Source organism: Bradyrhizobium sp. WSM4872 (genome assembly GCF_055811715.1).
The window spans coordinates 57672-115342 of record NZ_JBVVPT010000025.1 but is presented as its reverse complement, the minus strand read 5'-3'; the positions used below and the strand labels follow the sequence as shown (position 1 = coordinate 115342).

Here is a 57671-nt window from a genome sequence, read left to right as displayed (position 1 = left end):
GTCGCCCAGCGCCTCAAATAGATCGATCCTCGTCGTCGGGTTGGCCGAGCCGTAGTTGTCCGCTGCGACCAACAGCTCCCGCATTCGTCGTGCTACGGCCTCGAAGCGCCGCCCCACTGCCGGCGGAAGACCGTACTGATAGAGGCGAAGGCGCTCGTCTGTGTCCGGGTAGATGTGTTCGATGATGCCCGCGCCTCGGCGCACAAAGGCTTGTTCAAGCCAAAGTTCCTGCGCGGTCGCGACGGCGGTGAAGGTGGTTCGCCAAAGCGCCGCGAGCTGTGCTTCGGCACGAGCGCGTGTCATGGCTGCCTCATCGACGCGGGCAATCTCTTCGAGTGATGTGAGAAGGATTGCATCCAGTTCGTCCATGGCGTCGGCCAACCTCGCCGCCCCGTCGCTTGCACCCGTGCCAGCGTCCGCGCTGACGACAGTCGGCGCCGTCCTCTCGAGCCAATCAAGGAAAGCGTCTGGAGCCACGCCGAGGAGTCGGTTAGCACGTTCCCATATGTGGTTGAGGAGCAGCGCGAGCGGGCTGGGCACGTCGTCGGCATCCCGTTCCTCGATCACCAGTGACGCACGCAGCCGGTCATAGTCCGCCGCCAATTCCGCGCGCTGTCGGCGCTGGGTCGCCCTCCCCGCTGCCGCTGTGGTGGAAATCTGGGTCGGGAGCGCGGCAAGCGTCATGCCTTCGATGCCGCGGGCCGCGCCCGGCCGCCCAGCCCGCCCGGCGAGGTTCCGAAACTCGGCCGTGGTAAGCGGCGCAATCACTTGCTGCTCCTCAACCGGGTCCCATGAACGGCGCTTGAGTGACGTCAGGAAGATGAGATCGAACGGTAGATTGACGCCTTCGGTGAGCGTCGCCGTCGCGACCGTGATCGGGCAGATCTTGCGATCGATGAGATCGACCATGAGACGGCGCAGGCGCTGCGGCATCTGCCCATGGCTTGTGGCAATCCCGCGATCGAGCAGGAAGAGCTCGAAGGAGTCGGCGCCGCAATAGTCTAGACAGGCCGCTCGAGCCTCGTCGAACCGCGCCCTGAGCGGACCTTCGGGCGGCTGAAAGCCCACCGCGCCTTGCCAGTCTGTCCGTTCAAGCGCCTCCTTGAACCAGCGCATCGTTTGCTCAGGCTCTTGCGCCACCGAGATGAGGACGCGTTGATCCTCGCCGGCGAGGTGCAAGGCGGTCCAGAGGACGTTAAGGCAGTTGAATCGATTGAGGCTGTTCCGCCATTGCGCAGGCAGCTGAGGCATCACCTCTATCTGCAGCCGGAGATAGACAGGGTCCTCCTCGCCGCGCAGGTAGAGGGGCAATCCATTCATCAGATCGAGCAGGATCACCCCTTGGGTGTCGGGCGCCGTCTCGAGCACTCCGATGACCTGGCGGGTGCTGCGATAGCGTACGCCGACCGGATTGGCATCGGGTCGGCCCTCGACCCAACGCGCGACAGGGCCAGCGGCACCGCCGGCTACGGCGGTGAGCGCAATCCGGACAACGTCCGGACGCTGAGACAAAATTCGGGACACGAGCCCTTCGAGGCGAATGGATCGATTGCTGTGGTCGGAGAAGCTCAGTCGCGTAGACTCGTTGGCCTCAGGGACGACCTGGTGGGCTTCGTCGATGATGAGAAGGCGCAGGCGCGCCATCAACATTTTGCCGAGGTAGCGCATCAGCGCATCCGCTTTCTCGACGGTGACAATCAGCACGACGGGCCGTTCGCTGGTCAGCCAGAAGTCGGTAATGCCCCAGTCTGCCCCGCCGTAAAGACCAGTGACGGTGATGTCGTGGCCGAGTTCTGAGGTCAGCTTTGCCTCGACTTCGCCGGCGAGGGCTCGGGACGGCACGATGTAGAGCGCCAACGGCGCCTGCAAGCCCTCATCCTCCCGCAGCAGCAGTTCCTTAATGAGGGCGAGATTCGCAACCAACGTCTTCCCCGAACCCGTGGGGGTGCAGAGCGCGAAGGAGCTTTCTTCGAGCAGGCGTTGCAGGCCGTGCTGTTGTGAGGTCCAGAGGATCCCGCGGCCGCGGCTGAATTGGTCGCGGGCATAAGCCAGCAGCCGCGAGCTCCGCTCAGGCCGCAGGGCGCCGAGCGCCCGTAGCGGCCGGTAGATAGTAGCTGCGACGAAGCTGTCGGCGACGGCCCGCATGATGGTAATAACTAGCGAGGCGTCGTCGCTGAAAGTGCGGGTTGCCATGGCGTCGAGCGCACGGAGCTTGCCCATCGCGACCGCGAGCCGTTCGTCATCATCGCGGCGCAGACAGTCGGCGAGCAGCCCGAGACTTCTGACCAGCTCCACGCTGAACGCCCATCCAACCGTCGGGCCAGCTTCGCCGTCGGGCGTCTCACTGCGCATGGCAATCAGCAGCAACGCGCTGGCGTCGGCTGTCGTGAGGTCAGGGTAGCGGTGCCAGAACAAGGCGGCGCGACGCAACACACCGTCGAAGTCCGCTCTCAGAAAGGCGCTGTAGAGCCGAACGCCTTCGTGATCCGAGCGCACTTGCGACAATAGTCCGAACGCCATCGCGGGCAGCCCTCCGAGCTGATAGGCCCCTGCGGCCAGTAGCTCGATAGGAACCACACTCCGGATGGTGTCGGCGGCGCGTGAGAGCCACTCAAGGATTTCGCCGGTCCGGCGATAGCAGTCGATAGCGCGCTGCGACGCCTCGCCTTCTATTGAGCGAAAGATGTGCGCCGCATGCAGAAGCCGGCGTGCGTCGGCGAGCTGACGCGCGGAATCGCGCTCGGTCCACAGGATCGTCGGCACCTGCCAGGTCGCCTGCAGGCAACGGACATAGGTCCTGGCCTGAGCCCGGCTCAACTGGTTTTCGATGGCGAGTTCGCGCCGTACGCGCTCGGCGGCCTCGAGCCGGTCTTGGTCGCGTTGCGGCATCAGGCGTCCTCCCACAAGGTAGCGTAGAGTTGGTCGATAAGCCCGTCGCCGCACTCGAGGATAATCTCTACAACTTGGAGGTCGTGGGGCGCCGTGTACTCCGCCGGAGCTTCTTCCCAGGGGATCAGGCAGCTCAAAGCCTCGCGTCGTCTCGCCCCGTTCCCAACAAGAAGCACCAAGTTGCTTCGACCGGGCAGCGGGCCCTGACCGAACACCGCACGGTCGATCGACAGGATTGCATTGGCATGACCTGCATGTTGGGGGCCATGGTCGTGCAATATTCGAACAGCAGCCTGTACAAGCGGGCAACCGCCACTTGATCCTCGTCTTCAGCGCCGGAAATCTCACCGAGGTCCTTGTCCTTTGGATAGTGAGCTTGGGAGGGCTGGTCGAGCATTAGAAACGCCGGCACTGGCCGATCGAGTGTGCGAAAGAGCTTGTGGAGAGCCAAGTGCGCGGCCACGTGATATCCAACCCAGTTCTCCCCGCTGCCGATTTGGGGCAGAGACAGCGGTCCGTGCACGGTGTCAGCGACGACGGTGAGGTTCTTTCGGTCCAAGCGGAGGCTGTTCTCGCCGTGCTCCAGCTGAAGCCGGCTAGCGTATTCGGTGATGTCGCGTCCGACCAAGCTGAGGGCCGTCGTTAAGCGCTCCTCCATCGCCTCCTGGTCCAGGGCGGTTTCCAACTCGACCACTTCGGCTCTCACCCTAGCGATCTGCAGGCGAAGCCCCTCCCCGTCCGACAGCGTGCGTGCATTCTCGAGGTAGTAGCCGATGCGGCCCGCCACACGGGCCTGCTCGGTGAACAGGTCTTGCTCGATGCGAAGCCGCTCGTTGTCGGCGATCCGGGTCGTGATGTCTCGCTGGACGATCGTCAACTCCTCTTCCAGAGTCGTTCGTTTCGTTTCGAGCTCAGCGATCTGGCCCTGCAGACGCGGATTGTCCCGTCGCACGGCACTAAGCTGACGGTCCAGCCGATCGAGCGAACGCCGAATCTCGTCCACCGAGGGCACGGCCACAGCCAACTGGCTGTCGCAGAGCGGACAAGTCTCATGCCCCTCCGCGCCATGTCCAACCAGGCCGATCGATGCCAGCCGCGCCTGCTGCTCGCCAGCCTCGGCTTCGAAGTCCGATGCCTCTCGCGTCAATCGTTGCAGATCCTTGATCTCGTCCCGCAACTCCTGAAGCTCAGAGCGAATGCGGCGGCGCCGATCCTCCAGATCCGTCAAGTCAGCCGCCGGATCGTCCGTCTTCGCATACTCTAGAGACCGCGGCGCGGCCGCTTGACCTAGGAGGCTCCGAACCCCCTCGAGCGAGTCAGCCAAGACGTCGAGCGGCAGCAAGCCGATGCGCTTGGCCTCCTGTAGGAGGTTGCGAGCCGTCCCGGATGCTTCGTCGGCCAGCGCCCGAGCGTCAGCGTAGTCACGCTCCAAGCTCCTCAATCGGCGGCGAGCGTCTTCGTACCGTTTTTGCTTCAGATAGTGATCTTCGCCCATGGCACCGACGAAGTACGGAAGCGTGTCCTTGATGGCCTGCGGAATCCGTTCTTCACCTTGTCGGTGGAAGAGTAGACGGCGGTTGGCAATTTCGTCCTGGTTTTGAAGGCAGAAAAAAATTGCCTGACCGGCCGATGCCTCAACCGGACGACGCGTCGCGCCAGGCTCCGGCACGTACAGGTTTTCCGCCACACCAAGGATAGCCGAAAGCCTTTGCCGCAACCCGTCGGCGGTGGAATTCTTCACGAGCGATGCGGCTGTCTCCGGAAAGTTATCGGCATTGCGCGCGAAGTAAATTTCGTCGCTGGCCTTGCCGGCTGGGCCGGGATTTCGCCTTGCAATCAAGATGCCTTCGCCGTCGCGGTGGAAGAGCACTGCAAACCAGGAGACGCCTCGCCGGATTTCACCCTCAGCGATCGTGCACTCTGAACGGCCCCAGCAATAATCGACAATATCCAAAAGGGCCGACTTCCCCGTCTGGACGCGCCGGTGACGATGTTCAGCGCGCCAAGATTGAAGCGAACGTCCCGGCGCTCACCTTCGTGCGAATAGATCGCGATGGCTCTGATCTGAACGGTCAAACTCGCACTCCCAAGGTTTGCAGGACGGCGGCGGAATCCGACTGGTTGCCAAACCAGCGGCCCAGCAAACCGGCGGCCCGCCGCATCGCATCAACCTCGTCCGTTGTCACCGAAGGCCTGGTACCCAATTTGATGGGTCGCTTCCCAACCATCACGCCGTCCGGACTGACCTTGATCGCGTCGAGCTGCGCGAGAAACATGAGCGCCTCCCGCGTCACGGGCCTGAGCCGCAGAGTCCGGTCGGGAAGCGTGCTGAGCGTGGTCGTGTTTTCGCCGGCCCAGGAAGCGAACGCGGTGTTGGCCCTGCCGGGGAGCGCCTTCCGGGCTCCGGGATGGAGGACCAATGGCAAGGCAACGAATGCGTAGGCGAGTGGCATCGCGCCGCCTGCCCGCTTGTGAAACTCGTTGATCATCCTGGCCAGCAATTCACCGCAGAACGCCGGGTTGAAGTGAGCCGCTTCTTCTTGCGGTCTATCCCGCCACGCCAGCTCGAAGCGCGTGAGCCCGGCCATCTCACTTCTCCTCCGCGCAAATTGAGACGTAGTCCCGGTGCCAACCAACCCGAAGGTCATTGGCTAGGATGTGGTAGGACCCCACGTTCAAGAACCAGGCAGTTAAGGAGCGGAACGGGAACCGAGCGTCGTTTTCGACCCATTGGTAGAGTGCCTGCCCATCCTGCTTGAGCGCTGGTTCCCCCGGGGGTGTACCGCCGTGAACGTCGCACATAGCCTCAAATCGCGGCTGCCATTCCTCAATCAACCGTTGCTCGAACTGCTCAACCTCGTCGTCGAGCACGACATGCTCTCGTGTCCATTTGGAGCGCTGCGCAAAGGCCCGATAGAAATCGCGCTTCGCAAAGCGCAGACGGTCCCCCCCGAGTCCGATGACGTGCAACTGATGTACGAAGCGAAAGCCATCATACTCGGCGTACTCCGCTTCACCAGGCTCGGCATGTTCGAAATCCGCGACTAGGGCATCTCGCTTCAACGTGTCCCGTATGTCGTCGAGCTTCGCCTCCACTAGGCCAATCGGAATGGGCTCAGAAGGGCTCTTCACCAGTGCGGCGCAGACCCTAGGCCACCACCACCCCTCGAGTGCTTCACGCGCGGCGGCCGCTTTGCCGGCGGGGGCGACCAACCTAAGAGCATGCTCCAGTTCGTCATCCAAGTCGGTAATCAAGGGCTGGTTGTCGAGGACCTCCACCGCACTGAGGAGCGCAGACCGCATTGGCTCGGTCAGCGCGAGGAAAGCCGCGAACGCTGGCGCTAGCGCCTCGTTTGCTGACGTCTGCGCGACTTCCGTCAGGATTTCGTTTGCAGATTTCGAATTTCGCTTTGCCCCAGTTGGATAGGCGCCCGGCGGCCGAAGCAAAGCGGCCGCCGATTCGGCGCTGGCGGCTGCAGTGGTAACAAGGGCCAATTTCGCGCGCGACGGCAACGAGGGATCATCCTTGGCCGCCTCGGCCCAGATCCGAAGGGTTTTCCAGAGATCAGGGCTCGCATTGCTGAGGCTCGCGACGCGATCAATGTGATGTTTGGTTTGAAGAAGCTCGAAGGCGGTGCCGTCCTTCTCGAAGGAAATGTCGTCAAGGCGCTCGATCGAAACCTCAACTTCCGCACCACTGTTCATATGAGGAATACACAACAGCAGCGCCAGTCGAGCTTGATAGAGATACCCGACAGCTGATGCCGCAGCCGTGAAGTGATTTCCCCCGTCGCTCAATTCGCCCCCCATATGGGGTTAGCTTTACCGGCATCACAATCAAAAACAAGGAGCGACACGACCTTGACGAGCAATTGTTTCGGGTTCGTCCGGTGTGACCGCGACACAGCTGCGCTTGTAGGAGTGCTGCACCAAGCGGACGGTCGAGACGCGTCTGGCTGCAGACAGTCCCCGAACCATCGCATAAGCCGCTGCTTTTGCAACGTTATTTCTCATAGACGCTCAGCACGCTTTCCTCGCTAGTGTCACCGCTCCCGTCGAAGGCATGAGCATGGTGCGGCGCGCTTAGCGCAGCTTGCCAGCTCAAGCAGGTCGAGTGGTCATGAACGATGATTTGGATGTGTCGTCCTTGTACAGAGGCGATGGTTAATTTGGGGTGACCTTCTCTTCAGCAATCACAGTACGTAGCGACGAACAATCTTGCTTCTTCCATGACTGTGTCGTCTCGAGCTCAGATTGACGCGTTTTCGTACAAAAAGCTGCCATCTCTCCTTGAACTTGCGGCTCTGTTGCAAGGGGTCCCAACGAGGATCGACGCTATAAGATCCGCCGCCCTAACATTGGCACCGATTATGGCCACTGATCGCATGTGATTAGTGCAATGAGCGGCATGTTCTCGCTTAAAACCTGCGTTTAGTCGCGTTCTTCGACGAACTTCACCGCCAGAGTGGTCGACTGTGATCCGTCTAAGGCCGCAGCACCCATGCTCCGCATGGATTGATGAGTAGTGGCGGCGACAGAAAGGCAGCAGCGCAACGATATCAAGCGACAGGAGACGGCGCTCGTGTTCTGGCGTAGGAATAGAAAGGATGGTCGGTCGATCAATGAGAGCCGGGATCGCCTGTGACTGGCGTCGTACTCCCAGGATCGCTTGATTCCATGCTCACTTCCTTAAGTACCGTCGATCCACTAGAAAGTCGTCGCCCCAGAGCTTCGACAAAGCGGTCGTAGCGCTCACCGCCCTTGGCACGCGCGGCTGGGCTCGACTGCTCGGGCAAGGCGGGGGTAGACGTCAGCCAGAAGCGGACGAACAATGCGATCGTCTCCAGCGTGACACCCTCATTCCGTTCGAGTCGTTCCAGCATGCGTACGATGCGGTCGAGCCGCTTGGCTATGGCAGCCTCCCGCCGGTCGGAGTCGTCCGGCGAGAGGAATGAAGAGATCGCGGCCTCGGCGACCAGAGACTTGGGCTTGCCGTGACGTTTTGCGAGAGCCTCGAGGCTGCCGAAGATGCCGGGATCGAGGTAGATGCTCAGCTGGACCTTTTTCATGACGACCGCTCAAAGCCCCATCTTGTCGTCAGGGTCGAGGCTGACAGAACGTGCAAGACCGTGCATCGAGCGCCTCATGGCTAGCGCCTGGACGACGTCGGCGTCGCCATCGTCGGGGGCGGTGTCGAACTCGTCTTCGGCAAGGGGGGAGCTGATCACCACTTCCTCATGTTGCGGCAGTTCGGGTTCGCGGCGAATACCGCCATTCGTATCCCGGGCTCTGTGCTTTAAGGTCGCGAGAAGCTCGACGGAGGGCGGAATCGGCGTTTGGCCCGACCACTCATCCGGCAGAGCGATCGGTGCGGCTGGACCTGTGCCCGACGGTTGCAATACCCGGCTTTGGAATTGCGGATCCTCGTAGTACCGAACCTTGCGGGCGCGCACTGGGTGCACGCCCGAGACCATCACGACCGCTTCATCGGGCGAGAGCTGCATGACTTCGCCGGGCGTGAGCAGCGGCCGGGAGGTCTCCTGGCGGCTTACCATCAGGTGGCCGAGCCAGGGCGAGAGGCGATGCCCGGCGTAGTTCTTCATCGCCCGCATCTCGGTCGCGGTTCCGAGCGCGTCCGATACCCGTTTGGCAGTTCTCTCATCGTTGGTCGAGAACGCGATCCGGATATGGCAATTGTCGAGAATAGCGTGGTTCGGGCCATAGGCGCGTTCGAGCTGGTTCAGGCTCTGGGTGATCAGAAAGCTGCGGATGCCGTAGCCGGCCATGAAGGCGAGCTGGCTCTCAAAGAAGTCGAGCCGGCCGAGTGCTGCGAACTCATCGAGCATGAGGAGCAGCTGCTGCCGCCGCCGGCTTGTATCCAGGCTTTCGGTCAAGCGTCGTCCGATCTGGTTGAGCACGAGTCGCATCAAGGGTTTTGTGCGGGCGATATCGGATGGCGGCACCACCAGGTAAAGGGAGATCGGCCGATCCCCGTCCACGAGCTCGCGGATACGCCAGTCACATCTGCCGGTCACCTTGGCGACGACGGGATCGCGATAAAGCCCCAGAAAGCTCATCGTCGTTGACAAGACGCCCGAGCGTTCATTTTCGCTCTTGTTCAGGAGCTCGCGCGCCGCCGAAGCGACCACGGGATGAACCCGCTCTCCCAGATGCGGCGTTGCGAGCATCGCATTCAGCGTCGCTTCGATTGGCCGCGACGGGTCGGACAGGAAGTTGGCAACGCCGGCGAGCGTCTTATCGGCTTCCGCGTAGAGGACATGCAGGATCGCGCCGACGAGCAGGGAGTGGCTGGTCTTCTCCCAATGATTGCGGCGCTCGAGGGCTCCTTCCGGGTCCACGAGGATGTCGGCGATGTTCTGTGCGTCCCGCACCTCGCAGTCGCCCTTGCGGATCTCGAGCAGCGGATTGTAGGCGGCACTTGCCGGATTGGTCGGATCGAACAGGAGCACGGGGCCAAAGCGGGCGCGCCAGCCCGATGTCAGCTGGAAGTTCTCGCCCTTGATGTCGTGGACGATGGTGGAGCTCGGCCAGGTCAGAAGTGTCGGAATGACAAGGCCGACGCCCTTGCCCGAGCGCGTCGGAGCAAAGCACAGCACGTGTTCCGGACCGTTGTGCCGCAAATAGTTGCGGCCAAAGCGGCCGAGCACGACGCCGTCGGGGCCAAGAAGCCCAGCACGCCGAATCTCCCGCGCATCCGCCCATTGCGCCGAGCCATAGGTCGTGACGTTCTGCGCTTCTTTGGCCCGCCAGACCGAGAGGAAGATGGCGACGCCAACGGCTGCTATTCCGCCTCCGGCCGCGATGCAAGCGCCCTGCATGAAGATGACGGGTGCATAGGCATCGAATTCGAACCACCAGATGAAAAACGCGGCTGGCTGATAGATCGGCCAGTGCCCGATCATGAACCAGGCGGGACCGAGCTGCGGCTGGAAGGCCAGACGCCAGGCCGTCCACTCGGTCGCTGCCCAGAGGAAGGCGAGCACGACCAGCGAGACGACGATCAGTTGGCTCCAGACAATCTTTGTCGCGGACATGGACCGAGGCAATGCGGCAACGCTAGCTGACAGCGCAACGGCGATCCGCTCGGTGTCGTAGTCGCGCGCAGATTGGCGCGGAAATCGGTGGGTCAAAGCGAGAGGTCGCGCTTGCGGCCGAAACTCCAATCCACCCGGCCAGGACCGGCAATGCCGCTCACCTGCCTGCCCAGTTCACGCTCCAGCGACGGTAACCAGGGCACGAGCTGGAAACCGAGGCCGTTGTCGATCATGGCGAAGCGGCCGGAGGCGAGCGATAGCCTCCGGCTGTAAACCCCCGAAACGGACTCTCCTGCCTCCGCGGGCAAATGCGCCAGCCCGGTTTCGGAGGCCAAGCGCCGCCCCACGGCCTCGAGCTCGCGGTTGCGCAGGGAGCCAATCAGGTTGCGACCGAGTGTGACCTTGTCGCCATCCCGGCTGGCGAGGCCCTTCTCTACGAGGGCGTCGATCCTGTGGTCGAGCGCGGCGCGGACTTCGGCGCCGAAACCGGCACGAGAGAAATCGGCGCCTTCGCGAGCGACCAGGCGCCGGTCGAGCCAGGTCGCCCCATCCGCCGTCACCTGCTGGTCAAGATTGAGGTCTGAGCGGACAGCCAGCGCGATCCGCTGGCGGCCCCTCGTATCCTCGAACCGCCGCAGCTCTACAATGCCGCCAACCGGCCCGTCACCAGCCGCCTCGATCTCGGGGAGTTTCAGGTGATGAACGCGCCCATCGACGCCGTCGACGACGGCGAAGGCCGAGCCCCTCAGCTCATCGTCAAGCCCACGTGCGATAAGGCGGCCGATCACGGGTTCGCCATGGCGTTCGCCTTCGAGTGCCCAGGATGACGGTGCGCGCGTGACGCTATCCTTGGTGAGGCTCTTGTGCAGCCGCTTGATGATATCGCCACGCTCGCCAAGCGCTCGCAGGCGCTGCTCTGCATCCGCCGCCAGCACCCAGCGCGCCGGCCCGGCCGACTCAGCCAGGCCCAGCCGCTCGAGGTTGCGCATCCTTCCGATCCGAATCTCCCGCAACGGGTCGCGCGCGGGTTCCCGACTCGGCCGGAGATCAATGACCCCGTCCGCCGCCCCTGCTTCCCGGGCCAGCACCCGATCGAGCCTGGTCCAACGTTCAGCCGTCACTTCCCTGTCCAGGTTTTGGCGGATCTCCAGCTCTGATCGCGGGCCGAGTTCACGCGTGACGAGATCCCCGGCACGTGCGCGCAAGCCTCTCGATATATAGTCCCGGCTGATGACAAGGTCCTTGCCGTCATCGCCACGGCCCCTCACGAGAACGTGGATATGCGGGTGCTCTGTGTTCCAATGATCGACCGCCACCCAATCGAGTTTGGTGCCAAGGTCGCGCGCAGCCTGTTCCATCAATTCGCGGGTGAAGGTTCGTAAGCTTTCCAGCTCAGTGGCATCATCGGGCGAGACGATGAACCGGAAATGATGCCGATCGTCCTCGCAGCGCTCGGCGAAGGCGCGGCCGTCGGCCTCATCGCCGCTAGCGTCAAAGAGCTTGCCGGGCGCTCCGTCGCGCGTGACGCCATCGCGCTGGAGATAACCGATATGGGCACGCAGCGCGCCTGGCGAACGCATCCGGCGCACGACGCGCGCCTTGATGATGGCGCTGCGGGCGCGGTTGTTGAGGAGCCGCGACGCGACAAGGCTCGCCGCGCGGCCGCGCCCAAACGTGCTGCCATGGCTGCGGCCACCACGTGAGAGGCCGCCGGCCTTCTGCGCAGCTTTGAGGGCCTGCGCCAGGAACGGTTTTGTCCGAGCCGGGCGCGTCGAGCGGATGCGGCCGGGACGGATGCGGAAATCATCGTTACCGGCCATCGTCCGCTCCGCAGGTTGTCGAAAGCCGAACCAAAATAGCGCGTTGCCGAAAGTCGCAAGGTTTGCTGGACATTGGCAATGTTTGCAGCGTGATTTGAATTTGCTGGTGATTCCCGTCCCGACCGACCGGCCGCACCTTGCGGCTTTTACCCTGCCCTCCCCGGTCGCTCACTCCCGGCTCTCTGCCGACCACTCTCAACGTTGCGACTGGCTTCGACATCATGCGACGAAATGCGATTGCGATCATCGGGACTGCACCTCGTCTGATCGCCGCACAAACAGGCCCGTCGCGCGAGGGACGAGTGCAGTTGCACCCGCCCTTGGCGTTGCTTTCGACGGATTCATCGTGCGGAGACCGGATGCCGAGTTGGTGTCAGCCGATAAGCTCTTGGACCGCTCAACAACGAGTGGCGCTTGCTGCCACGCGGCGAAGCGTCTGGAAGCCGAACCACTGCTGTTGCGCTGCTCAATACCGATCAATGGTGCGAGTGTAGCGATGTAGATCTGTGTTTCATCCGGAAGCGCTCGACCGGTGGCCAGGTGCTCCTCGTACCGTCTTGGTCCAGCATTGTAGGCTGCAAGAAACCCTACTGATCCGAAACGATCGAGCATCTCGCGAAGGTACGCTGTCCCAGCCATAATGTTGTCGTGAGGATCAAACGGATCCATACCGAGATCGTAACGAACGCTCAGCTCGACCCAGGTCGCGGGCATGATTTGCATCAACCCGAGCGCTCCGCGAGGTGATATGGAGTGCGCATTACCGCCGCTTTCGGCCTGCATGACGGCCCGGATCCAACGCTCCGGGATCACTAACCGATGCGAGGCTTCGGTCACAAACGCGGCGTATGCAAGGCCCGGAAGCAGGTTTGAGGAGCGCGAAGCTCGTGCGCGCGATCCAAGCTCCGCTCTACCGGCCGATGGCGCTCCGAACGTCAGCAGAATTCCCAAAAAGCAAGCAGCGGCTCGAGATAGCAATGTGCGGGCAGCCGCCAAGGACAAAGCTCTTCCCGGCCGGCACTGAGCCGGCGCGAGACGGCCGCGCCGCGTGCCGATTGCCGGCAATTTGGCCGGGATGGAGCAATGATGTTGCGATCGGCCGAACACAGAAACCGCAAGCCAGTGGAGCAAATCCGGCATTCGTCAGTCCTCCTTGGTCCACACCGGTACCGCTTGCCCGATGACGGCTGAGCTCGGGAGTGGTCCAAAATATCTGCCGTCAAAGGACTCCGGCGACTGCCAGTTCATGAGAAAGACCTCGTCCTCGGCGAGGACCCGGCAGCCCTGCCAGGCGGGCAACGGCCTGCCGCGGCGGTCGCGCTCGCGTGCCTGGCCCATTTCGATGCCGTCGACGACGATAGTGAGTCCCGTTCTGCAGACGGTTTGTCCGGGCAACGCCAGCACGCGCTTGAGCATCGGAAGACCGCTCGGCAAATAGCCGTTGAAGTCGAGGAAGCTCGCAAGCGGTTCTGGTGGCCGAACGGCCACGAGCTCAGTGATGTGTAATCGTGCGGTCCCTTGCAAACGGTAGAGGCCGATCGGCACACTTTCGGAAGCGTTCCAGATGTACGATAGTGAGGTGTCGGTCGCCGGCCAAAGCGCGAGCGTTGTGGCCCCACATATCGCAAGGATGATCCTTAACCGTCCCATCAGAACACCATCCTGCGCCGGTGGAGCCACGCCTGGTGGCGCGCACGCGTATAAGGTCGTGGCGTTTCGTTGACGGAAAGACGGTTGTGGATGTGATGCCAGTATTCGGGGGCTGCATCGGCAGGATCGATGCCGAGTGACTCCACGGCATCGATCAACTGGAGAACGCGCTCGACCTTTCGCCAGCCCGCCAGTCGCAGCAGGCTTTCGCCGCCAGGGCTGACCCAAGGCACGGTCGAATACCGCTGCCCCGGTGTAATCGCGCGCAGAATGTCGATTCGAGACAGGATGGTCCCGAAGTCATTGGAGGTCCAGCGCACGAACGCAAAGATGCTGCCGGGAACGAACGAGAGAATGCGCCGGTGCTGGTCAATGATCTTCTCCGATACAGGCTTGCCGAACCTGATTCGGTTCTCGATCCGCTTTTCGAGCCACAAGAGCTCAACAGTCATGAGGTCGCTCACCCGGCTACTCCATAGTTCTGAGTGAAATTTTGGACATGCCAACGGGTGCGCTGTCGCCAGCGCATCGACGTCAGAGCCTTGGTTTCGGCAGAACGGTTGTGATGATGCGCCGATGATCGGCGTTGTCGAAGCGCTGCAGCGTTCCTGCTGCTGCCGAGAATCACAGCCGAGTGGCTCCAATTCGTTAGAAGGAATCCGAAGGAGAGTACGTTAGCCGGGGTAGTGACCGGTGCCCCTTCGCCGGCCGTGGTGCTGCGAAAATGCTGCAGAGCGATTCGCGAACGGAACGCGCGGTGCGTGCCGGCGATCGACGGTGGAGGCGCATGATGGACGTCTATGCAGGGCTTGATTTGTCGCTGGAGGTGACCAACATTTGCGTGGTGGACGGCGACGGCAAGGTGGTCCGGGAGGCGAAACTCGCGACCGATCCGGACGCGATCGAGCTGTGTCTTGCGGAATGCGGAATCCAGCTCAAGCGCGTCGGGCTGGAAGCGTTCTCCTACTCGGCCTGGCTGTTCACGGCGCTGTCCGACAAGGGCCTGCCCGTGACCTGCATCGAGACCCGGCACGCCAAGGCGGCGCTGAACGCGATGCTGAACAAGACCGACCGCAACGACGCCAGGGGCATTGCCCAGATGATGCGGACCGGCTGGTTCCGCGCGGTTCACGTCAAGTCGGAGAGCGCACAGATGTTGCGGGCGCTGCTGGTCGGGCGCAAGGCATTGCTCGGCAAGGTGCTGGACATGGAGAACATGATCCGCGGCCTGTTGCGCCCGTTCGGCCTTAAGGTCGGCGAGATCTCGGTCGGCCGTTTTGAGGCGCGGGTGCGCGATCTCCTGGCCGGGAAGAAGGAACTGGAAGCGATCGTCGGGCCGCTGCTGGACGCCCGCAATGCGATGCGGCTGCAGCTGGCAAAACTGCACCGCCTGGCGCTGGCGGCAGCGCGCGGCGACAGCGCGGTGCGACGGATGATGACCGTGCCTGGCGTCGGCGCGCTGGTGGCATTGACGTTCCGCGCCACCGTCGATGATCCGGCGCGATTCCGGAAGTCGACCAATGTCGGCGCCCATTTCGGCTTGACGCCGCGGCGCTATCAGTCCGGCCAGACCGACCGGATCGGCAGCATCTCCAAATGCGGCGATGAGCTGACACGGGCGATGCTGTACGAGGCGGCGATCGCGATCATGACGCGCATTCCAAAGAATTTTAAGCTGCGGCTGTGGGGCCTGCGGCTGGCCAGGAAGAAGGGTCTGAAGCGTGCGACGACCGCGGTGGCGCGCGCGCTCGCCGTGCTGCTGCACAAGATCTGGATCGATGGCACCACGTTCCGGTTTGGCGCCGGCGGCAAGCGCGGCCGGGTCGCTGCGGCGGTGTAAGGGCCTCCGCGACCCGGCCGCTTCCACGCGCGCCTTTTCCTTCCGCCACGGCGGAGCGGCGTCTCCCGAGGAGACGGGGATCTGGGTGAGATCGCAACTTTTCTTGCCGGCGGCTTCATGACGAGGTTTGAAGCCATCAAGCACGGCGCAGGTTAGCCTGACCGCCCTTTCCTCAGATTCCGGCTTGTGGTGGCCATCGTGCCAACCACGGATGTTAGCGAGTTCTCCTCGACGAGCGAGTGGCTGCAAAGGAAACTGACGAACGTGATGCGGTGATGCCGATGCTGGTGATCGCGTAATTTTGCGCGCGATCGCACTTGCGCGCGCAGATAGGAGAACAGATTCGCATTGCAGAAGAGTTTTGCGCGTGAGAGAGTAAGTGCATGAGGCATGCTCGCTGCATGCACGGCCGACTTGTTCACAATGTACTGATTCACAACAGGAAGTTAGTATCAGTATGTTAGGAAAGTTACGGGAGCAGGAAGTCTTGGAGCCGCAGAACCTTAGCTTTGTTTCCGGTCCCCGATAGCACGAGCATCGCGTCCCCGATGGCACGAGGGTTCTGGTCCCTGATAGCACGAGTGAATTCACAGCTTGTCCCCAGCAGGAAGGACGACGCCGCGCTTGCGCAGTCGCTTGCTCGACGGGCCGATGGGGACTGGTGCGAAATTCAGTCGCTCGGCGCCGTTTGGGTCCTGCGTGATGATAAGTTTGTAACCCGGCAGCGTCTGCCGACGGACGATCTGGCGCAGGTCGTAAGCAAAGTGCTTGATTGGCGATAAGCTGCCGGATTTGGCGTGGAGATGTACGACGCCGAAGCTCCAACCACCATTCTGACGGCCGCCGTGCTTGCGGACGAGGCGATAGAGCCAGCGCTCCAATCCACCGGTCAGATCGAAATAGGCGCGGTCAATCGTCAGCACGAGCGCTTCATCGAGAACGCCCGTGTAGAACCAATCGGGCAGGATCAGCTCGATTCCACGGGCATGCCCGTGCGGATCGGCAGTTTCTTTCCATTCGTTGATCCAGGAGAAGCGATGCCGCCGCCGTTCGCTCGGCTGCCGGATCGATGTCATCACAGTGGTCGATTGCAGCCGGTCGAGCGCAGCCTTCAGGCGGTCGTAGTCGCGCACGCTGGTGCCGCGGCCGACGAAGGTCAGGATCTCGTAAGGGGTCGCTGCCATCAGGCGGGACGTTTTCAGGCCGGCATCACGGGCTTCGACAATCTGCGAGGCAGCCCAGATCAGAACGTCCGCGTCCCAGATCGTCGCGATGCCATGTTCCGGCACGGCTTCGACACGAATGGTGATGGTCCCAGCGCGGAAATCGATGGGAACAATACGCCTCGACTTTGCCAGCGAAAAGAACGGATACGCCATCAAGTCTTGTGCGTCCCGTGGCGCCAGATCGCCCGGGAGGGCGCGAAACAGATCGAGTTGGTCGCGCTCTGATCGCCGCCTGCTGCTTGCAGTGGAGTTGCTGTCCGGCATGGGTCAGCGCCGCTCCTTGCCGGCATACGGAATCGGTGTGTGCCGTTTCGCGGGCAGGACCGTGCCTGTGCCGGGATCGCTGGTGGACGTTTTGGCGCCACGGTCAACCCACGCCTTCAGGTCCTCGATCGCATACACAACGCGACCGCCGAGCTTGCGGTAGGTCGGGCCTGTCCCATAGGTGCGGTGCTTTTCCAGGGTTCGGCCGGAGAGTCCGAGAAAGCGCGCCGCCTCGGGCGTGCGCAGGTATCGCGGCGGCAGGCCGGCGTTCGGATCGGGCATTTGCGAGGCTCCGTGGTCGTCTGGAGCGCGGCCGGCTCGGCCCGCGCGTCGACGGTCACGATGGCGCAGTCAGCGTGCCAAGGGGGATGCCGAAGATCGAACGATGATTTTCGGCACCCCTGCTCTACTCCTTGCGAGGTGAAGGACGTAGCAATGCGCGATAGCCGCCGCGCATCAGAGCCAAACCAGCCTGCACCAGGCGGATGGTCCGGCTGCGCATTTCGTGGGTTTTCCAGGCGCGCTCGGGGATGCGTTTTCGGCCGAACAGCACCTCGGCGATGACGCGATAGGAAGCACCCTCCATGTGTCCATCGAGCGCACGCAGCACCAAGACGAGTCGTTCGCGCCGCTGCGCCGAAATCTGATGAAAGGGAGGTCCCGGCGGGCGGCCGTTGATTGTGCGCCACAGCCGATGTGAGGCGTGGGCGCGGATCTCAAAGTCCGCATCGAGCGGCAGTTCGGCCGCATAAGAGACACCAAACTGCGGCGCCTCTTTCAGCCAGAGATGATGTTGTGCCCCTTGAATGCGCAATACGGCATGCCAGCCGTCAGATGCCTGTCTGATGGCGCCCGATGAAAGGTCGGCAAGCTGTAGCCCCGCGCCGACCGTTTTTGAGCCGGACGCGCTGCGAACGACCGGCACCACCGTCGGCAACGCCTCAGGTGCCCAGAAGATAGTCTGTTGGTGAAAGGACCCCTGCGGGTCATGGGCGAAAGCAGACGCCCCATCTCCTTCGGAACTCGGAGGTCATTTGGGATCGATTTTCACGATAGGAAGCTCGATAGTTCGGGCTGCGCCGCAGTGACTCCCAGGCGAAATCCGCCATCTCGCCCGACTTGATAGCGTGCTGATACGCCTCCGGTGAGCGCCAGTCGAACTCAGACATTGCTGTTATCTCCTGCCGTAACTCGATTGCGGCGCAATGTCTATGAAGCTTGGGATTGTCGGGGAAGTCACCAATTATGCATTGCGTGATGCCTGCAGGCGATCACGCGTCAGCGGGGAAATCTGTTCTCAAGTGCGAATTCTTCATGACAGATTTTGCTATTTAGGAGCGCCGCCGCGAAGCAAGTCACGGTAGCCGTGGTCTGCCATCCATTTTGCGCGGGCCAGATGACTATCAAACGCATTGCGAGCGCGATCCGGTTCACGATCGGGATCGATGTGCAACACGATCCGGGTCACTTCTTTCCAATCCGCGCCATCGGCTTCGGCATCAAGAAGTCGCCAGTACGTCACGAGATGCTGCTCGTCATAGGTCGTCAGCACCGGCTCATGCGGCGCAACATCCGCGACATCGGGATCTAACGGTGGCTTCGTCATGTAGGCTTATGCGCGCACTTCGCTAATCTGCATTGTAAGCGAAACTTACCAAAATAGTTCGGTTATAGCCAGTGGTTTGATGGTCTGCCTAATGGCTGTTTGAGCGCATGAAAGCTCGTGCGCTCGTTGCCTGGAATGTGCGCCGGATCCGCGTGGATCGCGGTATTCCGCAAGAGCAACTGGCCTACGATGCCGGGATCGACCGCTCATATATGAGCGGCCTTGAGCGGCAATCCGAGAATCCGACAATTGATCTTCTCGACCGGCTCGCCGAGACGCTAGGCGTTCATTTATCTGAATTCTTTGTTCAGCCACCCAGGGGAGCGGCCACACCCAAGACATTGCCTAAGGGTCGCAAGTCAGCGCGTCTGCGTTCCAAGAAGCAATAGCATTTGGGCGAGTTCAAGCCATGCGGACAAGCGCCACGTAAGTGCGTGTCTTAAACTTGAAAATCGACGCGACCAAGCCGGTCCAGCTGCAGCTTTGCTCGGTCGGCTTTTCTCCAAGAGGGAGCCCCGCCCGAGGTCGTCGGGAGGGGCTTGGCGGTAATGAGCCTCACTCTCCGTTCTTGCGCGGCCGCGACCAGAGCAAGGTGTAGCCTTCGCCGCCTTCCTCATCGAACAGGTTTGCATAGATCGGCGCGTTGAACGAGGGGTCGTCGAGCTTGAGCGAGAGGTAGTCGCGTCCCTCTTCGGAGCGCTTCGACCAGGCTGCCCCGATCTCCGCCCGGCCTACATAGATGCGGTGGCTGGGAGCGTTGTCGTTGGAGCGGTTGGTCTCGGCGACGATGCGGACGCCCTTGGCCTGCAAGCTCAGGGTGATGATCTCGCCCTGGAAATCGTTGCCGACCTTCTTGAAAGAACCGATGTTGGCCATGTCTCTTCTCCTGTTGTGTTTCGAGCCCGCGACCACCGCGGCCTCGATGGCGATCTAGAGGCCGAAGACGATCGGCGACGCACCCGCTCGCGGGCCGCAGCGCAGCGGAGGACGTCGTTGTGGCGACTTTCTTGTCTCGCGCGGAATGGGCGAAGCCCAGGGGAAGAAAGTCGCGTCAACGGCGTTGCGGCTCAGACGATCGAGGCGCAGCCGGTCTTCGGCCAGATCAAGCCATCAAAGAGGCCACGTGGTCCGCGTGCTGAACCGCAATCTTAGGAAGAAGACTGGCGAATCTCGGTTGCGCTGAACAAGGGGTTGGTACGGTTCGGCGCAGAAAGAGAAACAATCTGCCGCAAAGGGCGGTATCGTCCCGGAAGGAATGATCGAACGGAGCGCGTCGCTTCACCGCAGCTATGTGGGCCAGACAGAGACCGGTACGGCTTGCTTAAGCGCCCCGAGGAGGGAACGCGGTTACCTCTCGCTCAAGCTCGATGATCCCTCGTTCGCCGTGACGCCCTGTGCCGTCTTGCTCGGCCGATGATGGCGACGAAGCCTCACCGCTCGTGCGCGGCGGCTGTGAGAACTGGTTCAGGCGCATTCTCCACCACCCCGGCCGACTCCGACGGGAGGGTCCCCGCAAAAACGACCAAGCGTGTCCATGCCGTGCCGCCGATGCAAACCGCTCCTAGGCATGCGAACGCCTCGCGCCAAGCCAATGAAGGCACCCCGATCTGCGACAGGGCAAAAATCACCTGATAGCCGGCGATCGCTGCAGGGACCGTGAATACGGTTGCGATGGCGACGCGCAAGGTCAAGGACCGGCTAACGGCGACGGCGACCTGACCAGCGGCAAGCGTCAGCGTGCCAGAAGCAATTCCTATAAGCAGTGCGCCGAAGACGCCCGCGCCATGACGAAATGCCAACATCCCGACACTGAGTGCGACGAAAAATGGCAGGGCATACACAGCGAGCGCAAAGATGGCCCAGCAGAACAAGCCAATGCCGAGTGTGTTGAGAACAAGTCCAAGCGCGAGCATGGTGGTGGCTCCATGTGCATGGATTTATCGATCGCGCCTTCCACCACCACCAAGGCGCAGTTTTGGATGTAAAAACGAAACGAGGCGGAGTTGCGGCGTGCAACTCCACCTTGGCGTCTTGGAGGCGACGGCGCTCACGCGCCGCCGAACCTCCAGACGGGAATGCCGAGCCGCTTCGCCTTGTCGGCGAGATTGTCCTGGATTCCCGTGCCCGGGAAATGCATGACGCCGATCGGCAGGAGTTCGAGCATGGCATCGTTGCGCTTGAACGGCGCCGCCTTGGCGTGTTTCGTCCAATCGGGTTTGAAGGCGATCTGTGGCACCTTGCGATTGGTCGCCCATTTCGAGGCGATCAGTTCGGCGCCTTTCGGGGAGCCGCCATGCAGGAGGACCATGTCGGGATGCTTGGCATGTACCTTGTCGAGCCGATCCCAGACGAGGTGGTGGTCGTTGAAGTCGAGCCCACCGGTGAGTGCGATTTTCGGCCCTGGTGGCAACATGACCTCAGTCTCGGAACGACGCTTGGCGGCGATGAAGTCGCGGGAGTCGATCATTGCCGCGGTGAGCGTTCGGTGATTGACCAATGATCCCGACCGAGGACGCCAAGCTGAGCCGGTGTTGACCTCAAATCGCGCGATGGCCTGATCCCGGAACAGTTCCAGGCAATTGCGGCGCTCGATCAGCGTGATGCCTTCGGTCGTCAGGCGCTCGAGTTCGACCGAACGTACTTCGGAGCCGTTCTGTTCGCGCTGGCTTTGGTGCTGCGCCTGCTCGTTGTCGTCGAGGTGGCGTTCGATGCGATCGACGGCACGGTGGAACAGGTTCACGGTCGACCAGAGCAGATCGTCGAGGTCCGGCTCGAGCCGCGTGTCGTTCAAGGTCGCAACCAGGGCATCGAAGATATCGGCCACGGCGCCGGCGATCATTTTGTCCTCCGGAAGGGGCCTTGGATCGGGCTGGTCGTCGAAGGGGCGGTAGCCGAAGAGCTGCAATTCGGTGAGGACGTGGTCGGTCGGGGAAGAGGCATGCGGCGGTTCGATGTCGTCATGGTCGGTCATGGAAGGGTCCTTTGCCGGATCGGCCGCGACCATCGCGGCCTTCGTGGCGATCCTCTGACGGCAGGCGGAACGGGCCAGAACCCGACAGGGCCGAAGCGGTAGCGGAGGATGGCGGAGGCCGGCTATTTTGCTTCGCGATGCAAAGCGCGCTGGCCACATGCACAATGTGTCTTTCCGTCGCTGGCGCGCGGCGGAAAATAGCCGGACGCAGCCATTGCCGGCCCGGGCCGCTTGCCGTCCGATCGCCCTCTAGAAGGCCGAGGTCGCGTTCTCTTCCGGTATTGGCCTCGCCTACGACCGGCCGATACACCGTCGATCGGAGACCAAGAGCTATTCCGCGGCCACCGTCGACGAATGCAGAAAGCGAACGACATCCTCTGGCACGAGCTGAAGCCGCAATGCTGCTCGGAGGGCGTCGAGGCCGAAGACATGCAGATCTTCGTTGAAGTCGCCCAGCTGGGGCGACAGTACGACCGCTTCAATGCCGGCGTCTGCTGCGCGCTGGCTGAGAATTGCCAGCACCGCATCACCGGCGGCATCGGCATCTCGCGCAACATAGAGCCGGCGCAGGCTAGACGGGAGCATCATGGCTGAGAGGTGATTGGCCGAAAGCGCAGCCGCCATCGGCATGCTCGGCAGCACGTAGCGCAACGACAGCATGGTTTCGATACCCTCGCCGGCAGCGAGCACGTCGTCCACCACACCGAACCGAACGGCATTGCCGAGAAGGTCGCCCATGGCGCGTCGTGGAGTATCGATCGGAGCCTTGCCGAGCCGAACACGATCGAAGCTGTCCGGATCGAGCCAGGTGCGATGTACGCCGGTGATCTGTCCTTCGAGATCCGTGACGCAGGCGATCATCGCCGGCCAGGTCTCGGTCGGCAGATGATCGTCCGGTCGATAGTAGCAGCGTGGATGGAAGCGCAGGCTGCCACCATGGTGGATGCGCCCTATTCCGCGACGCTGCAAATATGCGTCGACCACGGTCCCCTCGATCGGTTGCGATATGACAAAAAGCCGTCTTGCCGTCTCTTGCGATCCAGCCGGTGCTAATGGACGAAAGGGTTTCGGGACGAGTTCCGGTTCAGTACGAGGCAGCCTCAGAAATCGCCTCGCCTCCTCGGCGACCTCGTGGAAGTCTCGCAAAGCCAGGCTTTCGCGGATGATGTCGAGGAGGTCGCCATGTTCCCCCGTTGCCGCATCGGTCCACTTGCCCGCCGGCCCCTTCGGCGATTCCTGGAGCCGCACGAATAGCGAGCGGCCCGGGGTGTTGTGGACGTCGCCGACCAGCCAGTACCGGCCCGCCCGCTTGCCATTGGAGAGATAGTGTCGGCACACCGCCTCCGCCTCGCGCGCGCGGCGGCCTGCCAGTTCGGAAGCATCGCGGGGCATCAGGCGGCCTCCCGCTCACCGATGCGCGCAACCGGATAGGTATCGAGCACCTTCGACAGGATCTCGACGCCGCTCGCGTCCGTCGGCACGAACATGCGCAGCTTCCAGGAGATGATCTCTCCAAAGAGGCCGTAAGCCCGCAAGCGATCGCGCATGGTGTCGTTGAAGCCCGAGAGTTCGATGCGGTGTGCGCCCATCACTCGGACACGGCGAAGTTGGAGTCCCTCCGCAAGCTCGAGGACGGTCCGTCCCTCCATCAGCGCGGCGAAGGCAGCGTCCGGCGTCAACGCCGGCGCGTCCGCCGCAAGGGCATTCGCGACCCAGGTCGCCGAGACCTTGCGGCCGATGATCCGCTCACCCGCATCGGTCTGCAGCCGATAGACCCGGGTCGACTCGTTCGGCAGCCGCGTCCAAATCGGCAGCAGCAAGCCGGCCACGACGTGGATCGTGCTGTCCGTGAACTCGGGCACCTCGGCAAGCTCCGCGAGCCAAGCCGCGGCGAAGCGTTCACGGTCCGCCCCGACCCAATGGCTTTCCGCCATCATGTCGAGGGGGATGCTGTGCTGCTCCATCGGCCGGATCAGGCGGACGCGCCGCTCGATCTCGCCGTCGTCGAGCATAAAGCTTGGGGCTGGGACATGCACCGCGGCTCGCCCCGAGCGCTCATTGATCATCAAGACAGCACGAAGATCGGAAAGACGACCGAGAGCGTCATCCAGGCTCACAGGATGATTGCGCTGGCGCTGGGTGATCGTGAGCAGCCGGGTCTCGGCGCTTGTGCTCGGATGGACGTAGATCGTCCGCCGATCGGTGACGACAAAGCTCTCAGCTCGGAGCGTTTCCAGCCCGACGTCATAGCTGCCCGACGCGACCGCGCCGTCGATCCGATCGGTCAACAGCTGCTCGAAGACGGTGAACAGGATATTCTGAAGATCGATCGTGAGCGCCAGCAACCTGTTCAGGAAAGTCGTGATCGGCGGCAAGTCATCCCTGAGCCCATTGGGATCCGTGAGCTTCAGGCCGGTCGCATCCTCGAACCTCTCGAGCAAGCAGCCCTCGACCTTGCCGCGCGCGAGCAGCGTGTGGAGTTGGCGCAACGCATCACGCCCGTACTGACTTTCGAGATTGTTCTCGGGCCGGAACAGGCCCTGCCCTCCGGTCTGGCGCTGGCCGCGCGTGATCGCGCCCAACGTGTCGAGCCGACGGGCAATGGTGCTCAGAAATCGCTTTTCGGCCTTCACGTCGGTAGCGATAGGACGAAACAGCGGCGGCTGCCCCTCGTTGGTCCGGTTGGCGCGGCCGAGCCCCTGGATCGCGGCGTCCGCTTTCCAGCCGGGCTCGAGCAAATAGTGGACGCGCAGGCGGCGATTCCGCGCCGACAGCTCGGCATGGTAGCTCCTCCCCGTGCCGCCCGCGTCGGAGAACACGAGGATCCGCTTGATGTCATCCATGAAGGCCGAGGTCTCGGTGAGGTTGGCCGAACCGGCCCGGTTTTCGACGACCAGCCGGTCGCCCCTGCGAATGATGCGGCGCGAGCGGCCGGTCACCTCCGCTACCAGATCAGTGCCGAAACGCTCGACCACCTGGTCCAGCGCGCCTGGCACCGGCGGCAGCGAGGCAAGCTTCTCGATGAGGCGGTCGCGGCGGGCTACCGCCTCGCGGCTCTCGACCGGCTGCCCATCGCGATAAACAGGCCGCGAGCAGAGGTTGCCCTCCGAGTCCGTGAAGGGCTCGTAGAGCTGGACCGGAAAGGAATGGGCGAGATAGTCGAGGACATACTCGCGCGGGGTGATGTCGACCTGGACGTCGCCCCACTCCTCGGTCGGGATCTCGGCGAGCCGGCGCTCCATCAGCGCCTCGCCGGTCGAAACGATCTGGATGACGGCGGCATGGCCGGCGTCGAGATCGCACTCGATCGAGCGGATCAGCGACGGCGTCTTCATTGAGGTCAGGAGGTGACCAAAGAAGCGCTGTTTGGCGCTCTCGAAAGCCGATCGCGCGGCCGATTTGGCCTGGCCGTTCAGCGTACCGGTCTCGCCCGTGATGTTGACGGCCCGCATTGCCGCGTCGAGGTTGTTATGGATGACGCTGAACGCGCCGGCGTACGCGTCGTAGATCCGAATCTGCTCGGGCGTGAGCTGGTGCTCGACGAGCTCGTACGCGACGCCCTCGTAAGAGAGCGAGCGGGCGGCATAGAGGCCGAGCGCCTTGAGGTCGCGCGCCAGCACCTCCATCGCCGCCACGCCACCCTCCTCGATCGCCTCGACGAACTCGGCGCGGGTCGCAAACGGGAAGTCGTCGCCGCCCCACAAGCCCAACCGCTTGGCGTAGGCGAGGTTGTGCACGGTGGTCGCGCCGGTTGCGGAGACATAGACGACGCGGGCATTCGGCAAGGCGTGCTGGAGCCTCAGCCCCGCGCGCCCCTGCTGGGAGGCCGCCTGGTCGCCGCGCTCGCCCTTCTGGCCTGCCGCGTTCTGCATCGCGTGGCTCTCGTCGAAGACGATCATTCCGTCGAAGTCGGAGCCCAACCATTCGACGATCTGCCGCACGCGCGAAAGCTTCTCGCCGCGCTCGTCGGTGCGCAGCGTAGCGTAGGTGGTGAATAGGACGCCTTCCGCGAGCCGGATCGGTGTGCCCTGCCGGAAACGTGACAACGGCGTCACCAGCAACCGCTCCATGCCGAGCGCGGACCAATCGCGCTGCGCGTCTTCGGTCAACTTGTCGGATTTGCTGATCCAGACGGCACGGCGCCGCCCCTTGAACCAGTTATCGAGCAGGATGCCGGCGACCTGCCGCCCCTTGCCCGCGCCGGTGCCGTCGCCCAAAAACCAGCCGCGGCGAAAACGCACGGCATTCTCTGCGTCGTCGCGCGCGGCCGCCACCACGTCAAAGGTCGCATCGACCGTCCAGGAGCCCGCAAGAAATTCGGAATGCGCCTCGCCTGCATAGATGACACTTTCAAGTTGGGCGTCGGACAGGATGCCATCCGCCACGACATTGGCCGGCAGATGTAGCCGGTGCGACGGCTTCGGCGGCGCGACCGAGGCCATCGCGGCAGACTGCACGAGTTTCGTCGGATGCGCACGCGAGTCCGGAATGCGGATCGCCTGCAGTCCATAATCCTCATAAAGCGCGTCGGTCAGTCGGGCGCCTTCGGGCGGCGACCATTCGACCGTCTCGTTGATCAGTTCTACGCCTTCGGGCGCTACGCGGCTCGAAGCGGACGATGGGCGTGGCGCAAATGCGCCGACCACTCGTGATACTGCAGGGCGCCTGATGACGTCGACCGCTATCGGCGTCGCGATGGGCAGCCTCGGCGGCACATACTGGGTCACCCAGTCAAGCAAGGTGGCGACATCGCGAAGTGAAGCCGGAAGGACTTTCGGATCTGCGGCGGGCAACTTGTCGATCACAAGCAGCCTTGTGTCGGTCTGCGTTCCGTGTTTCGCATAGACCGCGCCGTCGATGGCGACAGAAAATACCACCCGCCCGCTCTCCTGGAGACGAACGAAGGCGTCTCGCCACGCCGGATTGTCCGGCGCAAAGCTCGCGCCGGTAATGGCGACCAGACGCCCGCCATCGCAAAGGCGCGCCAAGGCTGAGGCGATGTGCCGGAAAGCCGCGTCCGCCATCCGTCGATCGACGTTCGCCAACGCGGAGAACGGCGGGTTCATCAAGACGACGCTCGGTACGACACTCGCATCGAGGTGATCATTGATCTGGGCGGCGTCGAACCGCGTGACCGTAACCTTGGCAAATAGTTGGTCGAGCAACGCCGCGCGGGTCTCGGCCAGTTCGTTCAGTACCAAGGTGCCTCCAGCGAGCTCGGCAAAGATGGCGAGCAAGCCGGTCCCCGCAGAGGGCTCCAAAACCCGATCGGACGGCGTGATGCCGGCCGCGGTGCATGCGGCGAGCCCAAGCGGGATCGGCGGCGAGAACTGTTGAAGGGCCTGGCTGTCCTCCGAGCGGCGTGTGTGGGTGGGAAGAAGACTGGCGATCTTCGCGAGCATCGGCGGCATCGCGGCCGTCGAGTCAGCCTTGGTCCGGATGGCCGGACCGAACTTGCGAAGGAACAGAACGGTTGCCGCCTCGCAGACATCGTAGGCGGTCTTCCAGTTCCAGACGCCAGTGGCGTCGGAAGCGCGGACGGCAGCTTCCATGGCGCCGCGCAGGACAGCGGCATCGATGCGCCGGCCGCGCTCGAGATCGGTCGAGAGCTGTCGGGCGGCCCTGACGGCGGCGGAGGTGAGAGATGCAGCGGCGCGCATCGAGAGCGGCGCGGCGGCCGCGCCGCCGGCGAGAGATTCGGTCATGGCAGGGTTCTTTCGGAGAGCAGGAAACGGGTCGAACCATCAGGTGCTCTCCTTAAGACCCGACGGCTCAAACCTTTCCCGGCCCGGCTCTCCCTCTCAGCTCTCGCCCATAAAAATGGGGACCGGCGCGGCACACCGGTCCCCAAGCAATTGCCGGACGGCCGGAGCCGTCCCTTCTGCGATGTCACTCAGCCGCGTCGAGCTGTTGCGGATCATCGTCGCTCGCGTTGTCCCGATCCTCGTCCTCGGCGAGGAATTAGGGCAGCGGGCCCGCTTCACTCTCCTGCTCCCCTGACGCCGCATTGGGATCGACAAGACGCAGTGGCTCCGGCAACCAGCCCGAACCATCGAGAAGACGCTCGGCCTCCTTGGCCATGTCCGCCTTTTTCAGGTGGTCGATCAGTTGCGCGGACGATTCGCCTCTTGCTTCCCGCACCGCCTCCAGAATGCGCGGCTTGGTGACCCGGCCGAGATAATTGTCGACGGAGGGCTTCCAGCTCGCTTGAACCATGTCGAGGCCGGGCCGGCCGCTCGTGCCAGCACGTCAGCCCGGGCGAGCCGGGTGCGGACGCCGGGGGCGGATACGCGGCCCTGATTGTAGCAGTTGGCCGGCTCATGGACGGCGTTGACCGCAAATGACGCGCAGTGAGCGAACAGGGATGCCTGTGCGGCGCCGTCGAGGGCTGTGAGCGCATCCCAGAGATCATTCTCGCCCTTCGGCAACCGTGCTTTCCAGGAATCGTGCCGGGCCTCCACGGCCTTCGCGGACGCGCTTTCCCTCAAGCCAGTCGCTTGAGCCGGAAAGGTCGGCGTGCGAAGGCTGATCTCAAGGCAGCTTCCGGTCGATGCGAACCGGTAAAAAGCCATCAGCACGAAGTTGTACAGCACCGCCTGGAACGCAATTGCAGGATTTTCCGCCAGCGCATCCCGCAATGCCAGCGTGCGATGCGCTGTCAACTCCGTGATCAGGCGATCCGGCAGAGGTTTGGTCGCGTCCTCGTCATCGTCTTCAGTATCAGCAGCGCCGCCAGCAAACGCGATGACCGTGCGCTGGACGGAGCTACCTGCCTCCTTCGCCTCGATCCATTGTGTATCGGCGCCCTGACCGACATCAGGATCGACCGCGGCCACCTCGTCCTCCGGCCGGACGTAACCCCGATCCACCGAGAGGCGCCCTTCGAAATCGATGCTGACGAAGACGCCGGCGCGGGCGATCTCGGCCGGATCGTAAACCATCGGCCGGTCTTCGAACGCGAGTAGTGCCGTCTCGATTTCGCCGAGACGCTGGTCGACGTCGTCGGGCAACTCGTCGGCATCCTGATAGTCGGCTTCAAGCTTGGCTTGCTCCGCGCCGAGGGTGTCGACGGTGGCCTGATCCTCCAGGGAAAGATCGACAGGTTTGCCCTCGATTTTGCGCAGGCCCTCCGTGTGGCCGTAGGGGAATTCGACGGCGACCGAAATCCACTTCCAGCCTTCGGCTGCAATCGTCTCGGCTTCGGCTTTGAGCTTTTCTGTCACGAGACGGTCGAGCAAAGCAACGTCCTGAAGCCAACCGCCATCATCGTGCTCGAACAGATCCCGCAAAACGCCGCCACCAGCCTGCTCGTAAGCATCCAGCCCAATGAACTAAACGCGGCGATCGGACGCGCGCACGGTATTTTCCGTGAGCATTCGCCGGATCTGATAGGACTCATCATAGCCGGATCGGCTGACGTTCTCCCAGACCTGCTCCTGCCTGGCGTGGTCGGCTGTAACAGAGAAAGCCATGAGCTGCTCGAGTGTCATGCCGTCTTCGGCATAGACGTCGTGGAGCTTTGGCGACACCGACGCCAGCCGGAGGCGTTGCTTCACGACGGCCGGTGTCACGAAATGCCGGGCAGCGATATCCTCGTCGGACAATCCGGAGCCACTCAAGGTCTGGAATGCCCGGAACTGATCGAGCGGATGAAGCCCAATTCGCTCGCCATTCTCCGCAAGCGAATCGTCCTCAGCGATGCCCCCTCGCGCACAACGCAAGGAACTGCCTGGGTCTTTGCCATGCGCTTCTGCTTGACGAGAAGCTCCAGCGCCCGATAACGCCTGCCGCCTGCCGGCACCTCGAACATGCCGGTTTCATTGCCTTCGGTGTCCACAACCGCCCGCACATTTAGACTTTGCAGCAGCGTACGCTGCGCGATGCTTTCAGCGAGCTGCTCGATGGAAATGCCCGCCTTCACATGCCGGACGTTGGACTGGCTGAGGACCAGCTTGTTGAACGGAATGTCGCGTGAGGGGGACAGCGTGATCTTTTGGACAGCCTTCGTCATATCGATTCTCCACGACGGGCAGCCGAGAGCCTCTCTCTCGACCTCCAACCCGTCGCGGAAACGCCCCTGCCCTCTCACTCTCGTGCTCGCGGTGACGGAGGAGAACCTCACGCCGCTTCCTGATCCGCTCTCTCCGTGGTGATGTCGACAACCACTTCCGGCAAGAATCCAAGGAGATAGTCCGCGACCTTGCTGGCCTGGGAAGCGGCCCGGACAATTGCACGATTGTCCTCGCGCAAGACTTCAAGCCACGAGCCGATATAGTCGGCGTGCCGCACCGTGGGCACGATACCGAGCGAGGCGCAACCGAACGCGGACGAGATTTCCGCAACCAACTCCTCGAAGGCGTACTTCCTGGTACCAAAGCTGCCCGACAAGTCGCGGTTGAGACGTGATGGATGGCCGCTGGCATGCGCCAATTCGTGCAGGGCCGTTCGATGCCAATTGATCGGTTCGAAATAGGCTTGCGGTGGGGGCACCTGCACATAATCTTCCGTCGGCGCATAGAAGGCGCGGTTGCCGCCGATCCGGAAGTCGATGCCGCTCGCCTTGATCAGAGCATCGACCGTCGGCTCGATCATGCCGGGTGGCGGTGGTGGCGCAGCGGTTACGATGTCCGAAGCCAGCCCGTCGCATTGATCGAGATTGAAAACTGTGAAGCGCTTCAAAAATGGAACAGCTTGTGCCTCTTCGCCGGTCTCATGTGCGCGGCGCTTTTCGTCGACCGGCACAAAGCGGTCGGCATAGACGACGGTCGTGCCGCGCTCGCCCTTGCGGACGTGACCACCGAGCGACAGCGCCTGGCGGAAGGTAAGCCAGCTCTGACCGCTGAATCCACGTTCCGTGGCGGTACCCCAGAGAATTAGAATGTTTATGCCGCTGTATTGACGGCCGGACGCTGCGCTTTTCGGCATGGCCAGAGGCGCCTTCGCCGCCGCGGTACCCCAAGGCTGCACCCATGGCACTCGGCCAGCCTCCAGTTCGGTGATGATCTTGTTGGTGATTTCGTCATAAAGGTTTGCCCGGTCCTCACCGGTGCGCGCCCGAGTATGGTGTCTAGACATCGCGGATCTCCGCGACGGGCGCCGCGAGCCTCTCTCGCAGCCTGTAACCCGTCACGGCAAAACCCGGCCGACACTCTGACTCTCGCCTCTACCTGAGAGAATGCGACATCTGCGACGCGGCCCGCCTTTGGCATTGAGTCTCTAGGCCGCAGGCCCGACCAGGCGTGCGCCAGGGGCGCATCGCCTCCCAATGGCACCCGGAGAGCGTGAGCATAGCGACCCGAAGGGGCACGCGGGTCCGAGTGCCGTGACGAGACCGGTTCAATAGCGGCACCCGGGAACGGGGCAGTGATAGCGATCGCCGCAGGCGAGCCCCTTTTCCGAGTGCCCCCGGCGAGGAGCTCCGCATCCCCTTGCGCGAGGGATTAAAGCCGGATCGCCGAGACGCAAAGCGGCTCGGTTCACGAAAGCCCGATGCGGCGGAGCCGCACGCGCGCGAGCGGAAGAACTCCCCCAAAGCTTGAGTCGGAGAACCTAGATTTCCTCGCGCGCATGCGTCTGCGCGTCATAGATCCTGATCTGAAGCATGGGAAAACGCTTCTTGAGCTCTTCGCCACCTGCCCTGGCGCCGTCACTCGTTGTAAATTCGGCTTTGAGCCGGCCGTCCACTTCAAGCGCGTAACCAGAGGCCGGCAATTCACGGGTGGCAGCAACCATTTCATTCCCATTGTGCAGTGAGGTGACTGGGAATGATGGGTAGCGTGAGTCGCCCAAACCGCGCCAGAGCCACCGGCCCAAGTTCGGTGATTGGCCAATGCACGTTGTGGATTGGCGCCTTGCCGGGATCGCATCAAGGATGGGCATTTGCATCATCCGAACAGGCGGACGGCTTTCCACGTGCGCGGATGCATGCACGATAGAGCCACGGCTCCACGTAACTGCCGTTCCAGAGACCCTGGCCGGTGCGCTCAGCCTCGCGCAGAGCTTCGCGATATCTGCCCTTCGAGTATTGGGGCCAATCCAACGCAAGACCGTTGCGTACAAGCCATTCCCCGAGATCCACACTAGCGACCGAGCAGGTCGCAACCGTGCGGCCATACGGGTCGAGGCTGACCGGGACACAATTGACAGGACGGCGGGCAATGAAGGCGTCAAGGTCGTTTGCGGCCTGCGCACCGCAACGATATTGCAAGCTGTCTTCGCCGCGGCACAGCTGGCTGCTTTCCGGTGCATCAATGCCCCAAAGCCGGATGCGCACGCCATGCATGTCCAGCGTGTCGCCGTCGATCACGCTGGCCTGTCCGACAAAATCATCGGCCAAGGCCCCGCTCGACAGAATGGCGAGAATCAATGCGACAGCGGTTCGACGCATTTGCAATGACCTTGTAGGTACCGCAAACCATGCGGACTGGATTTCGGCCAGTTATCGAATGTGCAGCGCCGGCGGGTGTTCCAGCCGCCTGGAATCATGAAACTGGCGTGCCGCGCAGCCAGCGCCCCTCGAAACGAGCCCAGAACAGAATTACGTCCGGCTGCCAAGTGAATTCATAAGCCTTCCAGACGCCGTCATTCTTTATATCTTGGCCGGTCGCGTTGACTGCCAGGCCGCCCAGCCGGCAAAATCGCGTAAATTTCGTCCCGGCGCGCCCGTTGGGATGAGGCAAAGGCGCTGCAGCGCCCTTACCGGACCTAGCGCTGAAAGTCGTCATGCGCGAGGTGGACAAGGAAGACAAGATTGCTGCGTGGTTGGTCTTGCACAGAGCGGCGGAACACGTGGACAAGCACCCGCCCCGACGATTTGGAATCGCTGCTCTGTGTTAGCAACCGGAACGAATCGAGGGCTGCAAGGATTCGTCCCTTGGCGGAGGAGCGATCGTGATGCTGATGACCAAGGAGAGCCGATTGATCCCTCGCCCGCCATCGACCAGGCCGTGAATGGCGACTTCCCCTGGCTGGAGATCCGGTGCGCGCGCTGCAAAACGCCGAGCGACGTCGACCTCGCGGCGATGAAGCATCCGCCGACCACCTTCGTGCACGATCTCGCCAGCCGGCTTCGTTGCCGCACATGCGCCAAGGCGGGCCGGCGTCCGTCCACGACTCTGTTAAACTTTGCGTGGCAGCCGCGCCACCTTCGTACCGAAGGCTGACCGATGTGCTGGTGTGGACGGCCTCTCATCCCCACGGTTTGATGGCGCTCTTGGCGTCACAGAAGATGAGAGGAAAGTCTAATGAATGTCCCGTTCGTATCGACATGGATACTTCGAAGTCCGTGTTCCAGCTTCACGGTGTTGATGAGAATGAGATAGTGGTCGTTCGGCGCCAGTTTCGGCGAGCCGAGATGATCCGCTACTTCGAGCGGCTTCCGCCAGTTCTCGTCGCCATAGAGTCCTGCGGCAGCTTGCATCATTGGGGGCGCCTGCTGCAATCGTTTGGACACGATGGGTCGAGGGCGGTCACACCCAGAGCAGCGCGGCTCAGCGCTTCCTTGCGTCATAGGCCGACCAACTCGGAAATTCTGACTTGGGCGGAAGCCGATTGGCATAATGCGAATAAGAGTATTGGGGCCAATACTCTCGCCGATACGGCGAAACGACGGGAGAAATTGATCATATAGCAACAACCATGGGCGCGTCGTGTTATCCTACAGGCGCGAAGCCCACGTCGCAAAACCAGTCACTCGCTGCCCAGGCTTTATATGTGGCGGCACGCCAACCGTTACGTCGAGCCAGCGAGCAACTCGCCGCGCGCGTCTCCAGCTCGCTACGCACGACTTCTAGCCCTCCGTCGCGATGCATCTCAACCAGCTGATGGCGAATATTGACAAGTTCTTCCGCCGCTTCCGACGCATAGAGTTTTCCGAGGCCAAGCGTTTGGAAATGGTTCTTCACGCGTGCCGCGAGAACGCCATCCCGGCCGGCGGGCGTGACCACATGAAAACGCAGTGCCGCTGGTGCCGTCTCCCCGACGCGTGCGGCAAGCCAGACCTCGTCATCAATTTCATCGTAATACGGATGCAGGCCGACCTCAGTGGCCTTTTGGGGGACAGCGCTTAGCTTCGCCTTGTTACAATCGGAGCAGGATGGAACGAGGTTTAGAGGAGTAACAGCCAATGCTGGATAATGCGCCTTGGGAAGGTGATGATCTAGCGTTGCCACGGGGCGCTGGGCACATAATGGGCATCGCCCTTGGGGTGAGGAACTAAAAATCTCGTCGTAGATGGCGCGCCCCGGAGCGCCGCTCTTCGCCATGCGCTGGGTATATACCTTCTCCATCTCCTTCGTGGTGACGGTGCCACCGACGAGTGGATCCTGCCCGAGTTGATGCAAGGCGTGCCGCTTCGCGGCTGCATCAAATGCAGTCGATGCATCGACGACTGCCTGAGTTACACCCTCCAAGCGCGCCTTAAGCGCTTGATTCCGCACCCGGCTGATGCAAGCAGTGAAGGATGCACGTGGCGTCGGTGCCGGTCGATCAAGCGTCCACATTAATTATCGTCTTCGCCATCAGCGCCGCGCGCGGCGAGTAGCCCTCGAATAATGGCCCTCGCCTCACCACCGAGCTCATTATTGAAACTTTCGACTATGGCGTCAAAATCGGCCTCGCGAGCAACCGCGTCTCTGAGCATCTTGTGAAAGCCAGAGTTTGTAACCTCGAGACCAAAAACTTCACGCGTTAGAATTCCTACATTCTCCCCGAAAGTCTCGACGTCGGGTCGCTCTGCTACCGAGCGCGCACCGGTACGACGAATCTTCCAGGCGCAACTTCGCGGCACCTCTTGGAGAACGACGGGAGAATGGGTGGCGATGACTGCCACTCCGTTTCGGTTGATTAAAAGATCGGACAGTGCGCGCACAAAAGCTGATAGAAGAGGTGGATGAAGGTGCGCTTCCGGTTCGTCGAGAAGGACGAGGGTCTTTTCTTCAACAGTTTCGACGAGCCGGGTAATCGTCAGCAGAACAATCTTGTGTCCAGAACTCAGCTTTGCGAACAGCTTACGCGCTTGCACTTTCAGTTCATCGTCGTCGATAATGTCATCGGCCAAGGCTGCGACTTCGGCGTCACGGAAGATCGGGTCAGCCTCCAACATCTCGAGCGCGCGGCGCCATCTGCTAGCCCGAGCCCCTTGCCGGCAAACTGAAACGCTGGTCCCGAACTCGATCGACAAGCGCTCCGGCGATTTTGGCGGAAGCGGCTTCCCGTCCTTGCTGAGGCCTGCCCGTTTGAGACCAATATATGCGTATTGCACACCTTCCGATTTATCCTGCCGAACCGGTAGTGGCTCGAATGGATCGAACGCACTGAAAGTCACTGACACCAAATTGGTGAAGAGCCGCTCCTCCAGCAAGTCATCAACCTCGATCGAAAACGCGCCAACCTCGGACGCCTCCGCATTCTTCTCGACGATTGCGCGGGTCATATTGTTGAGCAGTGTCGTTTTGCCGACACCATTTCGACCGATCAAAACATGAATGTTCGTTGGTGGCTGAGACTCCGGCTCGACAACGAACGCCAGGGTCAGCGGGTTGATGCGTCGCGAGGTCGGTCGTGGTGCTGTATAGCTGAATTCGTAGCGCGTCAGACGGACGCCGCCCCTGGCCATGCGATGGAATTGACCGCGAACGGTTGCCGGCGACACTGAGCGCAGCAGCGATGTGCCTGTGACTTTTTCATCGAGGGCGCGTTCAAATAGCTCGGGGTCAAGTGCGACATCCCGGAGACCGTGCAAAATTCTATCGCGCATCTCAGGGCCGAGATTGTTCAGGTCATCATAGTAACTGTCATCTTGCCCGAGGGAGAAGAACCTCTGGTCAAGCTCATCAAAGCTAGTTGGGATGTCCGGTCGGCGTTGGTTTTCAGCCATGCCGAACTCACCGATCTTGACACCACCAATGTCGTGCCGCTCGCCTTCCGCATCGAAGATGACCAAAGAGTAAAGAGTTGAGAATTTGAACCAATCGTCCCAGTTATCCGTTTGAAGATAGGCTGTCGACTGCGCTTGGACCGGCACCCGGGTGCCATGAGACAAGACAACAAAATATCCTCTTTGGCCCTCCACCATTCAGCTACCCCCTTCGCGGTCCGTCTCGGCTTCGGCCCGATTGGCTGTCGCTTCCAGTGTCGCTAGGGAGGCAAGGATGGCGTCGAAGTCCGGGGCGCGGCCGAAGATCATTGCCTGTGTGTTCGCATAGTCCCGGCGCAGCGCATCCACCATCGCCGGCGACGGTGTAATGGCGAACGTGCCCGGCTCGGCGGTAGCCAGATCAAAGTCCGGCCGGTCAAAGAACATCCTTGCATGGCTGACGCAGTCTTTCGCGAGCGTGACGTCGGCGAGGGCCGCTTGACCAGCATCCGACGAGAGTAGGCAATGCAGATCATAGTAGTGACGCGAAATACGCTGGCCTTGTTGGCGCAAGACGCCACGACGTTCGAACCATCGGCGCAACCAGTGCGCGATGACGACCTTGTCCCAAACAGTTCTACCGGATTCGATGGTCGTCACCTCTGGCACTGAGAGATCGAGCGCATCAGTTTCGTCGGCTACATAAGGTCGAACCAGCGCGGGTCGGTTCGGATCGAGCGCTGACTTGGCACCGGACTCGATACGCACCGCTGGACGTACGTAGCCTGCGTCGCGTGGCTCGAGTTCGGGATACCACACGAGAAGTGTCTGTCCGTCAGGGTCCTCGACATCAACCTCGATCCGGCCGGCACCGCCGGTGTCCTCGGCAAGTGCGGCCGCCAGGGCATTGCGAAGATCACCGGTGACGTAAGCGTGGCAGGCATCGCGGATCGCGTCGAGACGCGCCCTTCGCTTATTTCCCGATAGTCTCTGAAGCTCCTCGACGGAGGCGGCTTGGTCGAGATCGTCCCGAAAGACTGTGACGTCGATGTCCTCAGAAAACCGTTGAATGAGCCCGTAGGCTTTGGAGAGCGACGTACCGCCCTTGAACAGAAGGCGCGGACCGTCTGATGGGAGTCGGTGATAGAATGTGTTCAAGGTCCAGCAGACCCAAAAATCCTTCTCCACATTGCCGATCGGTGCGCCCAGCCGATTGGCCGCGGCTAGAAAGAGGTCAAGACGATCGCGCGCGGGCGCGGCAATCACTTCCCGGTAAGCTTCAGCACTCATGCCTGCGCCTCCGGCGCCGGTGAGATCAGCTCACGCAGGAAGTCCTGCATCCAAATCGGCAGCGCCGAGAAACCTTGGCGCAGGTCATCGCGGAGCGCAGGTCCATGTTCTGGTTCGGCAAAAAGGCGGCGAAGGTGGTTCGCCACGCGCTCATGCTCCTCTGGAGTGGCCAAGACGTCTTGCATCCAATGGAGCGCCTGGACGACCCGCATGGCGGGACGACCAGCCCAGAAGAGGCGGCTCGGCGCCGCCGGCTTGAAGTGAATTTCCTGGGCGCCAAGTTTGATCGGCTTGAGCCGCGTATCTACCAGCACTTCGATTCGAGCAGGTACGGCCGTCGTCAGACCAAGATCGTTGGCGGCGGTCATGCCGTCGACAACAAAGCGGGCCTGGTCACGGCGGGTGACAGCGCGGATCACCGCGCGATAGTCAGGTACGGTATCACGCCCTGTTAGCTGATTTCGGCGAGGACGATCATAGAGTCCACGATCAATCCGGCGCAGCTCTCCGGCGGCAACGAGTCGTTGCAGTACTTTATCCACGGCGGCACGTCCCCCGAGGTCAGCGAAGTCCGCTGGCGTCCATACGGTGTCGCCGTCGGACTGGATACGCGGGAGCAAACGGGAGCGGAGATCAGGGCTAGCTGAATCGGGCATGTCCGAAGGATTACGCATTTTTCGGACAAGTCAAAGTTCCGTTGTCCGAAGAAGGCTACATTTTTCGGACAATAGTGCTAGATTATGGCTGTCAGCGACTCGCCACGGTATGTTCCTATTTTGTTCAAGAGTCGGCTTGAAAACGGCGATCGGAGTTTCGGAAGACCATGGCGCGCCCCTATGCGAGTGAAATGGCAAAGTTGGCTGACACCTTTGAGTGGGCGGCCTCGGCTGACGTCAGCCCATTGCGGAAAGCAGTCCGAACAGCTGGTCTGTCTGCCTTGCGCGCCATCGGCTCCGGCGGCTCCCTCACGGCTGCTCACGCGCTGGCAAGCTTCCACCAGCGTTTTACGGCACGGATCGCGGCTGTGGCCACACCTCTGGAAGCCGTCGAAGAACCGCTAGACCAGACTGTCACCACCTGGCTACTCAGCGCCGGTGGTGGCAACGTCGATATCATCGCCGCCGCCAAGGCGCTGATCGGACGCGAACCGCGGCAGCTGGCCGTCCTGTGCGGGCGCGAAGACAGCCCTCTCGCCCAGCTCTGCCGCGCTCATCCGTTCGTGGATCTGCTCATCTACCCACCCCCGGCAGGCAAGGACGGCTTCCTCGCCACGAATTCACTGCTTGGCTTCACCACGCTCCTTGCCCGCGCCTACGAAGCGGAGTTCGGCTTCGAGACCGAATGGACTGACGCCGCAGCGAGCCTCCGCCCGCTCGTGCAAGAGGATTCGAACGCAGCCGCCACCTGGGAAGACGCAACCACGCAGCTATGGTCGCGGCCAACGACGCTTGTCCTCCATGGTTCCTCGACCCGCATTGGCGCCATCGATCTGGAGTCCAAGTTCACAGAAGCCGCGCTCGGCAATCTCCAACTCGCGGACTATCGCAACTTCGCCCATGGCCGCCATCACTGGCTGGCCAAGCGCGGCGAGACGAGCGGGGTTCTCGCTTTCGTCACCGATGACGACCGGTCATTGGCCGAGCGGACCCTGGCGTTGATTCCGCCGGAGATTCCTCAGGCGCAGCTGAGTTTTGCCGGAAACGCCAGCGCCACCGCGCTCTCAGCTCTGGTTGCGGCCCTACGTGTCAGCGGTTGGGCTGGCGCCGCGCGCGGTATCGACCCGGGCCGGCCGGGTGTGCCTGATTTTGGTCGAAAGCTGTACAATTTACCATTGCCTCGTGCAGGGCGAGCAGAAAGCCTTACCGGCCTCACGGCGCGGGACGCTGCGGCTATAGCGCGCAAGGCCGGCGTTGCTCCCAAGCGTATGGCGGGCGCCGGCGAGCTCGATCGCTGGCGGCTCGCGCTCGACACTTTCCGCGATGGGCTTCGTGCGGCGGCCTTTGCAGGCGTCGTTCTTGATTACGATGGCACTATTGTCGATACACGCGACCGCTTCATGCCAGCCAGCGAGTCGATGTGCGCGCAGCTAGAACGCATCGCAACAGCGGGGGCTTGGGTTGCTATCGCGACCGGCCGCGGCGCGTCGGTCCGCCGAGATCTTCAGGCTCGGCTTCCGAAGACGCTTTGGCCGAAGATTCTGATTGGTTATTACAATGGCGCCGAGATCGCGCGGCTGGACGACGAAGACGCACCGGATGGCTCCGAAGGCACGTGCGCTGCGCTTGCATCGCTCGCCGCAGCGCTGCGCAATCAGCCCGAACTCGCACAGGTCGCTCGGCAAACCGAACGGCGCTATCAAATTACGCTGGAAGTCACTCGAGTCATACCCGAAAGCCGGCTTTGGGACTTGGCACGGCAGATCATCATGATGACCGGTACGGCCGATGTCTCCGTCACCAGATCGAGCCATTCGGTCGACATCGTGGCGGCCGGAGTTTCAAAGCTAAATGTTCTGACTCATCTTCGTGATCTGGCCGGCACAGCGCCGTTGCTTGCCATTGGTGACCGGGGCCGCTGGCCTGGTAATGATTACGAGCTCTTGCGTGGGCCTTACGCACTCGGCGTCGACGAGATTAGTGTCGATCCTGCCACCTGCTGGAATCTGGCGCAGCCGGGACAACGTGGGCCTGCGGCCACGTTCGAATATCTCTCGTCTCTACAAGTGCACGACGGCATCCTCGGCTTTGCAAAGGACGCCCTCGCGTGAATCAGGACCTTGGCCTCAAGATACTGGGCCAGATCATGGACTGGCCCGATGAACGGGCGCGACAGGAATTCCAATGGCTCCGGCTCATGGCACGCCTGAAATACGACGGCTACCGAGACTTCCAGGCCGGCATGCGCTTTATCGAAAGCCTCGCAACCTGGCTGCAGCAATTTACGCCCGCCGAGCGCGAAACCGCATACGCATTTGTCCGCTACACCCTTGTCTATATTGGAACCAGCGAAATGCACCGCCTGGTCGAGCAATTTTATCCTCGAACCGTTCGGGACCGGATCATCCGCACGGTTGCAGCCGAGCGGGGTATCCCGACGTATCGTGTTCTCGCTGACGCCGACGCCCGCGCAGCGGCTGAACGGCTTCGGCGGCAAACCCTGTTCATGGGCCTAAGCGATGGTGCCCGGATCGACACTGTGCGGCACGCTAATGTCGGCTTGATCACCAATGAGCAGCTGGTTCTGGCTACACAGGTCGACAGAGACAAATGGGCGGACTTGCTCGAAAACCTGCGCGCCGACCTCGGCGATCCCGAAGCGCGCTTTCGTTTAGTCTATCTGATTGACGACTTTACCGGCACCGGAACCACATTTCTCCGGTACGATCATAAAAAGCAGAAGTGGAAGGGAAAGCTCATTAAATTTCGTGAGTCGATCGAAAGTGCGGTGACAGCGCTGGGTGGCGATCGAATTCTCGCGCCGGGCTGGGAATTATGCATCCACCACTACGTCGCTTCGGCCGGCGCTGCCCAAGCTATCGTCCAGCGCCATCAAGAAGCACTGCCGGCACTCAACGGCGATGGATGGGCCAAACAGGTCCACGCTTCCTTCGGCACGATTCTGCCGCAGGATCTGCCAATCAACACCGATAGCCGGCATGCTGCGTTCATCAAGCTGACGCAGACTTACTACGATCCAAAGATCCAGACGAAGCATACCGAAGTTGGTGGCGCGCCCCATCTGGGTCTTGGCTATGGCGGCTGCGCGCTTCCGCTGGTGCTTGAGCACAACACGCCCAACAACTCGGTCGCGCTGTTGTGGGCCGAGACTGACGGTGGTGTACAGGAGAACGCAGTCGTGCCGGCGATGCGCCCCCTGTTCCGCCGCCGTCAGCGGCACGCTTAAAAGGGACGGCATGGCGAACCCTTTCGAGAAACGAGCGACCGAATATCTCCGAGACGACGAGGCTTTCTTAGCCGTCGTGACGCCGGAGCCGCTTGCGACCTTCTTCCAGAAACCTGCCAAAGAGGGGCGACTGTACGACAGGCTTGCGATGATCATCGGAACGCCGGGCAGCGGTAAGACCACTCTGGCGCGGCTCTTCCAGTTCTCGACCCTGACGACACTGCTTCGCAACCGCGGCCTGAACACCTATAAGGCATTGATTGACACCTTGACGGCTTGTGGAGCGATCGAAGACGAACGCCCAACTGTGATCGGCGGCCGCCTGCCGCTTGAAGCCGAGTACCGCGAGTTTTGGGAATTTCCCTATCCTGAGGATCTCAAGACGGGCCTCATGATCGCGCTGTTGCAGGCGCGAACCTTACTAACTTGGCTCCGCAACTTTCAAGCCGCTGGGATACCGCTCGATCGCGTGGAAATCATTCCGCGCGCTGAAGCTGACGCCGCGCTCACCGCGATTGGCGGAACGCATGGTCCCGCCCTGCTTACGCGGGCGCGCGAGGTTGAGCTGGCGATCTATAAAATCTCGGCGGCGTTGATGCCTCCCGACATCGAGGACATCGATCGCGAAGCCGCGGCCGTATATCGGCCGTTCGATGTGATCGAGTCGTTCCGTATTACCGACGGCGAACAGGTACTGCAGCTCAGGCCGCTGGTCATTTTCGATGATGCCCATAGCCTGCATCCGACGCAACTCGCTGCGCTGCGCCGGTGGCTCACCCGGCGCGAAATGAAGGTCGCCAGATGGGTGCTGACCCGTTTGGACGCGCTAACGCCCGGCGATGTGTTGCTGGATAAGATCCCGGGGCCCGAGGAACCCGGGCTGAAGCATACGCGCGAGATCACTGACATCTGGATGCAGAGCAGCGATGATCGCGCGGGCCAGCGTCGCGCGTTCCGCAAGATGGCGAAGGACATGGCTGGCCGATATCTGAGTCAGATGGAGGTGTTCAACCGACGGCGCCTTAATAACCTCGGCGACTTGCTTGCGACCGCGCCCGAAACGATACCGCTTGGCAAGCGCGACAGGCTTGCCCAACAAGTCGAGGTCTTGCAACACCGCTACGGCGTTTCCGCCGAGCGGCGGCGAGCGCTGGAACAAGAGGTCGAAACCTATCTGGCCGGCGCTCACGAAGATGGCGAGGACTTGCGGCTTGCCATGCTCGCGATCCTGCTGGAGCGCTACGCCAAACGCACCCCGCAACGGGGCTTGTTCGAGGAAGGCGGCGATGATGCCGAGCCAAACCGGCCCCTCACCGCCGACGCCGACGTGGCCGATGGCGCGCGCATTCACCTGATGCACCGTCACGATCGGCCGTATTATTTCGGTATCGACGCTCTTTGCGACGCCAGCTCCGAGAATGCGGAGCAATTCCTGCAGCTCGCTGCCCGTTTGGTGTCGCAATCGGAAACCCAGCTCATCCGCGCCAAAGCAGCAACCCTAAAGAGTGGTATTCAACATAAGCTTTTGCGCGAGCGCGCCGGTGAGATGGTGCGAGAATGGGACTTTCCCCAACACCAGCAGGTCCGTCGGCTGGCCGACGGAATCGCAGCCGAGTGCCTCGCCAAGAGTCTTGAAGGTAATGCCTCTCTGGGCGGCGGCGCCACAGCGTTTGGCATCCCGCAGGATGAATTCGAGGCGATTCCGGAGACCAATCCAAAATTGGCGCGCGTCCTGCAGTTCGGGGTGGCCTACAACGCTTTCGTGCTTGTGCCGAACCACGGCACCAAAAAGCGGGTGTGGTGTCTGATCGAATTGGGGGGGGTGTTTCTGCTCCATCAAGGACTGACCTTAAAGCGAGGGGGCTTTCTCGAACGGCGTGCTGAAGACCTCCTTCGCTTTCTGGGCGAGGGCTGAAATGGCACGCGACCGTCGCTGGGACCCCTGTATCGCCCATCACGGCCCGGAGGCGGATGCGTTCGTGGCGGACTACTTCGCCCTGAAGGATCGACGCGTATTGTTCGTTGCTGGCGCTGGGTTCGACCCCCGGTCTAGGACCGTAGCTGAACGTCTGGTTGCAGCAGGCGCGTCGGTCCGAGCCATCTTCTTCCAGGAGAATCGTCCGAATGCGCTGCAAGGCTTGATTGACCGCGCAAGCGCAAACACGGATGCGCTTCTTGCGGCGATCGCGGACCGCGAGGTCGTGCCCGTGGATATTTTCGGCGCCGATGGTGCGGTGACCGGTGGCCGAAATGTGGTAGCCATCCTCAATCGCCAGCAATTCGACGGGATCACGGACATCGTGATCGACATCAGCGCACTTTCGGTTGGCACCAGCTTCCCGATTATCCGCTATTTCTTGGAGCGCATCGAGCGGCGGAAGGGTCCAGCAAACCTGCATGTTTTTGTCGCGCACGATCCGAAGCTCGATGCGGACATCCGGTCGGTCCCGAGCGACTCACCCGGGTATGTGCACGGTTTCAAGGGAGGGTCGACCCTCGACGGCTTCGCGACCGCAGCGAAACTCTGGCTACCGCAACTTGCGGCTGGGCGTCGAAGAGCGCTTGGTCGGTTGCACGACTTCGTGGCGCCACACGATACCTGCCCGATCCTCCCCTTCCCGGCCACCAATCCTAGACTGGGCGATGCTTTGGCCGAGGAATACCTCACGGAATTGGAGAGCGGCTGGTTGGTAGACACGCGCAACATTGTCTATGCCGACGAGAGTGACCCCGTCGACCTCTACAGAACCATTCTTCGGCTGGACGACCTGCGAAAGCCCGTTTTCGCGGAGACGGGCGGCTCGCTCCTCGTGCTCTCGCCCTTCGGAAGCAAAGTCATGGCCTTGGGAGCGTTGATGGCGGCGCTTGAGCGCGATTTGCCGGTCGCGCATTTGGAGCCGATCGGCTACGATCTGGGCTCGTCGGTTCCCACGGAGATCGCCGCACCCAATCTTGTTCATATTTGGTTGGAAGGGGACGTGTATCCTCAACCCCGGCCGGCACTACTCATAGAGGGAAAGACTGCAAAATGACTGCTGTGGAGCGACCAAAAGCCTTTGGAGCTGGCCTGATCGCGCTCGATCTAGTAATCGGCTTGGATCCGCAGGCGCCCGTTCGTTCATGGGCGGGCGGAACCTGCGGCAATGTCCTCTCTGCTCTGGCTTATTTAGGCTGGGACAGTTATCCCATAGCGCGAATGAATGGCGATCCGGCCTCGGTCCGCGTTCGCGACGACATGGCGCGCTGGGGTGTCCGACTGGACTACGCCAACTGCGGTCCAACGGCACATACGCCTATTATTATCCAGGAGATCCGACGCGGGCGCGACGGCAGGCCCAAACATCGATTTTCCTGGTCATGCCCGCAGTGCGGGCAATGGCTTCCCGGCTTTAAGGCCGTGACGATCGAAGCCGTCGAAAAAGTAACCCCGGCATTGAACGACGCGTCGGTGTTTTTCTTGGACCGCTTGTCTCGGGCGACGCTGATGCTCGCCGCGCAAGCGGCCGAGCGAGGCGCGGTGGTGGTCTTCGAGCCATCGAGCAAAGCAACCGACAAACTATTTGCCGAGGCAATCGGCATCGCCCATATTGTCAAGTATGCGGACCAGCGGCTTGCTGGCGTTCAGGGCGTGATGAAGGACGGTACGGCAACGTTGGTTGAAGTCCAGACCCTGGGTGAGCAAGGCCTCAAGTATCGCCACCGCCTCGGACGATCCGTTTCAAACTGGCTTCATCTCAGCGCCATTGCTGCTCCACGTCTGGCAGATACCTGTGGTTCGGGCGATTGGTGCACGGCAGGCCTCATCGCGAAGGTTGCCGGGCGAGGTCAGGCGGGACTGCGACAGTCCGGCGCACAAGGCCTACGCGCTGCGCTTCGTTATGGACAGGCTCTTGCCGCCTGGAACTGCGGCTTCGAAGGAGCCCGCGGCGGCATGTATGCAGTCACGCGCAAAGCTTTTGACCAGCAAGTCACAGCTCTACTTGCTGGCGAGCTCGATAACTTTACTGAAGGCGCGGTGGAATTTGGACCGGAAAGCATCATTGCCTGCCCGGCCTGCCCTCCAAAATCAGCAAATCGAAGACCCTTGGCCCGAGGGCGCGCTCGCTTGAAGAGGGCGGCCGCGTAGACCGCGGTCGCAATTCCGTCGATGGCCTTTCAGCAGCTCGAAGTCGCTCATGACGGCGAAGTCTCGATTGATGCTCTCAGATCTAACCTGTTTACGACGGCACTGTTTGACTCTTTGAGGGATTACGTTTTTGGTGGCACCGGATCAGCCGCCGCGATGCCAAAGAGCGGAAACCCCGTCAAAGTGGTGTCCGCCTGCTTGCACTTAGTTTGGAGAATGCGCTTCAACCGTCTGGAGCGAGTTCATGCAGCGGGACGAATACGGAATATGACTGATTAGCGCGCAGCCGTGATGATAGCCAAGCGGACTAATCATCTTAAAGCGCCGTCGAAATTCTTCCGAACGAAATCTTCCGGCGAGCGCTTCCAAAGCGGCGTGTCGTAGTATTCCCCGTTTGCGGTCGACGACGAGATCGAGTACCGGTCCTTCGGCCTTCACAGCGCCGCGTGGTAGAACGTGAGGTGGTCAACAGCGTGCGCTCGGTCTTTGGACGGACGTTGCGCGGCACGCCGCGCGACGGATGACAAGCCCGTTCGAAAGCGTACATCGTCCGCGAACCTCAGCGACTCGTGATATGGGTGATCATGCAGTTTCAACGCTATATGGCCACCGACGTGTTCGCGCGCGAGCTGGACTCCCTTCACGCATTTCGTGGCCGGAAAGTCGGGTCAGGGTTGCTTGAATATCTTGAACAGCAGGGGCTGCTCTCTCCGCGGATGCGCATCCGCTATCCTGACCCCGTAGCGCGCCGATTTTGGCTGATGGCGCACGAACATTGGGGCCCACGCCAGTTGCGCCATCAAACCGAGCCGGACGGGCCACGCTGGGACGCCGCTGTCGAGCTGGATGAGGCGCTTTATCGTTGGCGAAATAGCTTGGCTTATGGCGCGTCCGACAATCCGCTCGACGATCCAACACCGCGCTTTTCCGAATTCATCCAACACCCGTCAGAAACGACGTTTGAAGCCTGGCTGGATATGCGCGTCGACGTAAGCAATGATGTCGAGACAAACATGTTCGACGCCATAAATGTCGAGACGTACTATTCTACGTGGCAAGTGCTGTTGGCTGCCGAGTTAGCAGACGCAGGGGTGCACATCAGAATTAATCTGGGCGACGAAGCTACCTTCCAGCGCACCATGGAAGCGCTGGACGCCGGCAGGCTTCCTCACGGTTCTGGCCCTTCCTATGATTTTGCGCCGTTCCATGCGGCGCGGAGATTTGCAGAGCATCAAGCAGCCCTGGATGCGGTCGTTTGGTTCGCCGAGGAGCGTTCGCGTGTCCTGTCGGACATCATCAAGGGACAAGGCGGCGGGCGCTTTCGGCTCAGCCCGACGCAGAGCGCGCAGTACGAACAAGAGACAGTCGCGTTGTCGGCGGCGGCGGTTGGCCGCTTTACCGTAAATCTCGACCAACTCATTGCGGCAATCCGGTTTCTTGTGGAACGTTGGTCCGAATGGAAGCGAGAGGGGCGCCCGCTGATTGCGGACGGCTATCAAGCCGTTCTGGCAAAAGCCGTCATACTGGCCCGACTGGCCGGCAATATGAATTTCGCCGAGTTGCGCGACCGTATCGGACGGGTCGGCGGATGGTTCAAGCCGGCTTTAGATGTCATATGGCCGGATTGGGCGGCGGAGGAGAAAGAGCGCGTACATGTTACGCTCAAGGCATCGCTGGCGACGGTCGGTTCAACGAGCGTTTCGGATGCTGATATCACCGCCTTTGTCGACTTCTTGGCAAAGGAAGGCCAAGAGGCGTTCTTCTGGCGGCTGCGATCATTCGAGGAGCATGCGCTGCGCGGCAACGAATTCGCGATCGAGGCGATGAAAAGCGATGTGCAGGGACTATCCGTCGTCGTCGAGCACATCGCGGCTGCCTTCGGCGGCACCGGCACCCAGCTTTTTCAGAAATTCAGGCACCTCTGGAAGGATTCGCAGGTCTTGCGTCTACTCGATCGCAGTCACGTTACGGATCTGCGTAAGCAGTATACGCTACCGAGCAACTGGGCGGCACAGAAAGCGGCGTTCCAGGCCTTGCGCGCGGAACCGGGCGGCGAGATTGTGGCCGACCTGGTAGCGGCACATCGAATCCGCGCATCTGTCCACGAGGCGCTACCGGAAGACGACCACTTCGAACTGGAAGCATTCTTCGTGGGTTTGATGCGCGCTGCGCTGCTTACATTTCTGCAGGTCCGCGGCTAGGCGAAGCGACACCACTCCTTCGACGCCGACAATGCGCGCAGACCGTTACTGGCGGACGGTATGTGCTCTTATGGTCCAAGGCATCGACCAACTCTTCAGAATGGGAATGTCCCACGACCCACTCAGGCAGTGTTGTAGCCCGGTCTGGCCGAAGGCCTTACTATGTGACGGATGCGCAATGGACCGATCGCTACTTTCACGGCCGACGGCGTGAACGGTCGCCTGAGTAGCCGACGTGGATTGTTTCTTAGATAAGCCGAGGAGCCGCGAAGACGATATCCTTTGTTGGCTTTTCTTCCCCGAACAGAAATCGAGCACATTCGGCCAAGAATTTTAAACGACGGTCTTTGTTTCTCGTCGTGAGGCGCTGCTTTCAAATATTGCTCGGTCTGTGGTCCCGCGCAAAGTGTTTGCCTGACGTCATGGGCGAAGACGCTTTCCTTTGCGAGCATACATCGGCTCGTAAGAATTGCGCCCTCCGCAACTGAGAGCGTGACTCCCCTGAGAAGCACCTGTTCATCGTCAAAAATAATATTGAACAAGGACATGCGCAAATCCACGGAGCTGCGTGGGCTTGCGATGATATACAGATTCTCATCCGAGCAGAAATAGGCGCCAAGCGACCGGCGAACCCCGCCTGGGACTTGACGCCACGATCGATAAATCGGCGCGTAATCAGAGCCGCGTTGTTTCGATAGCCGGCTTCTGGCCACAACCACATTTTTGTTCTTCGTCTAATGCAAAGTGCAGATAGTTGCCGCTGTATTTCTGGATGACCTTGTCACTGAGATCGGTATCGATCCCCAGCGCTGAAATGAAAGAGTGAGGCCGCGATCTTTTGTTGTCGCTCCATTTTGGCTCTCCTGAAACGTGCTCGTCATCGGGTGAAGGTCCAGTATCGGAGTGATTGTCTTGCGCCGCGCGCGGGGGCTCCTTAAGAAAAGCTAGACTTTCTACCGCTGTGTTGCCAGGGGTGAGATGTTCCGCTAGTTCGCGGTCTTCCCGCCATTTGGCCGATTTCGCTTCCCAATATTCCAGCAGGACGATTGCCAGGTTCTCAGATGGCCGAACGCGCGGCCTGCCGTTCGCGGTGTAGGCGACGCCAGCCAAGCGCTGGCCCGGCGTGACCTTTTTCGTTTCGTTGAGTATCAGGGGCCTGCCATTGGCCAGCTTGAACAGCTCCGTATGTAGATCTTCCCAATCCAGCCCCTTCGAGCAATCTTTTGCCGCGGTCAGAAGCGCTTGGACCGCCTTTTGGGCGTTAAGATCTAAAGGCATGCATCCCCCCGGTCAGCCCCCGATACAAGAGTATGCGGGCTTTTTACACGGAAATCGCAGAGGTTGCATACTTTCATCAGTTCATTAGCGGGTACGGATTTCGCTCTCGCGACTTGAACTGTCGAGACACCGCGCCGGGATATTCCCATCGCGAGTAGTCCGGACGAGGAGCAAGTGATGAAGACTTTTCTACTGGCCAGCGTCGCCGCGGTCGTGCTGGCGACCGCCGCCTTCGCCGAGGATAAGCCGGTGACCGAGCCGCAGCCCGCCGTAGGCTCCACGGCCGGACGCGGCAGCACCAGCCAGTACATCGTGCCGACGGCGCCCGGCGGCAATCCCGGTGCCCAGGCGGGCATGAACTGGACGTCGCGGAGCGGCAACACCAACCTCGGCGGTTACGTCGGTGGCAACACCGGCGGCGGTTACGAGGGCGGCGCGCGCGTTCAACTTCACTTCTAGCAAGACCGGTGTGTCCCGGCCTATTGCGGCGGGGACACACCATTCCCTCTCACGCCAAGGAGTTACTCCATGAAACGTCTCGTTCTGTCTGCCACGGCAGCTGTGGCCCTTGCGGGAGTGGCATGGGCCGATCAGCCCGACCGCCGGACCGATATCCATCACACCGACGGCTCGACGACGACGGTCACGACTGACCGTTCGGGCACCTTGGCCGTCACGCCCGGCCATGGCGGCGGTCAGGCTGGCCGCGGTATTCCGCACGACGATATCGTGAAGGAATACACGCGACCGGGAAGCCAAGTCCAACCGATCGAGCGTCGGTAGAACGGATACACCCCAACAACGTCTCATAACAACAGGAGAGAAAGATGAAGTCAGCACTGAAAATGGCCGCTTACACGCTGGGCTTTCTCGCGGTGATGCAGCCCGCTCACGCGGCGGATTGCACGCAGATCATGGGCAACGCCGAAAGCAAAGAAGGGGTCAGCGTCTGCAGCGACGGCAGCGTCGAGGTCGGCGGCAAGATCAAGGACGTGTCCACGCACACGCCGCTCGGTGGGCCGAACGGCTTTCCCCAGGAGACAGGCCGTAAGGCCGAGGAGACCGTCCATGCCGTCGGCGCGGGCGTTGAGCATGCGACCCACGAAGTGGGCAAGGCCTTCGCCAAGGCGTTTGGCTGGTAGCCCAAGGGACGACTCTCTTGTCCCGACTACAGGTGGGTCTCGTAAGATTGGATGGAGGGCCGATTTTCGGTCCTCCATTTTCCTAGTGGGTTTCCCGATTTCTTGGGTGCCTCGAGATCCGATCTTTTCCTGGCAGATCAGACCCAGATGTCGCTTGGCGCCGGAACAATGCCCTTGGTAGTGCGCTAAGGGATATCCTTGGCTCCGCCCGGGAATTGAGGGTGCAAACCGGCTGCCTCGTTTCGAGGTAACCGGCCTCAACGCTTCGGCGGGGATCTCCTCGTTCGTCGAAGCCTCACCCGTCGGAAATTCACTTCCGGAAATGAGAGATGGGTTTGCGACCCGGTCGGACCTCGATCATCCCAGGTTGATTCAATTGCTCCCATTCCCTCGCGTTGCACGCTGCTATTGTAGCACCCTCGAATCAAACGACTCCTTCGGACCAGGCCAGTTGCTCAGCCATATCACCAACAACCACTGCCTCCTCCACCCCATCATCCATCAAGCGCTCGTTTCGAGACCTGTCGGATATCGAGGTCGCGGATATCGAAAGAGCATCAAGTCTCTCGCGCATGGGCTGGAGCGGTGGTTTTGGTTGGGACGAGCTGTTGCGCTCGCAACGCGTGGTCATGGTTTCCGAAGCTGGCGCGGGAAAGACTTACGAGTGCCAAACACAGCAGGCCAGGCTCTGGAAGGCTGGCGAACCAGCATTCTTTCTGGAACTCGCGACGCTGGGCGGCAGTTCAGTCCGCGATATGCTGACCTATGACGAGGAGCAGCGCTTCGAGGCGTGGCTACGCTCCCAATCCGAGATTGCGACCTTCTTCCTGGACTCTTACGACGAACTTAAGCTGACGCTTGGGAGCTTTGAGCAAGCGCTGAAACGTCTCAACAAGGCGCTGGCGGGGCAGCTCGGACGCGCGAGAATAATCGTCACAACGCGGCCGGTTCCGATCGACCGCGAGCTTTTTGCCGAACATTTGCCGATACCAACTGCGAGAAAGGCGACGTCTACAGCCGAAGCGTTCGCCGACATGGTGATGGACCGGCACCAACAAAAGATCAAGGATGAAACCAGGCCAAAGCCATGGCGCAATGTCAGTCTGTTGCCGCTATCGACGGAGCAGATGCGCGAGTTTGCCGTTCTCCAGGGCGTGACCGATCCCGACAAATTGCTGGCCGACATCCGGGAGCGCGATGCGGAACAATTCGCGGAACGTCCCCAAGACTTGATCGAGTTGTGCTCGGATTGGCGCGAGCATCATCGCATTCGTTCCCATCGAGAACAGGTTGAGAGCAACATCGCCACCAAGCTGAAGCCGAGGACGGCCCCGAAGGAGAGAGTGGAGTTCTCGCAAGAAACGGCAATTGAAGGCTCCAGCCGCCTGGCTCTCGCTGCGTTGCTGACCCGGAAGGTTACCCTGCGCCACTCGGCAGATGCGGACAGCGTCCACGCAAGCGAGGCAGCGCTGGACGTATCCAAGATCTTGCTGGACTGGAGCGACGCGGCACAATCGGTCCTCTTGGAGCGAGCGTTGTTTGGCTTCGCCAGCTATGGCCGCGTTCGCTTTCACCACCGGTCCGTGCTCGAGTTTCTTGCCGCGAAGCGGCTCGACGCCCTGCTCGCCCGCGGTGTTTCGATCAAATCCATCAAGCGGCTCTTGTTCGTAGAGACGGCGCAAGGGGTACGGACGGTCCGCCCCTCGATGCATCCGGTGGCGGCGTGGCTTTCTCTTTGGCACCACACCATCTTTGATGATATCGTGGAACTTGATCCGGCTGTCGTTTTGGATCACGGCGACCCGCAGTCGCTGAGTGTGGCCCAGCGGATCAGAGCGCTCGAAGCTTATGTCGAGCGCTACGGCCGCGGCGGCTGGCGCGGCCTCAGCACCCCGGAAATCCAGGTTCATCGGTTCGCCTCGCCGGAACTTGCGCCGAGTGTTAGGAGGCTATGGAAATCCGGGATCGAAAATCCGGAAGTGCGAAGCTTTTTGCTCCGGATCGTTATTGCCGGAAAGCTAAAGGCGTGTGCGGACATCGTTTATGCGATTGCGATGGATGCTGCCGGCGATGATTATGAACGCAGCCTCGCAACTGAAGCCTTGGTGCACCTGAGCGACGAGCATCTCGAAGCACTGGCAGAGTCGCTCGAAAACGAGCCTGCTCGATGGCCTGACGCGATGGCCCGCCGTGCGCTGATCACCTTGTTCCCTACCCATCTTTCGGTAAGCCGATTGTCACGAATATTGAAGCGGGTAAAGCAGAATGTCCGTAGCACTCGGCGAACTAAATCACCGTCTGCCACACGAGATTGAGATCGCGGGCCTCTCACCAGAGGATCTTGATGAATTGCGCCAAGCGCTGACGGATCTGATCCTTGATGGGATCGCGTGGGCCCCTGATAAATACCCGCATGTACGAACCAAACGCTACGAGCTGTTGCCGGCACTTATAGCAACATGCCGCCGGCAGGAGGCTGAAGGCGTCCGGACGGAAGCGTGGATTTCGTCGAGCCTACTTGCAATTCGGCTCTCAAAGAACGAGCATGGCACCGAGAGAGAGGCTCTAGCCAGATTGCGGCACGCGCTCGGAGAACTTTCTCCGGAAGCGCGAGAGACGGCCTTTTGGAAGGAAGATGCTTTCGTCGCGACGATTCATAAGGTCAAGGACGCCTGGCAACGCATCTTCGACGTGTCCCACCATGGTGGCATCCCGCTCGGCGAAAAGGATGCTGCATGGGTTCGAAAACGCCTCGCCGAGCGTCAGGAGCCGCTCGACCATCGCGAGATGATGCTATGGGCCGAGATGGTCTTGCTCACAAGCAACGCGACCGATCCTCAGACGCTGCTTGAAAGCCTCAAGCCGCTTGTTTCGGACTCGTCCGCCCTCACCACGATCATCGATAATCGCCTGAAGCCGCAGGATGGCTCAGCCGAATACCGCCGGATGGAGGCGGAGCGAGCAAAACAGGCAAAGCAAGCCGAACGTCGGACAGCCAAGGCACATGCAAGCTGGATGATGTTTTGGCGTGAGATCGTGCAAAATCCGGACGCGGTCTTTGCTGCGGATCGCGCCGCCGGTACAGCCTGGGATCTATGGCGGGCGGTCGAGCGCTCAGGTGAAAAAAGCCGGGCTTCAGGATGGAATCGACGCTTCATCCAGGAACAGTTCGGCGCGGCCGTCGCTAACCGACTTCGTGAAACAATGATGGCCGCGTGGCGCAGGGATAGACCGACGCTGCGCAGTGAACGCGCGGAAGAACAAAAGGACTCGTTCTTGGTTCGCTGGCAGTTTGGCCTCGCCGGGATTGCCGCAGAGGCGGAGGATCCAAATTGGGCCAAGCGGCTAACGGAGAGCGAAGCTGAGCTCGCCTGCCGCTACGCGCCGATAGAGCTCAACAGCTTTCCGTCGTGGCTCGAAGCACTTGCGGTCGAGTATCCGCAAACCGTGGATCGCGTCCTTGGTCAGGAACTCAGCGTCTCCCTGCAAGAGGTCACGAGAACGAACGGCTATTCGATGTTCCTGCAGAATATCAACCACGCACCGGCCATCGTAGCCGCCCTCTTTGTTCCGCGTATCCGCACTTGGTTGGCCGAGGTGGCGCAGAGTCAGACTCTCGCCAATGATCCGCAGTATGAGCAAAACCTGCGTCAGGCGATCGAAATCCTAATCAAATCGGGTAGCGATGACGATCGCAGCTTTGTAGAGCTGGCCGCACAGCAACGTCTCGCTGTGGGACTCACCCTTCCTTTCGCAAAGGTGTGGTTGCCAGCGCTTCTAAAACTAAATCCGGGCGCAGGCATCGATCTCCTGGAGAAGGGTCTCGCGAATATGCCGGCCGCCAAGCTGGGCTCGGGCGTTCAGTTATTTGCGGACCTTTTCGGCCACGAATACGGCGGTCTTGGTTTCGATCTCCACGGGCCTGGATTTACACCACCGCTTTTGCTTCGCCTTCTCCGGCTCGCCTATGCCCAAGTTCGGATAGGCGACGATACGCAGCACGAAGGGTCGCATTCTCTTGACACGCGGGACCACGCTGAGCGGGGGCGGAGCGCAATCTTAAGCGCGCTGTTCGCTTCAACCGGCCCTGAAGGCTGGGCGGCAAAGATCGAAATGGCCGGCGATCCGTTGTTCGTGCATATCAAGGACCGCACCATGGCGCTCGCGCAGCAAAAAGCGGCGGAGGAAGCGGACAGCGTTGCGCTTACGGAGACGGAATTCTCAATTCTTGACAAGACCGGAGAGGCGCCACCAAAGAACCGCGAAGCGATGTTTGCGCTCATGCAGGACCGTCTCGATGACATTGACGACCTGTTGCTTCAGGACGTGTCGCCTCGCGAGCTATGGGCCAGCATCAGAGACGAACACGTGATGCGGCGAGCATTAGCTGGCGTCCTTCGGGACGCCGCCAGGCAAAACTACACCATCGATCAGGAGGCGGTGACGGCAGACGAGAAGGAGACCGACATTCGGTTTCGATCGACTGTGTCCGGACAGCAAGGAACGATTGAACTCAAACTCGGAGATGAGCGCTCCGGAACCGACCTGTTCAACACGATCCACGATCAACTCTTGACCAAATACATGGCCGCCGACGAGTGCCGTACAGGATGTCTTCTTGTGACCATCGCAAAGATTCGCGAATGGGAGCATCCCCAGACCGGCAAGCTCATCGGGTTCGAGGAATTAATGTCCTTACTGAACGATGAAGCGCAACGAATATCGAGGGAACTCGGAGGGACAGCCAAGCTCATGGCAAGGGGATTGGACTTGAGACCTCGACTGTCTTCGGAAAAGAGCTCTCGGGCAAAGTGCCGCCTGGACTAGGTTACTTAATGGCCTGTCGTATCAGCCTCACCCGCTTGCCTTGGCACGACTGATGACACCTCCATAAAACTGACCAGCTTTGTATCGATGCCGTGAAAGACGGCGGCGAACTTCGGCTGGAACGGGCCCCGCTTGGTGACATTGTGACGTGCCTGACGGCCGATCGCATGCATGATGAAGTCGGCGACTTCGAGGCCGGGTCCGCCCTCCCGCCTTCGCATGAAATAGCACTCGACCGGCAGCGGCTTCCCATTTTGCACGAGAGAGAAGTTCTGGAACGCTGCTCGCGTGCGACGGTCTCCGAGCGTGCCTTCAACAGGTAGATCTGTCGTTAATGGGTTGCAAAACAGACGGCGCTCACCCATTGTGCGATACTGGGCAAGCCCGCTGGGCACTGTGATTCTGATTGCCGCAGCATCACAGCCTAGCGCTGTGAGGATATTCTCTTGGACAATCTTGCTATTCTCAACGCAGAGCTTGCTCATTGCCGTGCAGAACTCGAAGCAATCGGACGAGACGTAACTAGGCTGCTCGCTTGCGCTGCAACGCGAGGCGCCGCGGAAATCTTGCCCGAATTGGAGAAGGCATCGACGCGAATGCGCCAGGCGGCACAGCAGTTCGAGGCAGTGACGCGGGCGATCGCTGAAGGCAGCCAACGGCGTATTCATTGAAAACGGCTGCAGTCTGGTTGCGATCGGCCCCGCACTTCAATGCCCTGGGCCAGCGGCAACAAAGCAGCGTTTTAGATTACGCCAACTTGCATTTCCGAATTCCGATAGCCTCTTGAAGCAACTATGATGTTGCGCATTTTACGACACCAGCGGCATTCGTTGGCTAATTGGCAGGAAGAACAACCATCCTCACCTCAACCGCCGCCGGCAGGTGAGCTGGTGGTGTCGTCATTACATCAAAGAATGTAAAGTGGTCGAGGGCGGCTTGAGATTGACGGGTCCACCAGTTGCCCCGCCGCCCTCCCTTACGCTTATCGAACGGGAATTTTCGCAATCTCGATCGTTGGACGAAGCGTCTCCTGCTGCTCTGCCGAAAGACGACAGGAAAGTTAGTGGGAATGTAATCACCGCATGGTAACCTGCACATCCAATATCGGTCCACTAGCCGCGCGTTTTTCGATCAAGGCGTCCTGCTTTTCCCTAGTTCCGGACGTCTTCATTTCAGCTTGGGGCTTAAATGAATGTCGCAGCGAGTTTGCCGACTTGTTCCGCGACATTGAACGTCGCCAGCGATGCATACGCGATCAGGAATTTCTTCTGGGAGGTGTTGGAACGCGACGGTCACGACGTGACCGAACAGAGGAGGCCGCTAGAGACAGATCGAGCGCACCTCGCTTCTCTCATTGCCGAACAGCTGAGGCTTTGCACGAAGTAAGTCGGTCGTGGAGCTGAACAGAACAGACCACACCCGGATGACGAGCACTGGTCCAAAGGAGTGTTCGACAAGGGCCATGCCGTCTTTTCCAGTTTGCACCGTGCGGATTCCGATCGATGTCGCCCAGGATTCCGAGATGATCTCGCCCACCATTCCGATTTGAAGTCGCCCACCCGTACTCTTTCGGCTTTGCGAAGGGGACCCTGGATGCCGACGGAGAGGCTTGCGATGCGCCGTGTGCGCGATGTGATCAGAATGAAGGCGGCCGGGCTGCCGAGCCGCGAGATTGCGCGACGGGTGGGCGCGGCGCCCTCGACGGTGCGCCTGGCGCTCCGGCGGTTCGAGGCCGCGGGCTTGAGCTGGCCGTTGCCAGACGACGTCACCGACACGGTTCTGGAACTTCGCCTGTTCGCGAAGACCGGCAATGGCAACCGTCAGGGTCACCGCCGCATCGCCGAGCCCGACTGGGCGACCGTGCACCGCGAGCTCAAACGCAAGCACGTGACGCTGTCGATCCTGTGGGAGGAATATATCGCCACCGAGCCCGGCGGATACCGGTACTCGCGCTTCTGTGAGCTCTACCGCGCCTGGGAGGGCCGCCTGTCGGTGACGATGCGCCAGGCCCATGCGGCCGGCGACAAGTTGTTCGTCGACTATGCCGGCGATGGCGTGCCGGTGGTGGTCGACCGCCTGACCGGTGAGCGCAGAACGGCGCAGATCTTCGTCGCCGTGCTCGGCGCATCGAGCTTCACCTACGCGCAGGCGACGTGGACGCAGGGGCTCGCCGACTGGATTAGCGCCCATGTTGGCGCCTTCGCGGCGATCGGCGGCATACCGGCGCTGGTGGTGCCCGACAACACCAAGGTCGCGGTCATTAAGGCGAGCCTGTACGACCCGCAGATCAATCGTACCTAAGCGGAGATGACGGCGCATTACGGCACCGCCATCTTGCCGGCGCGGCCGCGCAAGCCGCGCGACAAGGCCAAGGTCGAGCAGGCCGTCCTCATCGTCGAGCGCTGGCTGCTCGGCCGCCTGCGCCATCGCACCTTCTACAGCCTGGCCGAGGTCAATGCGGCGATCGGCGAACTGCTCACGAGGCTGAATGAGGAACGGCCGATCCGGCGGCTCGGCGTGACACGCCGCCGGTTGCTCGAGGAGGTCGACCGGCCGGCGCTCAAGCCATTGCCGGCGTCCCCTTATGTCCTCGCCGAGTGGCGGATCCGCCGCGTCAGTCTCGATTACCACGTCGAGGTGGAGAAGCATTACTACAGCGTTCCGCATCGCTTCGCCCGCGCCGAGGTCGAGGTGCGGTTCACGGCCCGTACCGTCGAGATCTTCCACAAGGGCGAGCGGATCGCCGCGCATCTGCGCATGAGCGGCAATCACAAACACACCACCGTGCCGGAGCACATGGCCTCCAGCCATCGGCGCTACGCCGGCTGGACCATCGCGCGTATCCGCCAGGACGCCGCCGCGATCGGGCCGGCGACCAGCGCGTTGTGCGACCTCATTCTCGACGAGCGCTCGCACCCCGAGCAAGGCTTCCGCGCCTGCCTCGGCATCCTCAGGCTCGCCGCCTCCTATGGGCGCGAACGGCTGGACGCCGCGGCTGCGCGGGCAATCGACATCGGCGCGCGCACCTATGGTTCGGTCAAGTCGATCCTCGCCAACAATCTCGATCGGCGTTCTGCTCACCAGCGTTCCGCGGACGATGCGCCGATCCTGCATGCCAACATCCGCGGACCGCGCTACTACAATTAGGAGATCATCCCTTGCTCACCTATCCGACCCTCGACCGCCTCAACGCCCTCGGCCTCCACGGCATGGCCAAGGCCTTCGCCGACATCGAAGCCACCGGTGAGGCCGCAAGCCTCGGTCACACCGAATGGCTTGCGCTGCTGCTCGAACGTGAAGCCTCGCTGCGGCACGACAAACGGCTCGCCACTCGCCTGCGTTACGCCAAGCTGCGCCAGCAGGCGTGCGTCGAGGACATCGACTACCGCACCCCGCGCGGTCTCGACCGCTCGCTGTTCGCTAAGCTTGTCGAGGGCCGCTGGATCGACGACCACGTCAATCTCCTGATCTGCGGCCCGGCCGGCGTTGGCAAGAGTTGGCTCGCCTCGGCGCTCGGCCACAAGGCCTGTCGCGACAATCGCTCCGTGCTCTATCAGCGCGTCCCGCGACTGTTCGACGATCTGGCGCTCGCCCGCGGCGACGGCCGCCATCCACGCCTGTTGCGCGGCCTTGGCCGTGTCGATCTGCTGATCCTGGATGATTGGGGACTCGAGCCGCTCGACGCCGGTGCCCGTCACGACCTCCTGGAAATCCTCGAAGATCGCTAC

The 57671-nt window shown here is 61.6% G+C and carries 44 protein-coding genes and 4 pseudogenes (2 of these 48 cut by a window edge); 17 read left to right on the top strand and 31 right to left on the bottom strand.

Going from position 1 to position 57671, the window contains the following annotated elements:
• The 10 genes from AC0L3C_RS27320 to AC0L3C_RS27275 form a co-directional block, all read right to left on the bottom strand.
• A protein-coding gene (locus tag AC0L3C_RS27320; protein ID WP_473409473.1) for a DEAD/DEAH box helicase crosses the window boundary here: on the bottom strand, positions 1-2889 show its 5' portion. 726 nt of this gene lie to the left of the window's left edge; the window shows 2889 of its 3615 coding nt (coding positions 1-2889); its start codon is at positions 2887-2889; the stop codon falls past the left edge of the window.
• A 133-nt stretch (positions 2890-3022) separates the two neighbouring features.
• Entirely contained in the window at positions 3023-4843 is a 1821-nt protein-coding gene (locus tag AC0L3C_RS27315) for a DUF3732 domain-containing protein (RefSeq protein ID WP_473409472.1), read from the bottom strand.
• A 118-nt stretch (positions 4844-4961) separates the two neighbouring features.
• Complete coding sequence (locus AC0L3C_RS27310) at positions 4962-5477, bottom strand: three component ABC system middle component (protein WP_473409471.1); 516 nt, start codon at positions 5475-5477, stop codon at positions 4962-4964.
• 1 nt (position 5478) lies between these two features.
• The gene (locus tag AC0L3C_RS27305; protein ID WP_473409470.1) at positions 5479-6687 is read right to left on the bottom strand and encodes an ABC-three component system protein; all 1209 of its coding nucleotides are present in this window, start codon (positions 6685-6687) and stop codon (positions 5479-5481) included.
• Positions 6688-7508: 821 nt separating this feature from the next.
• Positions 7509-7958 carry a CopG family transcriptional regulator gene (locus AC0L3C_RS27300; protein WP_473409469.1) on the bottom strand — a complete coding sequence of 150 codons (450 nt, stop codon included), beginning with the start codon at positions 7956-7958 and terminating at the stop codon, positions 7509-7511.
• Positions 7959-7967: 9 nt separating this feature from the next.
• Complete coding sequence (locus AC0L3C_RS27295; RefSeq protein WP_473409468.1) at positions 7968-9944, bottom strand: conjugal transfer protein TraG; 1977 nt, start codon at positions 9942-9944, stop codon at positions 7968-7970.
• Positions 9945-10036: 92 nt separating this feature from the next.
• Positions 10037-11764 carry a relaxase/mobilization nuclease domain-containing protein gene (locus AC0L3C_RS27290; RefSeq protein WP_473409467.1) on the bottom strand — a complete coding sequence of 576 codons (1728 nt, stop codon included), beginning with the start codon at positions 11762-11764 and terminating at the stop codon, positions 10037-10039.
• A 243-nt stretch (positions 11765-12007) separates the two neighbouring features.
• The gene (locus AC0L3C_RS27285) at positions 12008-12904 is read right to left on the bottom strand and encodes a lytic transglycosylase domain-containing protein (protein ID WP_473409466.1); all 897 of its coding nucleotides are present in this window, start codon (positions 12902-12904) and stop codon (positions 12008-12010) included.
• A gap of 3 nt (positions 12905-12907) precedes the next feature.
• Positions 12908-13414, bottom strand: coding sequence for a S26 family signal peptidase (locus AC0L3C_RS27280; RefSeq protein ID WP_473409464.1), 507 nt, complete (start codon positions 13412-13414; stop codon positions 12908-12910).
• On the bottom strand, positions 13414-13878 hold the full coding sequence (locus AC0L3C_RS27275) for a DUF2840 domain-containing protein (protein WP_473409463.1): 465 nt from the start codon (positions 13876-13878) through the stop codon (positions 13414-13416). The genes AC0L3C_RS27280 and AC0L3C_RS27275 overlap by 1 nt, the downstream gene beginning before the upstream one ends.
• Before the next feature lie 326 nt (positions 13879-14204).
• On the opposite strand from AC0L3C_RS27275, the gene AC0L3C_RS27270 reads away from it, so the two are divergent.
• On the top strand, positions 14205-15254 hold the full coding sequence (locus AC0L3C_RS27270) for an IS110 family RNA-guided transposase (protein ID WP_473409475.1): 1050 nt from the start codon (positions 14205-14207) through the stop codon (positions 15252-15254).
• Positions 15255-15841: 587 nt separating this feature from the next.
• Here the strand turns inward: AC0L3C_RS27270 and AC0L3C_RS27265 are convergent.
• The 5 genes from AC0L3C_RS27265 to AC0L3C_RS27245 form a co-directional block, all read right to left on the bottom strand.
• Positions 15842-16744 (bottom strand): replication initiator protein A, encoded by a 903-nt coding sequence (locus tag AC0L3C_RS27265; RefSeq protein ID WP_473409462.1) that lies wholly within the window; start codon positions 16742-16744, stop codon positions 15842-15844.
• Between the two features lie 3 nt (positions 16745-16747).
• Positions 16748-17026, bottom strand: a complete 279-nt coding sequence (locus AC0L3C_RS27260; RefSeq protein WP_007605953.1) for a helix-turn-helix transcriptional regulator — start codon at positions 17024-17026, stop codon at positions 16748-16750.
• A 124-nt stretch (positions 17027-17150) separates the two neighbouring features.
• On the bottom strand, positions 17151-17672 hold the full coding sequence (locus AC0L3C_RS27255; RefSeq protein ID WP_473409474.1) for a DUF2285 domain-containing protein: 522 nt from the start codon (positions 17670-17672) through the stop codon (positions 17151-17153).
• A 58-nt stretch (positions 17673-17730) separates the two neighbouring features.
• On the bottom strand, positions 17731-17913 hold the full coding sequence (locus AC0L3C_RS27250; protein WP_317245281.1) for a transcriptional regulator domain-containing protein: 183 nt from the start codon (positions 17911-17913) through the stop codon (positions 17731-17733).
• 158 nt (positions 17914-18071) lie between these two features.
• Entirely contained in the window at positions 18072-18350 is a 279-nt protein-coding gene (locus AC0L3C_RS27245) for a DNA -binding domain-containing protein (protein WP_148778166.1), read from the bottom strand.
• 107 nt (positions 18351-18457) lie between these two features.
• Between AC0L3C_RS27245 and AC0L3C_RS27240 the strand changes: the two genes are divergently transcribed.
• Entirely contained in the window at positions 18458-18739 is a 282-nt protein-coding gene (locus AC0L3C_RS27240; RefSeq protein WP_317245282.1) for a helix-turn-helix domain-containing protein, read from the top strand.
• Between the two features lie 166 nt (positions 18740-18905).
• Here AC0L3C_RS27240 and AC0L3C_RS27235 read toward each other — a convergent pair whose 3' ends face one another.
• The 9 genes and pseudogenes from AC0L3C_RS27235 to AC0L3C_RS27195 all read right to left on the bottom strand — a co-directional run bounded on the left by AC0L3C_RS27235 (position 18906) and on the right by AC0L3C_RS27195 (position 31708).
• The gene (locus tag AC0L3C_RS27235; RefSeq protein WP_007605948.1) at positions 18906-19226 is read right to left on the bottom strand and encodes a DUF736 domain-containing protein; all 321 of its coding nucleotides are present in this window, start codon (positions 19224-19226) and stop codon (positions 18906-18908) included.
• Positions 19227-19780: 554 nt separating this feature from the next.
• Entirely contained in the window at positions 19781-20263 is a 483-nt protein-coding gene (locus tag AC0L3C_RS27230) for a hypothetical protein (protein WP_456766170.1), read from the bottom strand.
• 134 nt (positions 20264-20397) lie between these two features.
• Positions 20398-21321, bottom strand: a complete 924-nt coding sequence (locus AC0L3C_RS27225) for a DUF2493 domain-containing protein (RefSeq protein ID WP_473294326.1) — start codon at positions 21319-21321, stop codon at positions 20398-20400.
• 330 nt (positions 21322-21651) lie between these two features.
• On the bottom strand, positions 21652-22713 hold the full coding sequence (locus AC0L3C_RS27220; RefSeq protein WP_473409461.1) for a DUF7146 domain-containing protein: 1062 nt from the start codon (positions 22711-22713) through the stop codon (positions 21652-21654).
• On the bottom strand, positions 22713-27026 hold the full coding sequence (locus AC0L3C_RS27215; RefSeq protein ID WP_473409460.1) for a strawberry notch-like NTP hydrolase domain-containing protein: 4314 nt from the start codon (positions 27024-27026) through the stop codon (positions 22713-22715). Before AC0L3C_RS27215 ends, AC0L3C_RS27220 begins: the two co-directional genes overlap by 1 nt.
• Positions 27027-27210: 184 nt before the next feature.
• A pseudogene (locus tag AC0L3C_RS27210) lies at positions 27211-29332 on the bottom strand (ParB/RepB/Spo0J family partition protein).
• Between the two features lie 107 nt (positions 29333-29439).
• On the bottom strand, positions 29440-30396 hold the full coding sequence (locus AC0L3C_RS27205; protein WP_473409458.1) for an ArdC family protein: 957 nt from the start codon (positions 30394-30396) through the stop codon (positions 29440-29442).
• A gap of 474 nt (positions 30397-30870) precedes the next feature.
• On the bottom strand, positions 30871-31053 hold the full coding sequence (locus tag AC0L3C_RS27200; protein WP_473409457.1) for a hypothetical protein: 183 nt from the start codon (positions 31051-31053) through the stop codon (positions 30871-30873).
• Positions 31054-31186: 133 nt separating this feature from the next.
• Positions 31187-31708, bottom strand: coding sequence for a thermonuclease family protein (locus AC0L3C_RS27195; RefSeq protein WP_317245288.1), 522 nt, complete (start codon positions 31706-31708; stop codon positions 31187-31189).
• 520 nt (positions 31709-32228) lie between these two features.
• Between AC0L3C_RS27195 and AC0L3C_RS27190 the strand changes: the two are divergent.
• Both AC0L3C_RS27190 and AC0L3C_RS27185 read left to right on the top strand, forming a co-directional pair.
• Positions 32229-32483, top strand: a pseudogene (locus AC0L3C_RS27190) (hypothetical protein); the annotation flags it as partial.
• 65 nt (positions 32484-32548) lie between these two features.
• Positions 32549-32809 (top strand): annotated as a pseudogene (locus AC0L3C_RS27185) (hypothetical protein); the annotation flags it as partial.
• A gap of 163 nt (positions 32810-32972) precedes the next feature.
• Here AC0L3C_RS27185 and AC0L3C_RS27180 read toward each other — a convergent pair.
• From AC0L3C_RS27180 to AC0L3C_RS27165, 4 genes are read right to left on the bottom strand one after another with little or no spacing between them, the layout of a single operon-like run.
• The gene (locus AC0L3C_RS27180) at positions 32973-33821 is read right to left on the bottom strand and encodes an HNH endonuclease (RefSeq protein ID WP_473409456.1); all 849 of its coding nucleotides are present in this window, start codon (positions 33819-33821) and stop codon (positions 32973-32975) included.
• Positions 33821-35395 carry an AAA family ATPase gene (locus AC0L3C_RS27175; protein WP_473409455.1) on the bottom strand — a complete coding sequence of 525 codons (1575 nt, stop codon included), beginning with the start codon at positions 35393-35395 and terminating at the stop codon, positions 33821-33823. Before AC0L3C_RS27175 ends, AC0L3C_RS27180 begins: the two co-directional genes overlap by 1 nt.
• On the bottom strand, positions 35396-36466 hold the full coding sequence (locus tag AC0L3C_RS27170; protein ID WP_473409454.1) for a nucleotidyl transferase AbiEii/AbiGii toxin family protein: 1071 nt from the start codon (positions 36464-36466) through the stop codon (positions 35396-35398). It lies immediately after the preceding gene.
• Positions 36463-37122 carry a DUF6088 family protein gene (locus AC0L3C_RS27165; RefSeq protein ID WP_473409452.1) on the bottom strand — a complete coding sequence of 220 codons (660 nt, stop codon included), beginning with the start codon at positions 37120-37122 and terminating at the stop codon, positions 36463-36465. The genes AC0L3C_RS27170 and AC0L3C_RS27165 overlap by 4 nt, the downstream gene beginning before the upstream one ends.
• 167 nt (positions 37123-37289) lie before the next feature.
• On the opposite strand from AC0L3C_RS27165, the gene AC0L3C_RS27160 reads away from it, so the two are divergent.
• The 6 genes from AC0L3C_RS27160 (at position 37290) to AC0L3C_RS27135 (ending at position 46696) form a co-directional block, all read left to right on the top strand.
• On the top strand, positions 37290-39233 hold the full coding sequence (locus tag AC0L3C_RS27160) for a sucrose-6-phosphate hydrolase (RefSeq protein WP_317245292.1): 1944 nt from the start codon (positions 37290-37292) through the stop codon (positions 39231-39233).
• Entirely contained in the window at positions 39230-40369 is a 1140-nt protein-coding gene (locus AC0L3C_RS27155) for a phosphoribosyltransferase-like protein (RefSeq protein ID WP_473409451.1), read from the top strand. Before AC0L3C_RS27160 ends, AC0L3C_RS27155 begins: the two co-directional genes overlap by 4 nt.
• A gap of 10 nt (positions 40370-40379) precedes the next feature.
• On the top strand, positions 40380-42284 hold the full coding sequence (locus AC0L3C_RS27150) for an ORC-CDC6 family AAA ATPase (RefSeq protein WP_473409449.1): 1905 nt from the start codon (positions 40380-40382) through the stop codon (positions 42282-42284).
• A gap of 1 nt (position 42285) precedes the next feature.
• Complete coding sequence (locus AC0L3C_RS27145; protein WP_473409448.1) at positions 42286-43401, top strand: hypothetical protein; 1116 nt, start codon at positions 42286-42288, stop codon at positions 43399-43401.
• Positions 43398-44495, top strand: coding sequence for a PfkB family carbohydrate kinase (locus AC0L3C_RS27140; protein ID WP_473409446.1), 1098 nt, complete (start codon positions 43398-43400; stop codon positions 44493-44495). The genes AC0L3C_RS27145 and AC0L3C_RS27140 overlap by 4 nt, the downstream gene beginning before the upstream one ends.
• 584 nt (positions 44496-45079) lie before the next feature.
• Entirely contained in the window at positions 45080-46696 is a 1617-nt protein-coding gene (locus tag AC0L3C_RS27135; RefSeq protein ID WP_473409445.1) for a hypothetical protein, read from the top strand.
• A gap of 122 nt (positions 46697-46818) precedes the next feature.
• Here AC0L3C_RS27135 and AC0L3C_RS27130 read toward each other — a convergent pair whose 3' ends face one another.
• Both AC0L3C_RS27130 and AC0L3C_RS27125 read right to left on the bottom strand, forming a co-directional pair.
• Complete coding sequence (locus AC0L3C_RS27130) at positions 46819-47244, bottom strand: hypothetical protein (RefSeq protein ID WP_473409444.1); 426 nt, start codon at positions 47242-47244, stop codon at positions 46819-46821.
• Between the two features lie 127 nt (positions 47245-47371).
• The gene (locus tag AC0L3C_RS27125) at positions 47372-47974 is read right to left on the bottom strand and encodes a hypothetical protein (RefSeq protein ID WP_473409443.1); all 603 of its coding nucleotides are present in this window, start codon (positions 47972-47974) and stop codon (positions 47372-47374) included.
• Between the two features lie 177 nt (positions 47975-48151).
• On the opposite strand from AC0L3C_RS27125, the gene AC0L3C_RS27120 reads away from it, so the two are divergent.
• The 5 genes from AC0L3C_RS27120 to AC0L3C_RS27100 all read left to right on the top strand — a co-directional run bounded on the left by AC0L3C_RS27120 (position 48152) and on the right by AC0L3C_RS27100 (position 53943).
• Positions 48152-48433 (top strand): hypothetical protein, encoded by a 282-nt coding sequence (locus AC0L3C_RS27120; RefSeq protein ID WP_317245300.1) that lies wholly within the window; start codon positions 48152-48154, stop codon positions 48431-48433.
• Positions 48434-48502: 69 nt separating this feature from the next.
• Positions 48503-48757, top strand: a complete 255-nt coding sequence (locus AC0L3C_RS27115) for a hypothetical protein (protein WP_317245301.1) — start codon at positions 48503-48505, stop codon at positions 48755-48757.
• A gap of 44 nt (positions 48758-48801) precedes the next feature.
• Positions 48802-49116, top strand: a complete 315-nt coding sequence (locus AC0L3C_RS27110; protein WP_473409442.1) for a hypothetical protein — start codon at positions 48802-48804, stop codon at positions 49114-49116.
• A gap of 572 nt (positions 49117-49688) precedes the next feature.
• Positions 49689-51431: an NACHT domain-containing protein gene (locus tag AC0L3C_RS27105; RefSeq protein ID WP_473409440.1), complete on the top strand. Its 1743-nt coding sequence runs from the start codon at positions 49689-49691 to the stop codon at positions 51429-51431.
• Complete coding sequence (locus AC0L3C_RS27100; RefSeq protein WP_473409439.1) at positions 51382-53943, top strand: hypothetical protein; 2562 nt, start codon at positions 51382-51384, stop codon at positions 53941-53943. Before AC0L3C_RS27105 ends, AC0L3C_RS27100 begins: the two co-directional genes overlap by 50 nt.
• 5 nt (positions 53944-53948) lie before the next feature.
• On the opposite strand, the gene AC0L3C_RS27095 is transcribed toward AC0L3C_RS27100, so the two are convergent.
• Positions 53949-54611, bottom strand: coding sequence for a hypothetical protein (locus AC0L3C_RS27095; protein ID WP_473409438.1), 663 nt, complete (start codon positions 54609-54611; stop codon positions 53949-53951).
• 946 nt (positions 54612-55557) lie between these two features.
• Here AC0L3C_RS27095 and istA point away from each other — a divergent pair.
• Positions 55558-57090: pseudogene (istA, locus tag AC0L3C_RS27090) on the top strand (IS21 family transposase).
• Positions 57091-57101: 11 nt separating this feature from the next.
• Positions 57102-57671 carry the 5' portion of an IS21-like element helper ATPase IstB gene (gene istB / locus AC0L3C_RS27085; protein ID WP_473409437.1) on the top strand. Its footprint extends 174 nt past the window's final position, so only the first 570 of its 744 coding nucleotides appear in the window; the start codon lies at positions 57102-57104; its stop codon lies off the right edge, out of view.

Excerpts from the sequence above, each read along its gene's own strand:
- AC0L3C_RS27125 (WP_473409443.1), bottom strand. The coding sequence starts at position 47,974 with ATGCCTTTAGATCTTAACGCCCAAAAGGCGGTCCAAGCGCTTCTGACC.
- AC0L3C_RS27235 (WP_007605948.1), bottom strand. The coding sequence starts at position 19,226 with ATGGCCAACATCGGTTCTTTCAAGAAGGTCGGCAACGATTTCCAGGGC.
- AC0L3C_RS27170 (WP_473409454.1), bottom strand. The coding sequence starts at position 36,466 with ATGAGTGCTGAAGCTTACCGGGAAGTGATTGCCGCGCCCGCGCGCGAT.
- AC0L3C_RS27195 (WP_317245288.1), bottom strand. The coding sequence starts at position 31,708 with ATGCGTCGAACCGCTGTCGCATTGATTCTCGCCATTCTGTCGAGCGGG.
- AC0L3C_RS27100 (WP_473409439.1), top strand. The coding sequence starts at position 51,382 with ATGTCCGTAGCACTCGGCGAACTAAATCACCGTCTGCCACACGAGATT.
- AC0L3C_RS27230 (WP_456766170.1), bottom strand. The coding sequence starts at position 20,263 with ATGCTCGCGCTTGGACTTGTTCTCAACACACTCGGCATTGGCTTGTTC.
- AC0L3C_RS27200 (WP_473409457.1), bottom strand. The coding sequence starts at position 31,053 with ATGGTTGCTGCCACCCGTGAATTGCCGGCCTCTGGTTACGCGCTTGAA.
- AC0L3C_RS27135 (WP_473409445.1), top strand. The coding sequence starts at position 45,080 with ATGCAGTTTCAACGCTATATGGCCACCGACGTGTTCGCGCGCGAGCTG.
- AC0L3C_RS27270 (WP_473409475.1), top strand. The coding sequence starts at position 14,205 with ATGGACGTCTATGCAGGGCTTGATTTGTCGCTGGAGGTGACCAACATT.
- AC0L3C_RS27290 (WP_473409467.1), bottom strand. The coding sequence starts at position 11,764 with ATGGCCGGTAACGATGATTTCCGCATCCGTCCCGGCCGCATCCGCTCG.
- AC0L3C_RS27240 (WP_317245282.1), top strand. The coding sequence starts at position 18,458 with ATGAAAGCTCGTGCGCTCGTTGCCTGGAATGTGCGCCGGATCCGCGTG.
- AC0L3C_RS27110 (WP_473409442.1), top strand. The coding sequence starts at position 48,802 with ATGAAGTCAGCACTGAAAATGGCCGCTTACACGCTGGGCTTTCTCGCG.
- AC0L3C_RS27265 (WP_473409462.1), bottom strand. The coding sequence starts at position 16,744 with ATGCCGGACAGCAACTCCACTGCAAGCAGCAGGCGGCGATCAGAGCGC.
- AC0L3C_RS27175 (WP_473409455.1), bottom strand. The coding sequence starts at position 35,395 with ATGGTGGAGGGCCAAAGAGGATATTTTGTTGTCTTGTCTCATGGCACC.
- AC0L3C_RS27160 (WP_317245292.1), top strand. The coding sequence starts at position 37,290 with ATGGCGCGCCCCTATGCGAGTGAAATGGCAAAGTTGGCTGACACCTTT.
- AC0L3C_RS27130 (WP_473409444.1), bottom strand. The coding sequence starts at position 47,244 with ATGTCCTTGTTCAATATTATTTTTGACGATGAACAGGTGCTTCTCAGG.
- AC0L3C_RS27300 (WP_473409469.1), bottom strand. The coding sequence starts at position 7,958 with ATGAAAAAGGTCCAGCTGAGCATCTACCTCGATCCCGGCATCTTCGGC.
- AC0L3C_RS27145 (WP_473409448.1), top strand. The coding sequence starts at position 42,286 with ATGGCACGCGACCGTCGCTGGGACCCCTGTATCGCCCATCACGGCCCG.
- AC0L3C_RS27250 (WP_317245281.1), bottom strand. The coding sequence starts at position 17,913 with ATGTCTGAGTTCGACTGGCGCTCACCGGAGGCGTATCAGCACGCTATC.
- AC0L3C_RS27120 (WP_317245300.1), top strand. The coding sequence starts at position 48,152 with ATGAAGACTTTTCTACTGGCCAGCGTCGCCGCGGTCGTGCTGGCGACC.
- AC0L3C_RS27205 (WP_473409458.1), bottom strand. The coding sequence starts at position 30,396 with ATGTCTAGACACCATACTCGGGCGCGCACCGGTGAGGACCGGGCAAAC.
- AC0L3C_RS27225 (WP_473294326.1), bottom strand. The coding sequence starts at position 21,321 with ATGACCGACCATGACGACATCGAACCGCCGCATGCCTCTTCCCCGACC.
- AC0L3C_RS27260 (WP_007605953.1), bottom strand. The coding sequence starts at position 17,026 with ATGCCCGATCCGAACGCCGGCCTGCCGCCGCGATACCTGCGCACGCCC.
- AC0L3C_RS27150 (WP_473409449.1), top strand. The coding sequence starts at position 40,380 with ATGGCGAACCCTTTCGAGAAACGAGCGACCGAATATCTCCGAGACGAC.
- AC0L3C_RS27095 (WP_473409438.1), bottom strand. The coding sequence starts at position 54,611 with ATGAATACGCCGTTGGCTGCCTTCAGCGATCGCCCGCGTCACTGCCTC.
- AC0L3C_RS27140 (WP_473409446.1), top strand. The coding sequence starts at position 43,398 with ATGACTGCTGTGGAGCGACCAAAAGCCTTTGGAGCTGGCCTGATCGCG.
- AC0L3C_RS27165 (WP_473409452.1), bottom strand. The coding sequence starts at position 37,122 with ATGCCCGATTCAGCTAGCCCTGATCTCCGCTCCCGTTTGCTCCCGCGT.
- AC0L3C_RS27180 (WP_473409456.1), bottom strand. The coding sequence starts at position 33,821 with ATGTGGACGCTTGATCGACCGGCACCGACGCCACGTGCATCCTTCACT.
- AC0L3C_RS27105 (WP_473409440.1), top strand. The coding sequence starts at position 49,689 with ATGGGCTGGAGCGGTGGTTTTGGTTGGGACGAGCTGTTGCGCTCGCAA.
- AC0L3C_RS27295 (WP_473409468.1), bottom strand. The coding sequence starts at position 9,944 with ATGTCCGCGACAAAGATTGTCTGGAGCCAACTGATCGTCGTCTCGCTG.
- AC0L3C_RS27215 (WP_473409460.1), bottom strand. The coding sequence starts at position 27,026 with ATGACCGAATCTCTCGCCGGCGGCGCGGCCGCCGCGCCGCTCTCGATG.
- AC0L3C_RS27220 (WP_473409461.1), bottom strand. The coding sequence starts at position 22,713 with ATGCCCCGCGATGCTTCCGAACTGGCAGGCCGCCGCGCGCGCGAGGCG.
- AC0L3C_RS27115 (WP_317245301.1), top strand. The coding sequence starts at position 48,503 with ATGAAACGTCTCGTTCTGTCTGCCACGGCAGCTGTGGCCCTTGCGGGA.
- AC0L3C_RS27310 (WP_473409471.1), bottom strand. The coding sequence starts at position 5,477 with ATGGCCGGGCTCACGCGCTTCGAGCTGGCGTGGCGGGATAGACCGCAA.
- AC0L3C_RS27245 (WP_148778166.1), bottom strand. The coding sequence starts at position 18,350 with ATGACGAAGCCACCGTTAGATCCCGATGTCGCGGATGTTGCGCCGCAT.
- AC0L3C_RS27285 (WP_473409466.1), bottom strand. The coding sequence starts at position 12,904 with ATGCCGGATTTGCTCCACTGGCTTGCGGTTTCTGTGTTCGGCCGATCG.
- AC0L3C_RS27280 (WP_473409464.1), bottom strand. The coding sequence starts at position 13,414 with ATGGGACGGTTAAGGATCATCCTTGCGATATGTGGGGCCACAACGCTC.